This window comes from Leifsonia sp. PARNA 1/14, from assembly GCF_055720965.1.
In genome coordinates, this window is the sequence record NZ_JBVQSP010000002.1 from 699609 (window position 1) to 755268 (window position 55660).

Below are 55660 nucleotides of genomic sequence, written 5' to 3' on the forward strand. Positions count from 1 at the left end.
ACTTCTTCATGAACTCCAGGGCCTGGACTCCGGCGCCCTTGTTGATGTCGAGCTTGCCGCTCGAGTCGGTGAACTGGCCTCCGAAGGCGCCGAGCAGCTCGGCGTAGTCGCAGACGAGGGCCTCGGCCTGCGACCAGCTCCACGCGATGGGGTACTGCACGACCCCGGCGTCCTTGAGCTTCTTCGCGACGGCGAGTACGCCGTCCCAGGTCTTCACGTCGTCAGGTCCGGCGCCGACCTTGGCGAGCATGTCCTTGTTGTAGAAGAACAGCTTCGTGGAGGGGCCCCACGGCACGCCGTAGTACTTGCCCTTGTACTCGGCGCTGCTGAGCGCGCCGCCGAGCATGTCCGACTTCCAGCTCGATGGGAAGTTCTTCGTCACGTCGGTGATGATTCCCTTGGAGGCGAACTCCGCCGGCCAGATCACGTCGAGGTGGACGACGTCGTAGGTGCCGGCGGGCGCCGAGGTGACGATCTTGTCGTGCAGCGCCTCGTACGCGACGAACGTCGGCTTGACCGTGATCTTCGGGTTCTTCGCCTCGAAGTCCTTGATCATCGCGTTGACGTCGGACTCCGAATAGCCCGCCTGCTTCATGAACAGTGCGTTGATCGTTCCGGTGCCGTCGCCTTGGCTGCCGCCGCCGGAACTGGCTCCCGTCACGCTGCAGGCGCTGAGGGCGAGCGCGGCCACGGCCGCGAGCCCGACGCCGGCGAGCGTTCGACGTCGCCGAGGGGATGTGATTCTCATGGCTTCCTCCGTGATGGTGTTGATGGTGCGAAGGGGACAGCGTCGGCCGCCTCCGAGAGTCGCCGGGCCATCGCCAGCGCGCCCTCCACAGGGGGCGCGGCGAGCAGGTGGACGGCGTGTCCGAGTCCGCGGGCGCGCAGGCGCTCACGGAACGCCCGCAGCAGGCGGGGCTGGTGGGTGATGACGCCGCCCGCGCAGACCACGTGCTCGCCGACGGCTCCGTGCCGGTGGACGAGCTGAACGCTGCGGGCGAGCTCGTCGGCCGCCTGGTCGATGACCCGCGCCGCACGCGGGCTGCCCGCGTCGGCGGCGGCGAAGACGAGCGGTGCTGCTGCTCCCCAGCGCGTGATCCGTGGGTGGACGGTCAGGGCGTTCGACAGGCCGACGACGTCGTCGACGGCGAAGTGGGAGAACAGCGCGTCGGCGAGCTGGTCGAGTCGCTCCCGCTCGTCGACGGCGTCGAAGAGCGAGCGGACGGCGTCGCGGACGAGCGCGGGCGCGCTGCCCGGGTCGTTGAGGATGTAGCCGTAGCCTCCCGCGGTCACCGGGCTGCCGTCGGCGCGCCGTCCGACGACCTTGGAGCCGGTGCCGGCGATGACGGCGATGGCCTCGTCGAAGCCGGCGGCCGGTCCGAGGAGCTCGACGTCGTTGACGGTCCAGGTGCGTCCGGGACGGGCGTCCTCGAGCGCCGACTGGAAGGCGAGGGCCTGCGCGTCGCTGTCGAGTCCGTGCGCGCCGACGGCCAGAGCGGCCTCGTCGGCCCCGGGGAGGCCGCTGAAGAGTGCCAGCAGACGCGTGACGCTGGCCCGCGAGTCCAGCCGGCCGTCCACTTGCCACTCGGCCGTGGGCACGGAGCTGTCGAGGAGCGTGACGCCGTCGGATTCGGCGCGGACGTGCGTCTTCGTGCCGCCGATGTCGATTCCAACGATCACCCGTCGCTCCTTGTCGCCATTGCCAGGAACTTCATCCGATCGGGTCGATTACTTCTTTCTGATCGGAGTGAGAAGAAGTTGGAATGACACTAGAAGCCGCACCCGCCGTCTGTCAAGAGCCGCGGTCAGAAGTCGATGTACGCGAACCCGTTCACTTCGGCCGCGGCCAGTTCGGCGATGCCCAGCAGGACGCCGTCCTCGCGATGGGTGGCCGCCGCCACGCGCGGCACCCGGATGATCCGGCCGCGGAGCCGCTGCTCGATCTCGGGGATCACCGTCGCGTCGTCGCCGGCGAAGCTGCTGCCGAACACGACCAGCTCCGGGTCGAGCACGATGACGAGCGCGGCCACCGCGATCGCGACCATGTCGAGGATCTCGTCGGCCATCTCCCTGGCGTCGGTGTCACCGGTGCGGGCGAGCTCGAAGACGTCCTCGGCGGTGAGGGTGCCGGAGGCCGGCAGCGCCATGCCGCGCGCCACCGCGCGCCGGGTCAGCGCGAGCGAACCGATGCGGTCTTCGAGGTCGCCGTGCTCGTCGTACGACCGCTCCAGCGAGGAGCGCTCCATCAGCAGGTAGCCGATCTCGCCGGCCTCCGCCCGTGCCCCGCGGTACAGCTCGCCGTTGGTGATGATCCCGGCGCCGAGGCCGTTCTCGAGGAAGATGGCGACGAGGCTCGAGAGGCCCTTGCCCGTGCCCGCGTGCAACTCGCCGAAGGCAAGGGCGTTCGCGTCGTTCTCGACCACGATCGGCACGGAGGTCCGCTCGCGCAGCAGGGTGCCGAACGGCACGCCGGTCCAGCCGAACTCCGGCATCGTGCCGACGACGCCGTCGGGCTGCTGCACGACGCCGGGCACGGCGATGCCCGCGGCCAGACAGGGTGTGCCGAGCGAGTCGGCGGTGGAGATCAGCTCGTCGAAGAGTCCGAACACCCGATCCAGCTGAGCCTGCTGGTCGGCGAGCCGGTCGGCCTCCGGAGCCTCTTTGCCCGCCCGGGGCCCGAGGTCGATGGTGCGGCGGAAGGCGACGGTGCCGTCGAAGTCGACGAGGATGCCCGTCACGACGTCGGCCCGCAGCTGGATCGCCGCGACCAGGCGCGAGCTGCCCGCGTAGCGCAGCAGCACGGAAGGCCGGCCGCCGCGCGAGGGCTCCTGCCCGGCGGCGACGACGAGGCCCTCGTCGACGAGAGTGGCGGTGAGCCGGTTGATGGTCGCGGGGGCGAGCCCCGTCATCGCGCCGAGCTGCTGCCGCGACAGCGGCCCGGAGGCACGGAGCGCCTCGATGATGGCGGTCTGGTTGACGCGTGCGAGCGTGCTCGTCGTCGCCGTGCCCCCTGTGCGTCGTGCCACCAGAACACCTTCCGTCGTAGCTCGGGAGAACTTTACTATCCGTCTGGAAGGAACGGCGCGTGCGGTGTCCGACTATGTCCGGAACGGGGCTGTCGTCGGGAAGTGCTTGCGCAGCATCACGCCGATGCCGTCCTCGTCGTTGGAGAGGGTGCGCTCGATCCTCGGGCTCGCGTCGAGACCCTTCGACGCGTTCGCCATCAGGACCCCGACGCCGGCGTTCTCGAGCAGCTCCAGGTCGGAGAGACTGTCGCCGAAGGCGATGACGTCGCGGAGCTCATGGCCGAGATGCCTCGCCAGTGCGGTGACCGCCGGAAGCTTGACTGCGTGGGAGGAGATGATCTCGATGACGTGCGGCACGCGGTGGATGAACGCGTCGGCTCCCACCTCGCGCAGCGGGCCCTCGAGAGCGTCGAGCGCCGCGCCGTCGCCGCGGAACATCACCTTGAAGACGGCGCGGGATGGGAGCGCGCCCGCCCGCACGCCGTCGGCGCCGACCGCGGACGGCCACACCGAGGTGTTCCTGGCCTCCCGGAGGCCCCAGTAGTCCAGCCGGTTCACGAACCAGTCGTCGCGCGTGTAGACGCCGATGTGGACGTCCGCCGCCGCGGCGAGCTCGAGGAACCGCGCGGTCGCCTCGTCGTCGATCGGGGTCTCGGACAGCGTCGTGAAGCCGCCGTCGGCCTCCCGCGCCCAGACGAGCGCCCCTCCGTAGGTGGCGTACGACGACCGGACGCCGACCTGCTCCTCGATCAGCGCCGTGGACTGCGGGCCGCGCGCGGTCACGAGGATGACGTGGACGCCCTCCGTCTCGGCGACCCGGCGGATCTCGGACGCCGTGAAGCCCGAGATGCGCTTGTCCGAGCCGATCAGGGTGCCGTCGATGTCGAGCGCCAGGATGCGCAGTCCGCTCACTCGACGACCTCCCGATCAGTTGGGCCCCTTCACCCTAGCGGGGCGTGACCCTAGCGGGGCGGGACCCTAGCGGGTCGCCGGCGGCGGGTTGTCGGGCAGCCAGTCCGCGAAGCGGGTCTCGACGATCGTCGCGTCCGGCCTCGGCAGCAGCATGTCGTCGGTGAGTCGCTGCCCGAAGTAGAGCGCGTCGGGATCGGCGACGACCATGCGCGGGTCGCCGCGGAAGGCCAGGCCGGTGCGGATCAGGTCGTCGAGCCCGAACTGCTCGGGTCCGGCGACCTCCACGGTCGCGTTCAGGGGTGCGCCGGCCGTGACCCGCGCGACCGTGGTCGCGACGTCCTCCGCGGCCATCGGGCGGATCTGCGCGTGCGACAGGTGGACCTCGTCACCGACGGTCGCCGACGCGGCGATGCTGGTCACGAACTCGAAGAACTGAGTGGCGTGGACCAGCGAGTACGGGATCCCGCTGCCCGTGATCAGCTTCTCCTGCGCGACCTTCGCCCGCATGTAGCCGCTGTCGGTCATCCGCTCGGCGCCCACGACGGACAGGGCGACGTAGTGGCCGACGCCCGCCTTCCTCGCCGCGGCGATGATGTTGGTGGTCGCCGTGGTGAAGAACGCCATCACGTCGTCGTCGGCGAACGACGGCGAGTTCGAGACGTCGAGCACCGTGGAGGCGCCGGTGAGCGCCTCGTCGAGGCCGGTGCCCGTGATGGTGTCGACCCCTGAGTTCGGCGAGGCCGCGACGGCGTCGTGGCCGTGCTTGGTGAGTTTGCGGACGACCTTGGACCCGATCAGGCCCGTGCCTCCGATGACGACGATTCTGGACATGCTGTTCCCTCTCCTGTCTTGTGCGCGAGAGCGCGACGTACGCAAGCTGTGACCGGCGCGCCACGCATTTCGTGACAGGGAGGTCACAAAACCTCACGCCGATCGGTCTCAGTAGGTGACGAAACACCACTGACCGGATGGAGGCAATCGGATGACCGCGATCGCACAGGGGACGAGACGGCGGACGATCGGCCCGGCTCTCGGACGATTCGGCTGGGCCGCCTGGGAGTGGCTCGCGCGGCCGCTCCACTACCGCGCGGTGCACCGGTTGCACATGGCGGCCGAGACCGGAGACAGGGAGCGGCTGCGCGCGATGCTGGCGCCGACCGTTTCGGTCGTCGTGGACTCCGGGAGCGGCGACGCCTCGGGCGTCCGGGTGATCCAGGGTGTCGCGAACGCGACGGTGGTGCTCGAACACGGCTTCGCCCGGGCCGACGGCGTGCTGGTCGACGAGCGGTCGGTCAACAGCCAGGCAGGCTTGATCATCAGCCGCGCCGGAGCCCCGATCGCCTCCGTCGCCGTCGACTTCACCGGTCGGCTCGTCTCGGTGGTCTGGGTGCGCCTGCACCCCGTGGGGCGCCGGCACTGGAACAGCGTCTACGCGTGAGCGGACTCGAGCAGAACGAACGCGAGCACAGAGGAAGAGGTAAGACCCGATGAACGGCAGTACGAAGCACGAGCGCAGGATCTCGACGTCGGTCCTGGTGATCGGCTCGGGAGGTTCGGGATTGCGGGCCGCGATCGAGGTGGCCCAGCGGGGAGGCGACGTGCTCGTCGTCGGCAAGCGGCCCCGGGCGGACGCCCACACCTCCCTCGCTGCCGGCGGGATCAACGCGGCGCTGGCGACCATGGATCCCGAGGACTCCTGGCAGCAGCACGCGGCCGACACGCTCAAGGAGGGCTACCTCCTGGGCGACCCGCGGACCGTCGAGATCGTGACCCGCGAGGCGCGCCGCGGCATCGAGGACCTCGAGCGCTACGGAATGAACTTCGCCCGCGAGGGCGACGGCAGGATCTCGCAGCGGTTCTTCGGCGCGCACACCTACCGGCGCACGGCCTTCGCCGGCGACTACACCGGCCTCGAGCTCCAGCGCACCCTGCTGCGGGAGGCCGACCGCTCCGGGGTGCGCATCATGGACTCGGTCTACATCACACGGGTGCTCACCGACGAGAACGTGGTGTTCGGCGCCTACGGTTTCGACATCGAGACCGGGGAGCGGTACGTCTTCCTCGCGGACGCGGTCATCCTCGCCGCGGGAGGCCACAATCGCGTCTGGCGCAGTTCGTCCTCCCGCCGCGACGAGAACACCGGCGACTCCTGGCGGCTCGCGTTCGACGCCGGCGCGCGCATCCGCGACGCCGAGCTCGTCCAGTTCCACCCGTCCGGGCTGCTCGAGCCGGCCGACGCCGCCGGCACTCTCGTGTCGGAGGCCGCCCGCGGCGAAGGCGGGATCCTCCGGAACGCGCTCGGCGAGCGCTTCATGTCGCGCTACGACCCGGAACGGATGGAGCTGTCGACGCGAGACCGGGTGGCGCTCGCCGCGTACACGGAGATCGCCGAGGGCCGTGGCACGCCACGGGGAGGCGTGTGGCTCGACGTGTCGCACCTCCCGCGCGAGACGATCATGACGCGGCTCCCGCGGGTCTACCACACCCTCCTCGAGCTGCAGATGGTCGACATCACCCGCGACCCGATCGAGATCGCGCCCACTGCGCACTACTCGATGGGCGGCGTCTGGGTGCGGCCGGAGGACCACAGCACCGACGTGGAAGGGCTGTACGCGATCGGGGAGGCCTCCAGCGGGCTGCACGGCGCCAACCGGCTCGGCGGCAACTCGCTCATCGAGCTGCTGGTCTACGGGCGCCTCGTCGGCGAGGCCGCGTACCGGCACTCGACGGGACTGCACCGTGTGGGTCGTTCCCCGCGAGCGCTGGCCGAGGCCCGGGAGGAGCTGGACGCCGTCCTGGCGGCCGACGGCGAGGAGAACGTGCGGGTGCTGCAGCGCGCGGTGCGCGACACCATGACCGCGCATGCCGGCGTGGTGCGCGACGAGGCCGGACTGCGCGCGGGGCTCGCTGCCCTCGCCGCGGTCGCCGAACGGGAGGCCGGCATCGGTGTCCACCCAGACATCGCGGGCTTCGCGGACGTCGCCCACGCGTTCGACCTGCGGGCGAGCCTGCTCGCGGCACGCGCCACGATCGACGGAGCGCTCGCCCGCCGGGAGACGCGCGGCGCGCACAACCGAGCGGACTTCCCGGCGCTCGATCCGGCCCTCCGCGTCAACTTCGTCTGGTCGGGCCCAGGCCAGGTGGAGGCCGAGCCGATCCCGTCGATCCCGGACGAGATCGCCGAGCGCATGCACGAGGTGACGGCGGCGGGCAAGCTCGTGGAGTGAGCGAGGACGCCCGCGCGCCCGTGTGAACCGACGCGTCCGGTGGCGGGTGGGACCAGCCGTGGTCTGCTTGGCGCTGCCCCCAGGGGAGGGACCGCCTGAAACCCAGTGCTCCCGCTCTTACCTCGCGGCTCGACCGGACGCGTCGACAGCTCGGACAGCCCACATCGTAGAACTGTGACGGCCTGCGCGGTATCCGTCACATCCGGGAGGGCCGGCCGGTCAGAGCAGGAGTCGGGACGAGCCCGCACGATCGGAGAAGAAGCATGTCCACCCGCACTACCGCGCTGCAGCGCACCGTTCTCGCCGTCGCCGTGCTGGCCACGTTCATCGCCTTCCTCGACGGCAGCGTGGTGAACGTGGCGCTGCCCGCGATCGGTCGTGAGCTCGGCGGCGGCCTGGCCGGGCAGCAGTGGGTCGTCGACGCGTACCTGCTGACCCTCGGGTCGGTCATCCTGCTCGCGGGCTCGCTCTCCGACCTGTACGGCCGCAGGCGCGTGCTGCTCTGGGGGCTCCTGGGTTTCGGCATCGCGTCGATCGCGTGCGCCGCCGCGCCCACCGTGGAGGTGCTGGTCCTGGCCCGCGGCGTGCAGGGCGTCGCCGGGGCGCTCCTGGTGCCGAGCTCGCTCGCGCTCATCCTGAGCACGTTCCGGGGCGCAGCGCAGGCCCGCGCCATCGGTGTCTGGACCGCGATCACGAGCCTCGCGAGCATCGCCGGCCCGGTCATCGGCGGCGTGCTGGTCGACACGCTGTCGTGGCGCTGGGTCTTCGCGATCAACCTCCTGCCGATCGCCGTGGCGCTCGTGCTCGTGCGCGCGCTGCCGGCCGACGCCGCGCGAGCCGCAGGCGCCCGGGTGGACTGGGCCGGCGCCCTGCTCGGCGTCGCCGGCCTCGGCCTCCCCGTCTTCGCGCTCATCGAGAGCGGGAGGTTCGGCTGGGGGTCGCCGGTGATCTGGGGCGCGATGGCGCTCGGCGCCTCGTGCCTCATCGTGTTCGTGCTCTGGGAGCGACGGGTGGCCTCCCCGATGCTGCCTCTCGCGATCTTCCGCGAGCGCGACTTCTCGGTGGGCAACGTGGCGACGGCGTTCATCTACGGCGGCGTCGCGGTCGGCACTTTCGCGCTGGCGCTGTTCCTGCAGCAGGGCGCCGGCTACAGCGCCACGGCGGCCGGCTTCGCGATGATGCCCTCCAGCATCCTGCTGATCGCGCTCGCCGCGGTGTTCGGGCGGTTGAGCGGCAAGGTCGGCCCGCGGCTGCTGATGGCGGTCGGTCCGGCCGTCGCAGGGGTCGGCTTCCTGCTGATGCTGCGGATCACCCCGCAGGCCGACTTCCTCACCGAGGTGCTCCCCGCGGTCTGCGCGTTCGGGCTCGGGATGGCGATCACCGTCGCGCCCTTGACCGCCACGGTTCTCGGCGCGGTCGACTCCGGCCGGGCGGGGATCGCCTCTGCGGTGAACAACGCCGTTTCGCGCGTCGCCGGCCTGATCGCGGTCGCCCTCGCCGGGTCGGTTGGCGGGGCGACCCTCCAGGTGGAGGGCTTCCACACCCTCGTCTTCGGCGCAGCGCTCGCCCTGTTCACGGGAGCGGCCGTGTCCGCAGCGGGCATCCGCAACCCGCGGCCGGCGCCCGTCGCGACCGTTTCGCGCGAATCGGTCACACTCGGCCGGCGTCATCTGTCGTAGCTGGTGAGGCGCGACCGCGCCGCTCCAACGAAGGGAAACGCATGAAGATCGTCGTCATCGGCGGAACCGGCCTGATCGGTCGCCCGCTCGTCGAGCAACTCCGCCAGGCCGGCCACGAGGTCGTCCCGGCCTCCCCGTCGACCGGCGTCGACACCGTGACCGGGGTAGGCGTCGACGCGGCGCTCGCCGGCGCCGACGTGGTCGTCGATGTGCCCAACTCCCCATCGTTCGACGACGGCCCGGTGCTGGAGTTCTTCGAACGCAGCACCGGCACGCTCGTCGAGGCCGAGAAGCGCGCGGGGGTCGGCCACCACGTCGTGCTGTCGATCGTGGGCGCCGACCGGATGCCCGACATCGGCTACATGCGGGCCAAGGTGCGGCAGGAGGACATCGTGAAGGGCAGCGGGGTGCCGTACTCGATCGTGCGCGCGACGCAGTTCTTCGAGTTCCTCCCGGCTCTCGCGGAAGGCGGCGCGGCCGGTGACATCATCACGCTGTCTCCGGTGCTCATGCAGCCGATCGCCGCCGCCGACGTGTCGCAGGCGCTCGCCGCCGTCGCCGTCGCCGAGCCCGCCGATGCGTTCGTGGAGCTCGCGGGACCGGAGCCGCTGCGCCTCGCCGAGGCGGCGAAGGCCATCCTCGACAGCCGCGGCGACACCCGCGAGATCATCGTGGACGAGTCGGTCGGCTACTTCGGCGGGACCGTGACCGACGAGTCGCTCGTCCCCGGGCACGACCCGAAGGCGGCCGCGCAGCTGCGTGGCGCGACCTCCCTCGAGGACTGGATTCGCCGCTAGCATCGAAGCCATGTCGCAACCCGATGCCACGGCCGACGAACCGAGCGAGGCGGACCGCCGCGACGATCTCGCCTCCGCTGTCGCGACCTTCGCCGAGGTCCGTCCGCGGCTGTTCGGCATCGCCTACCGGATGCTCGGCACCGTCGCGGACGCCGAAGACATCGTGCAGGACACCTGGCTGCGCTGGCAGGCCTACGACCGCTCGACCGTGCGCGAGCCGGCCGCGTTCCTGGCCACCGCCACGACACGCCTCGCGATGAACGCGGCGACCTCCGCCCGGGCGCAGCGCGAGACCTACATCGGGCCCTGGCTCCCGGAGCCCGTCGACACCTCCCAGGACCCCACCCTCGGCGCCGAGCGCGGCGAAGCCCTGAGCTTCGCCGTGCTCGTGCTGCTCGAGAAGCTGTCGCCCGCCGAGCGTGCGGCCTACGTGCTGCGCGAGGCGTTCGACTATCCGTACGCCGAGATCGCCCGGATCGTGGAGACGAGCGAGCAGTCCGCCCGGCAGCTCGTCAGCAGGGCGCGCAAGCACCTCGCGGCCGAGCGGAAGTCCCGAGCCGTAGCGGACGGTGAGCGGATGCGCCTCCTGACGGCGTTCATGGCGGCGGCCGAGCAGGGCGACATGGCGGCGCTCGAGAAGCTGTTCGCCGACGACGTCGTCTCGCTGTCCGACGGCGGCGGCGTCGTGCGCGCGACGCGCATCCCCGTCGTCGGCGCGGTCACGGTGGCCAAGTACATCCACGCGTTCGCCTCGCGGTTCTGGGAGGGATCGGACATGCACGTGACCGAGCTCAACGGCGAGCCGGCGATCGTGGCCACCCGCGACGGCGACGTCTTCGCCTACGTCACGGCCGACTTCGACGACGCCGGCATCCACCGCCTCTACTGGGTCCTCAACCCGAACAAGCTGGAGCACGTCACCGCAGCGTAGATGTCACAGAACGACCCCCTGTCCGGTCATAGCTGGTGAGGACAGGAGGTTCGTAATGCGTCGGATCCTCATCGTGGGCGGCGGGTACGCCGGGTTCTACACGGCCTGGGGCCTGGAGAAGAGACTCCGTGCCGAGGAGGCGGAGATCGTGGTGGTCGATCCGCGGCCGTACATGACCTATCAGCCGTTCCTGCCGGAGGTCGCTGCCGGCTCCATCGAGGCGCGTCACGCGGCGATCTCGCTGCGCAGCCACCTCCGCCGTTCGCGGCTCATCCACGGGCGGGTGGCCCGCATCGACCACGCGGCCCGTTCGGTGACCGTGGTGCCGGTGGACGGCGACGAGTTCGCCCTCCCGTACGACACCCTCGTCGTGACGGCGGGCGCCGTCACCCGCACCTTCCCCATCCCCGGCATCGCCGAGAACGCCATCGGCATGAAGCACGTCGAGGAGGCCGTCGCCATCCGCGACCGCCTGCTCGACGCCTTCGACCGGGCGGCCCTGCTCCCAGTGGGACCCGAGCGCTCGCGACTGCTCACCGTCACGTTCGTCGGCGGCGGCTTCTCGGGCGTGGAGGGGTTCGCCGAGCTGCTGTCGCTGGCGACCGCGCTGCTGAAGTCGTATCCCGAGCTGCGGTTCTCCGACCTGTCCTTCCACCTGGTGGAGGCGCGCGACCGCATCCTCCCCGAGGTCACCGATCGCCCCGGCGCGTGGGTCGTGCGCTCGCTCGTCGAGCGCGGCGCGCGCATCCATCTCGGGGCGCAGCTGCTGTCGGCGGAGGGCGGCCATATCGTCCTGTCGACCGGCGAGGAGTTCGACTCGCACACGATCGTCTGGACGGCGGGCAACGGGGCGAACCCCGTCGTCGCCAACCACACCGACCTGCCGCTGACGCCGCGCGGGTCCATCGTCGTGCGGCCCGACCTCCGGGTCGGCACGCCCGACGCCCCGGTGCCGGACGCGTGGGCGGCCGGGGACGACGCGGCGGTCCCCGATCTCGCGGTCGCGGCCGACGGCGCCCTCACGGTGCCGAACGCCCAGCACGCCGTGCGGCAGGGGAGGCTGCTCGCGAAGAACATCGTCGCCGACCTCCGCGGGGAGCGCCCGCGCGACTACGTCCACCACAGCCTCGGCGTCGTCGCCACCCTGGGCCTCGGCAAGGGCATCTTCCAATGGCGTGGGCTGGTGATCACCGGGTTCCTCGCCTGGGTGATGCACCGCGGGTACCACGTGCTCGCGATCCCCACCTGGGAGCGCAAGGTGCGGGTGCTGCTCGTCTGGGCGAGCGCGGTCGTCTTCGGCCGGGACATCGTGTCGCTGCTGTCGGTGCAGCATCCGCGTCGCGCGTTCGTCAGCGGGGCGGTGCCGGTCGGCGCTGAGCTCGTCGGCGCCGGTTCGCGCGAGGGAGGTGCCTGATGCCCGCCGATCGCCGGCCACGCCGGTCGCTCACCGAGTCGGTCGCCCGCGCGGCCCGCGAGTCCGGGGCCGGGCGCCGGCTCGCCGCCGGCCGCGCCGAGCTCGCCGGCCGCCGCGTCTCGCTGCACTGGTCGAACCTGTTCGGCGTCGTCGCCCTCGCGTGCGTCGTCGTGCTGTTCGTCACCGGCCTCCTGCTGATGTTCTGGTACGCGCCCTCGAGCCAGCGCGTCACCTACGAGGGCTCGTACGCCCCGCTCGTCGGCCAGGAGGCCTCGGCCGCCTACGTCTCGATCCTGCACACCTCGTTCGACATCCCCGGCGGCCTGCTCGTGCGGCAGGCGCATCACTGGGCCGCCCTCCTGCTGCCCGCCGCGATCATGATGCAGCTCGCGGTCGCCTTCTTCACCGGAGCCTTCCGCCGCCGCCGCGGCTCGTGGCTGGTGCTGTTCGGCCTGCTGATCGTCTCGCTGGCGGGAGGCTGGAGCGGCTACGCCCTCCCGGACGACATGCTCTCCGGCACGGGTCTGCGGATCTTCCAGGGCATCCTGCTGGGCATCCCCGTCGTGGGCACCTGGCTGTCGTGGCTGCTCTTCGGGGGCGAGTTCCCCGGGCGGATCATCGAGAACCTCTACCCCGTGCACATCGCCGTGGTCCCCGCCCTCCTGATCGGGCTGCTCTGGCTGCGTGCCCGGCTGGCCTCCCGTCAGGAGCCGACGCGCTACCCGGGCGAGGTCGGCGTGCCCGCGTACCCGAACGCGGCTGTGCGGGCCGGAGGCCTGTTCGCGATCGTCACCGGACTCCTCGTGCTGGTGGCGGCGACGGTCACGGTCGCGCCGGTGTGGCTGTTCGGCCCGTCGTCGCCCGGCGATGCGTCGGCCGGCAGCCAGCCCGACTGGTACACGGGCTTCCTCGACGGCGCGCTGCGGCTGGTGCCGCCGGGGTGGGAGGTCGTGTGGCTGGGCCGCACCTGGACGCTCGCGATCCTGGTGCCCCTCGCGGTCGTGGGCGTCTTCCTCCTCGCCGTCGCGGTCTATCCGTTCTTCGAGCAGTGGGTGCGCGGCCCCGGCAAGGACGACGCGCTGCTCGACCGACCGCGCAACGAGCCGACCCGCACCGCGCTCGGCGTCGCCGGCATCGTGTTCTACGGCGCACTGTGGGGCGCGGGTAGCGCCGACCTGCTGGCGACGCATTTCAGCATCGGCCTGGAGTCCGTGGTGCACGCGTTCCAGGCGTTGCTGGTGCTCGGTCCGGTGGCGGCGTTCTTCCTCACCCGGCGGGTCTGCCTCGCGCTGCAGAAGAAGGACAGGGGGCTGCTGCTCCACGGCTACGAGACCGGGCGGATCGTCCGCCTGCCCGGCGGCGAGTACGTCGAGATCCACGCGCCCGTGCCGGTGGAGGAGCGCGTGCAGCTCGGCGGCCCGCGAACCGTGCCATCGGTCGTCGTGCGGCCGGACGAGACCGGGAGGATCCGCACCTGGGACCGCCTTCGAGCCCGCCTCTCGCGGGCCTACTTCGAAGACCGGCTCGAACCGGCCCCGCTCGGGCGGATCGGCGCGGGCGCGGAGAGGGACCGGACCGATGAGGAGAGCGCTGAACGAGCGGGGGCGGCCTGAGCCCGACCGTCGTCTCGCCGCGGAGGTCCTGCGGGCCCTCCGGGCGAACGACGTCGAGCTGTTGATCCGTGTCATCGGGCCGCGTCCCCGCGTCGTCATCGACAGCGGTGACGAGGCGCGGAGGTGGTGCGCGGTGCTCGACGGCCGGGTGGCGCCCGCGGAGGCCGCCGCGCTGTGCTGGGAGCTGCGTTCGGTGAACGGCGGTCCAGGACTGGTCGGGAGCCGATCGGGGAGGGTGGTCGTCGTCGCCGTGCTCGCCGGGGTCGTCGGCGACGCGACAGACATCTGGGTCGTCGCGAACCCCGAAAAGCTCGAAAGGTGGAGCACGGGATCCGCGGACGGGCGGCTCTAGACGCCGCCTCCTCCTCCACCGCCGCCTCCGCCACCAGAGAACCCGCCGCCTCCCGTGCCGCCGAACGACGAACTGCTCGCCATCGTGGTGCTGGAGGAGATCCCGCTGACCATCTGCGAGAGCACCGCTGCGTTGAACGCGGTCTGGCCGGCGTACCAGCCCGGCGTCTGGCCGGTCTGCTCGTAGAACCTCCCGAGCTCGGCCAGCCACTTCTTCTCCTCGCCGAACAGCACGGCCCAGGGAAGCAGGCGTTCGTTGAGGTCGAGCATCTCGCGCGGATCGCCGACGGCGACCGGCACGCGCTCGGCGCCCTGCGGCGACTGCAGGTAGCGGATGCGGTCGGCCTCGGCGAGCTCGACGTACATGCGCAGCCCGTCCACGTACTCCCGGAGCGTCGTGCCCGTGCTGGTCAGGGGCGAGCGCGACAGGAGGACGGCGGTGACGACGAAGAGCACGACGGAGCCGAACAGGATCCCGAACGGCCATCCGCCTCCGAACACCCCGACGATGCAGAGAATCGCGCCGACGACGGCCAGCACGGTCGCGCCGAGGGCGGTGAAGAAGAGCGCCCGGATCGGGCTGCGCGGCCCGGCCGTTCGAGTGCCGAGCGTCGTCGTGTCCTTGTGCACCCGCTTCAGCAGCGACTGGATGGCGCGCGCGACGCGAGAGTTGGACGAGCCGAGTTCGAGGGTGTCTCCGGGCGCCAGCGGGTCGCCGAACAGAGCCTGCAGGAACCGCAGTTCGACGTCGGTCGGGTGCGGGTCGCGCAGCGCCTGCCGGCCCGTCGCCTCCGTCGAGACGAACTCGAGCGTGTAGGAGGAGCGGCCGAAGAAGCCCTTCGCAGCCTCCAGCACCCGTAGGCGGCCCGACACCGCGAGGTCGAGCGCCTGCGCCGGCACCGCCTTCTTCGTGAGCCCGGCGACGTCGGCCGCGAGCAGCAGTCCCTCCTTCGGCGGGACGTACTCGGGGATGATCGTGCCGCGCCCGGGAGCGTCGCGGAGTAGGCGCAGGTTCACGATGATCGCGCCGACCAGCGCCAGAAAGACGAAGAGGAAGCCGGCGACGGCCGCGTATCCCCAGCGCGTGTCGAACAGCCCGTCGGCGCGCGGGGTGAACGTGCCGGGGGCGAAGCCGATCGCGAACGTGAGGTTCTCATGCGGCCCGAGACGGTCTGCGCTGAAGCGGTACCCGTCGCCGGTGCGCTCGACGGTCGCCTTGGCGGTGGAGCCCTGCACACCCCGGTAGGCGGAGGCCTCCCCCTGCAGTGCGTCGGCCAGCCCCGGCCCGAGGTGCACGGCGGCGGTGACGCGGTCGAAGGGCTGCGCCCACTCGGTGCCGTTGGCGTCCCAGTAGAACTCGTCGTTGTCCGTGTCACCGAAGTAGCGCGTGACATTGGTCTGCCGGTAGGTGATCACGTAGGTCTGGTCGCCGTGCACGAAGTCGTTCGCCGCGATCGTCAGCGACAGGATCCCGCTATCGGACTCGCTCGTGTACGGACGCGGGGTGCCCTTCTCGTCGGTGACCGACACAACCCGCAGGTCGGTGGGGTGGCCGTCATAGTCCTCGACGAGCTCGCGCCGGATGCCGTGATTCTGGTCGGTCTCGGGGAACCGCGCTACGAGCGTCTCAACCGTGGTGAGCGTCGAGCGCCCCGCGGCGTCGCGACCCAGGCTGTAGTCGCCGTCGAAGCTCGCGAACGTGAAGTCGTCGACGCCGGTAGGGGCGACGGCGGTGACGGGTCTCTGGCCGGTGGACGCTGTCGCGCTCGCGGCTCCGCCGGCGATGACGAGTGCACACGCGGCCGTAGCGACCGCGCCCGCGATCAGCCTCCGGGCCCACCCGTGTGGCCGCCGGTCTCGTCCGCGGACTCCCACGTGCCCCGCCGTCCTCCGTCCTCCGGACGGTTCGCCTCGACCGCCGGCACTACCGGCGGCACCGGTCCCATCCTGACACGGAGGGGGCGGATGGAACTGCTCGACGGGTCCGGACATTACTGTCGAGTTCGCAGATAGATGACGCTAGTACGCCCTAGTTGTCGTGATTTTTTACTGGACGTCGCGATGGGCGCCCATCCTCGTTCGAAGCACTGATTCATTGATGTATTGGAGCTTGGCGAAAGTATCAACTCCGAGCTCGACCGCATTCGGGAGGTCTGCGAGCAACTCGAACGCCGGTGTTTCCTGAAGCCCGCGACCGCGGACTATCAGCCACGGCAAACCGAAGAGGTACGCGAGATCCGGGACTACCCGAAGCGCGAACTTGCGAGCTAACTCGCATTTTGCGCTGGTGCGACGAATGAGCCCAAGGTCAACGCCCAATTGTTCCATTTCGACAAGGGTTCGCCCGGACATCCAGGCGTTGAGCATCGCGCCCGCGACGCGAACTAGTTGCCTGTCGTTGAGGCGACTCCATTCCGCTCCAAGATCCGAAGGTGCGCCGCGGAAGATAGCCCGGCTGCCGGCTCTCGGGGTCGACTCAAGGATTGTGGGTCGCTCAGAGAACCGGCACGATCTATAGCCCTAACACCGGGGTTCTCTGCGGTGCGACGCTCGCTGCCGGCACGGCGCCATCCAGTTCGCCCGGAGCGGTGACCTTCACTGTCTCCGCTGGAAAGTAGGCGAGAGTGGGCACGATCGAGCTAACACGGTCGTGCCCGCCTCAACTTTCCGGCAGGATGTAGTCGGCGGTCTCGGTTACGTCCCACGTTAGCCAGGCGGTTGTCTCACACGTCCACCAGCTCGGTGCGATCGCTCGGCCCCGGTAAGCAAAGGCGAACCCGTCGATGCAGAAGACAGCTGAACGAGTCAGGTGGACGCGCGCGTAGTCCTCGCTGACCGCCCGCCAATCGACGTGGCCGGCATGATCGGCGCGATAACGGTCAGCGAAGGCGCACCAATCTGTGGCCGAACGAATAGCCAGTGTGTTTTCGGAACTTGGGCCAACTGACCATGCATGCCAGGGGCGGGGATGCTCAGCGGTGTTGTCTAACAGGTATGCAAACCACATCCCTGGGAAACTGGAACTCGCAGGCGATGTAAAGAACCCGCCCGATGGTTTCCCTCCCCAGCGTTCCGATCCGATCGACTGGAACGAGTCGGAAGACGGAGGTGAGGGTGGTGTTCGACCGGCCGAAATCCACAGATCGTGAACCGGTTCTTCGTCCACGTCGGACCACGGTTTCCACCAATCCGCGGGAAGACGCTCTGCTGCCCGCGCGTCGACGGTTCGCGGGTCGACATCCTCGGCCGCCAGCACCAAGCCCGCTTCCCCGGGCGCGTAGAGCGACTCAATGAACGCCAACGATGGTTCTAGCGACCGCAGGACCTGATCTGCCACTTCGCGCGCGGCAAGGGCGTAGGAGGTTCCCGCGTCCCAGCTCGTCAAGCGCGCGAGCCTCGCCGCGAAAGCGTCTATCAACACACGATCAGCCTGTCACGCCGGCAGGATCCCGCGGGCGTCCGAACCCGCGCGCCGCATTCAGATGGTCGGACCGAGGGCTTGCCGAGTGCCTTGCTCAAACCCGGGGTTTGTCAGCAAATTGGAGCCCGCCGCTTTCGCTGGCGTCGGTGCCGAAACTGTTGGTATCGCCAGCGTCGCTACGACAACTGCGACAACGATCGCCCACCAGGTCCTGGAGCGCGTCCTGGACCGTGCAACTAGATGCGTCATGCCTATCTCCTTCGGTAGGCCGGACAGCTGCCAAGAGTTCCATTGCTGTCCAGGCAGACCAGACGATATTGAAAGTCAAGACGCGCCAAGAGTCAGAGTCCACGCCGAGCAAATAGTGTTCGGATATGCCGTCCCTCATCTTCCAATCGCTTGACAAGCCTTCGATCATCTCCGCACTTGAGGCGACGAATACTGGCGGTAGCCTCAGCATCCTGGAAGCAGGGATGGACTCACATAGGCCAAATGTGGCTAAAATATGCCAACTTCGTTGAAATATGCCAACAAAACGCGAAAACAGCATCGTGGTTAACACGTACTTCGAGCTCTGAAGATGCGACAGATTGCGCGAACTGCGACATGTCTCGCGAACAGCGACAAGAATTCGCGGACTCGACAATTACCGGCGCCAGGCAGGTCGAACAACGGAGCGAGTGACGGGAATCGAACCCGCGCTATCAGCTTGGGAAGCTGAAGTTCTGCCATTGAACTACACTCGCGCGGCCCGGAATCCCAGATAAACACTGGGAAGTAGGGCTGCGGCCCAGACTACCCGCTCAATGGTTATTGGCCAAACTCACCGTTTACGCACCGCTTTGGAATTCGCAGCGTCTCCGACGGCGACGCTGCAGGTCCTCGGTGTTCGGGCCGCCTCAGAGCGAGCACGGGCGATGCCTCCCGGTATCGCCCGTGCTCGCTTCGGTCGGATGCATGCCGCGACGCGGCGGTCAGCCTGCCGCCCAGAATGCGCAGTGGTGCTCGGTGTACGCATGCGGGTCGATGGTCGATCGGGGCGTCGTCAGCGAGACCTGGAGTCCGGTGAAGTTGTACGGAGGCCAGAACAGCGCCCTGGTCGACGGGAAGCCGGCAGCGGCGAACCGGGTCCACGCCGCACGCATGGTCGAGGCGAGTCCCTGCTGGCTCGGGTCGAGCCCAGCGAAGTGCCCGTTCGGCAGATCGAACAGGTAAGGCAGCTCGGACCCGTGCGTCGCCAGCGCCGGCAGCCCCGGGATCAGAGCGGTGTCCTCGTTGAACTGGTAGGCGTAAGTCGGCACCCGTGTCGACGTCCATCTGTCGACCTGCAGTGCTGGGCAGGCGAACTCCGAGTCGGACACGAGCAGACTGAACGCCACATCGGGGGAGGGGTACGCGCTGAGCGGATACTCCCCGGCAATCGCCGCTGCGCGAGCGGCGGAGACGCCAAGGACCCCCTGGATGTTCTGCAGGTAGTTGGCCGGGTCCCGCGGCTGCGCGGGAACGAGGACGTTCCCCCCTCCGGCGACAGCGATACCGAGTCCGTCGGTGAAGAGCACTTCTTCGTCGTGGGTGATGCCGTTCATGACCGGTACCCGCGTGAAGCGCTGGTGGGCCAGGGCGGAGCCGATGGTCTCCGTGAGCACAGCGCCGTCGACAACGCCGGGGATCTCCACGCCGAAGTTGTTCACCAGGGCGCTCACGGGCGCGGCGCGCAGGCACGCGGCCACGTTGCTCGTGCAGCCGACCTTCGCGGCGAAGGCATTGCCCTCGGCCTCCGCCGTCGCCAGCGACTTCTGCGTCAGAGCGAAGGCGCCGCTCTGCACGATCGCTCGCTGGAACAGACCACGAGCGGTTGTCGATACGAGTTGCGCCAGCACCGAGAGACCGCCGGCGGACTGGCCCGCGATCGTCACATTACGCGCGTCGCCACCGAAGGCTCCGATGTTGTGTTGAACCCAGCGCAGCGCCGCCTGCTGGTCCATAAGACCGTAGTTGCCGGCAGCGCCGCCGCGCGAGGCGAGAGAGGCGTTCGCGAGGAAGCCGAGGGCGCCGAGCCGGTAGTTGATCGTCACGACGACGGCACCGGATGCGGCGAGCTTCGTTCCGTCGTAGTTCCGTGCGGCGTCCTGGGTCAGCCCTCCGCCATGGATCCACACGATCACCGGGAGCTTCGACCATGAGGTGGCCGCGGCGGCGGGGGCGTAGACGTTCAGGTAGAGGCAGTCTTCGCTCAGCACGCCGGGCGGGAATAACGCGTTGCCGACTGGTGACTGCGGGCAGCTCGGTGCGAACTGGGTCGCGTCCCGGAGCCCGTTCCATCCTGTCGGCGCTTGCGGGGGGCGCCAGCGTAGGTCGCCCGTGGGCGGCGCTGCGTACGGCAGCCCCTCGAACGTATTGACGCCGCCGTTCGTGAAGCCGCGGGCGGCGCCGCCGTCGACGCGCACGATCGGGTTCGCCGACACGGTGTGTGCGCTGGCGGGCGCGCTCACGGTGGCGATGCCCGCCGTCACCCCGAGAGCGAGGGCCGCGCACGCGGCGATACCTCGCAGTCGGCGGGAATGGGTCATGTTCATGGTCTTGTTCCAATTCTTCGATCAGCTCTACCCGGCTGCGGGGCAGGCGCTCGTGCAGGTATTCCGCGTCGGTCGGTCCCGCCTTCGCTAGCCCGAGCGTGGCCCGGTGAGGTTGTCGGTGAGACCCGTGGACACCCCTGGTCTCACTGCGGGCCATGCCGGGTCGCTGCGACGCCGGTGTCCGAGCGGCGGTCCCGTCAGCGCCGTTCGAGCGGGCGCGCGGCCTGGCTCGGCAACGCGTCGTAGATCTCGGCCCACTCCGCCTCGTAGGTCACCGGATCGACGGCACCCGACCTGCGCCGCGCATCCAGATCCTCGAGCCGGGCTGCAGCCGATCGAAGGAGGTGGACGTTGCCGAACTCCCGCACCTCGCCTCCGACGTACTCGGAGGCGACCGTCACCACCCGGCACCGTTCGCGCAGGTCACGGGTGAGGCGTGCTGTGACGAGGAAACCGGCGACGTAAGCGGTCAGCACGGTTGCCAGGCTGAGCACCGGGCCTTCGTCGCTGAGGAAGACGAGCGCGAACAGGCAGAGTATCGCTCCTCCGACCGGCCAGGCGTGGCTCAGGCGGAGCAGGCGACGCTGGCCGTGGGTGATGCCGGGCGGATACACCGTCAGGCGCACCCGCTGCCAGATGCCCCGGCTCGCAGGGGACACGTCGAGGGTGCCCCACAGGGCGCGTCGATCGAGCAGACGCCGCACGAGGCTCATCGCCCGCACCCGGCCGGCGTCCACGGATCCGGCACGGTGTCGTCGTGGAGATGGCGGCGATCCGGGTCGACCTGGCGCAGCAGGGCGGCGCCGCGGCACGGCACGGCGAGCAGATCGCCGACGCGCAGATCGGACACGAGCTCATCGACGAGCAGAGGCGCTGCCGTCTCGCCCGCCGGGTGGATACGCGCCCGGGAGTCGCAGGAGGTGGAGACCCGTCCGATCATCCGCAGCTCGTCGATGGCGACCGGTGAGTCGGTGACGCGGGCGTCGATCCACACGTCGATCGCGCCGTCCGCCGCCGTGGCGACCTGAGTCACGCGAGTGACGATGACGGAGGCGACCTCGGTGGCGGAGGGCATTCCGCCGGTGCCGGGGATGACCGCGGCCGCGGTGTGGACACACGGTGTCTCGCACCATTCGGCCAGGCGCGTCAGGGAGACACCGGCGACCGTGACGTCGGAGACGGAGGTGGTGGTGAACTCGGGCCAGAGATCGCGCCCGAGCGGGTTCGGCATCGAGGCGCGCAGCGAAGGGATGAGATGCGTCAGGGTCATGCGACACCTGCTGAATGAAGGATGTTCACAAGCGACGGTTCTACGCCGCCGACGGGGGCGTCGGTGCTCTCCTAACGGAACTCCGACGGGGAGCGGGCCGAAACCAACGGTTCGCGTACGCCCGCCTTGCGGCCAGCCAGCGCGCCGGGTCCGGTCCGGATCCGGCATTCTCGACGCGACCGCTCAGCGGGAAACCGTTAGGACTCGGGCCGGAGACGTAGGGATCCCGTTAGGACGCGGTTCCGGGCCGTCTCCGTCCACTTATATGAGTCAGTGGTTCCGGCAGAGTGCCGGGACCCCGCGTCTCGTCGAGTGGTCAGGCGCGGAAATCCGGATGGAGACATTCCCGTGTTGGACCTGATTTGCGTCGTGGGGATCATCGCGCTGGGCGCGATCGTCGCCCTGGTCGGCCGAGGGGTGGAGAAGCTGTGATCTTCTTCGACCTGCTCGCGGCGGCACTGGCCGTCGCTTCGATCGCGTACCTCGTGTACGCCCTTCTGAAGCCGGAGAAGTTCTAGTGACGTTCTGGCTGTTCGTGGCGATGCTCGCCACGCTCGTCCTGCTGCTCGCGCTCTCGTATCGCCCACTGGGCGACTACATGGCGGTGACCTTCACGTCGAGGAAGGACCTCGGGGTGGAGCGCGGCTTCTACCGGATCATCGGTGTCGACTCGCGGGTCGACCAGAGCTGGCCGGTCTACCTGCGCAGTGTTCTGGCATTCTCGGTGCTCGGCGTGCTGCTCGTGTACGCGCTGCAGCGGGCACAGGCGGTGCTGCCGTACTCCCTCGGTCTGCCTGCGGTGCCGGAGGGGCTGTCGTTCAACACGGCGATCTCGTTCGTGACGAACACGAACTGGCAGTCGTACTCGCCGGAGGTGACCCTCGGATACACCGTCCAGATCGCCGGTCTCGCCGTGCAGAACTTCCTGTCGGCGGCCGTCGGCATCGCTGTCGCCATCACCCTGGTGCGCGGATTCGCCGCCCACCGCTCGGGCACGATCGGCAACTTCTGGGTGGATTTGACCCGGGCGACGCTGCGCATCCTGCTGCCGCTCTCGATCGTCTTCGCCGTCATCCTCATCGTCGGGGGCGTGGTGCAGAACTTCAACGGGTTCACCAGCGTGACCACGCTCACCGGAGGCTCGGCGACGATTCCGGGCGGTCCTGTCGCGTCGCAGGAGGTGATCAAGCTCCTGGGCAACAACGGCGGCGGGTTCTTCAACGTGAACTCCGCCCATCCGTTCGAGAACCCGACGGCGTGGACGAACCTCGTCGAGATCTTCCTGATGCTGCTGATCCCGTTCTCCCTTCCCCGCACCTTCGGGAAGATGGTGGGCGACAACCGCCAGGGCTACGCGATCCTCGGCGCGATGTCGGCGATCTTCATCGTCTCGCTGGTCGCTCTGACCCTCTTCGAGCTGCAGGGCGACGGCACGGCCACCCAAGCCGCGGGCGGTGCGCTCGAAGGCAAGGAGCAGCGGTTCGGCATCCTCGGCTCGACCCTGTTCGGCACGACCAGCACGCTGACGTCGACCGGTGCGGTCAACTCGATGCACGACAGCTACACCCCGTTGGGCGGGATGATGACGATGGTCAACATGATGACCGGCGAGGTCGCTCCCGGTGGCATCGGCGCCGGCCTTTACGGCATCCTCGTCGTCGCGATCATCTCCGTGTTCCTCGCAGGGCTGATGGTCGGCCGCACTCCCGAGTACCTGGGCAAGAAGATCGGCTCGCGGGAGATCAAGCTCGCCAGCCTCTACATCCTGATGACCCCGACGCTGGTGCTGCTGGGCACCGGCCTGAGCTTCGCGATCCCGGCGATCAAGGACAACATCGAGAAGGTCTCGATCTGGAACCCCGGCCAGCACGGCTTCTCCGAAGTGCTGTACGCGTTCACCTCGGCGGCCAACAACAACGGGTCGGCCTTCGCAGGTCTCACCGCGAACACACCGTGGCTGAACGCCGCGCTCGGCACCGCGATGTTCCTCGGCCGGTTCCTGCCGATCGTGTTCGTCCTGGCACTGGCCGGTTCCCTCGCGGCGCAGGACAAAGTCCCGGCCACCGCGGGCACGCTGCCCACGCACCGGCCCTTGTTCGTCGCATTCGTCGTCGGCGTGGTCATCATCGTCGCCGCACTCACCTATTTCCCCGTTCTCGCGCTGGGTCCCCTGGCGGAAGGGCTGCACTGATCATGTCGACACTCACCAACACCGTGGATCCTCGCGGGCAGCACCACCAGGATCATGGCGAGAGGGCACCGAAGGGCGCGTTCAACGCCCGGCAGCTCATCGCCGGCCTCCCCGGTGCGTTCCGCAAGCTCGACCCGCGCGACATGTGGCACAACCCGGTCATGTTCATCGTCGAGATCGGCGCGGCTCTGACCACGATCCTGGCGATCGCCGAGCCGTTCCTCGGCCCGCAGAAGTCCGGAGGGTCGGCCACGACCCTCGCATTCACCTGGGCGATCGCCGTCTGGCTGTGGCTCACCGTGCTCTTCGCCACCTTGGCCGAGTCGGTCGCCGAAGGCCGCGGCAAGGCGCAGGCGGCCAGCCTCCGCAAGACCCGCACGACCACCGTGGCGAACCGGGTCACCGGTTACGACGCACAGTCCGACGCGGCGGCGACCGCAGCTGCGGTCACACAGGTCGCCTCGGCCGATCTCACACTCGGCGATGTGGTGATCGTCACCGCCGGTGAGCTGATCCCCGGCGACGGGGACATCATCTGGGGCATCGCCTCGGTCGACGAGTCGGCCATCACCGGTGAGTCCGCCCCGGTGGTCCGCGAATCCGGAGGCGACCGCAGCGCCGTCACCGGAGGCACCCGCGTGCTCTCCGACCGCATCGTCGTCCGCATCACGAGCAAGCCCGGCGAGACCTTCGTCGACCGGATGATCAAGCTCGTCGAGGGCGCGGCCCGGCAGAAGACGCCCAACGAGATCGCACTGAACATCCTCCTGGCCGCGCTGACGATCATCTTCGTCGTGGTCGTGCTGGTGCTCGGCCCCACTGCCGGCTTCGCGAACGCCGCGCCGAGCGTCACCGTGCTCGTCGCCCTGCTCGTGTGCCTCATCCCGACCACCATCGGCGCGCTGCTCTCCGCGATCGGCATCGCCGGCATGGACCGGCTGGTGCAGCACAACGTCCTCGCCGTGTCGGGACGAGCGGTCGAGGCGGCCGGCGACGTGACGACCCTGCTGCTCGACAAGACCGGCACCATCACCTACGGCAACCGGCAGGCTGCGGAGTTCACCGCGGTCGCAGGCGTGGCGCAGGACGACCTGGTCAAGGCCGCCGCGCTCGCCTCCCTGAGCGACCCCACTCCTGAGGGCTCCTCGGTGGTGGCGCTGGCCTCCCAGCTCGGCTACACGCACGAGGGCGACCTGGCCGGCGAGGTGGTGCCCTTCACCGCCCAGACCCGGATGAGCGGCGTCGACTTCGCCGACGGATCGCAGGTCCGCAAGGGCGCCGCCTCGATGGTGGTGGCGTGGGCGGAGGAGTCGGCACCCGTGCCGTCCTCGATCCTCAGCGACCTCGACGAGAAGGTGCTGCGCATCTCCGAGGCCGGCGGCACGCCGCTCGCCGTCGCGACCAAGTCGGCGTCGGGCGAGGCCACCATCCTCGGCGTCATCTACCTGAAGGACATCGTCAAGACCGGCCTGAACGAGCGGTTCGCCGACATGCGCCGGATGGGCATCCGCACGGTCATGATTACGGGAGACAACCCGGTCACGGCCAAGGCGATCGCGGCCGAGGCGGGTGTCGACGACTTCTTGGCCGAGGCGACACCGGAGGACAAGCTCGCCCTGATCCGCAAGGAGCAGCAGGGCGGCAACCTGGTCGCGATGACCGGCGACGGCACCAACGACGCGCCCGCGCTCGCGCAGGCGGATGTCGGGGTCGCGATGAACACGGGCACGTCGGCGGCGAAGGAGGCCGGCAACATGGTCGACCTCGACTCCGACCCGACGAAGCTCATCGACATCGTGCGCATCGGCAAGCAACTGCTGATCACTCGTGGCGCCCTGACGACGTTCTCGATCGCCAACGACGTGGCCAAGTACTTCGCGATCATCCCGGCGATGTTCGTCGGAGTGTTCCCCGGCCTGCAGGCGATCAACATCATGCAGTTGCACTCGCCGTCGTCGGCGATCCTGTCGGCCGTGATCTTCAACGCGATCATCATCGTCATCCTGATCCCGCTCGCACTGCGCGGCGTGCGCTACCGCGCCACCTCGGCCTCGCTGCTGCTGCGCAGCAACCTGCTGATCTACGGCCTCGGTGGCATCATCGCCCCCTTCATCGGCATCAAACTGATCGACCTCCTGATCAGCCTGATCCCCGGATTCTAAGAAACCAGGAACGGAACTCATCATGAATGCTTCGGCACGTGGAACCGGGCGCCAGTACTGGGTCGGCCTCCGCGCACTGCTCATCCTCACTGTGGTGCTGGGGGTCGTCTACCCGCTGGTGATCACCGGGATCGGCCAGCTCGCCTTCCCGAACCAGTCCAACGGCTCGACCGTCAGCTCTGAGGGAAAGGTGATCGGGTCGGCCCTGATCGGGCAGTCGTTCACCGACAAGAAGGGCAACCCGCTTCCGCAGTGGTTCCAGTCGCGGCCATCCGCGGCCGGCGACGGCTACGACGGCGGCGCCTCCAGCGGCAGCAACTACGGCCCGAACAACCCCGACCTGCTCAAGGCGGTGAAGGAGCGCAAGCAGACCATCGAGAAGACCGACGGGGTGAGCGCCGACCAGATCCCCGCCGACGCCGTCACAGCGTCGGGGTCGGGTCTGGACCCGCACATCTCGCCCGCCTACGCCCTGCTGCAGGTGGACGCGGTGGCGAAGGCCCGCGGGATCAGCGCCGACTCGGTGCGCAAGCTGGTGGACAGCCACACCCAGCAGCGGGATCTCGGCTATCTCGGCGAGCCCACCGTCAACGTCCTGCAGCTGAACATCGCCCTGGCAGCGATGGACCCCGACGGCAACAAGTAAGGGATCGGTCGGATGGCAGTTCGAGGCCGGCTCCGGGTGCTGCTCGGCGCAGCGCCCGGGGTCGGCAAGACCTACATGATGCTCGAAGAAGGGCATCGCCTGCACGACCTGGGCAAGGATGTCGTCGTCGCCGTCGTGGAGACCCACGAACGCGAGGCGACGGCCGCGCTGCTGGACGGCCTCGAGGTGGTGCCGCGCCGCACGGTCGAGCATCGCGGCATCACCCTCACCGAGATGGATCTGGACGCCGTCATCGCGCGCAGGCCGGCCATCGCCCTGGTCGACGAGCTCGCGCACACCAACGCCCCCGGATCGGCGAACGCGAAACGGTGGCAGGACGTCGAACAGATCCTCGCCGCCGGGATCGATGTGATCTCGACGGTCAACGTCCAGCACATCGAATCGCTCAATGATGTGGTGGAGCAGATCACCGGCATCCCGCAGCGCGAGACGATCCCCGACTCCGTCGTGCGCAGCGCCGACCAGATCGAGGTGGTCGACCTCACCCCGCAGTCGTTGCGCGACCGGCTCGCCGAGGGTCAGGTCTACCCGGCCGCACGCATCGACGCAGCGCTCTCCAACTACTTCCGCCTGGGCAACCTCACCGCGCTGCGCGAGCTGACGCTGGTCTGGCTGGCCGACGAGGTCGACAACTCGCTGCAACGCTATCGCGCAGAGCACGGCATCCAGGAGAAGTGGGAGGCTCGGGAGCGGGTGGTCGTCGCTCTGACGGGCGGCCCCGAAGGCGAGACCCTCCTCCGCCGCGGCGCCCGGGTCGCCGCACGATCCGGGAGCGGCGAACTGCTCGCCGTGCACGTCGCGAGCCAGGACGGCCTGCGCGAGAGCGATCCGGCCGCTCTGGCGGCCCAGCGCAAACTCGTCGAGGAACTCGGTGGCACCTATCACCAGGTGGTCGGCACCGACATCCCGGAAGCGCTCGTCGCCTTCGCGAAAGCGAGCAACGCGACGCAGCTGGTCATCGGCGTCTCGCGGCGCAACCGGCTCACCGCGTTCCTCACCGGCTCCGGAGTCGGTGCGACGGTCATCCGCGAATCCGGCGACATCGACGTGCACATCGTCTCGCACGCCGCCGCGGGAGGCCGCAACCTGCCCCGGTTCCGGCGCACCGGCGCGTTGAGCGTCCGTCGCCGCGTCTACGGCTTCGCGCTCGCCCTGGTCGCCGGACCGGTGCTGACGCTGGCTCTGACGCAGATCCGCAGCAGCGACTCCCTCACTGCGGAGGCGCTGAGCTATCAGCTGCTGGTGGTGGTCGTCGCGCTGGTGGGCGGCATCTGGCCCGCCCTGTTCGCGGCGGTGCTGTCGGGACTGACACTCGACTTCGTGTTCGTCAGCCCCTACAACACGCTCACCATCGGCCGGCCGACCCATCTGATCGCTCTCGCCCTCTACATCGTCATCGCGGTGCTGGTGAGCGTGGTCGTCGACCAGTCGGCGCGGCGGACGCGCAGCGCGGCCCGTGCGTCGGCCGAGTCCGAGCTGCTGGTGACCATCGCGGGCAGCGTCATCCGCGGAGGAGACGCCGTGCAGTCCCTGGTCTCGCGCACCCGTGAGGCGTTCGGGCTGAAGGCGGTGCGGTTCACCGCCGACGACGGCGCCGTGCAGAGCGTCGATGGCGAGATCCCTGCCGGTGCCGTCCCCACCAGCGTCCCGGTGGGCGAGCGCGGGACCCTGGAGCTGTTCGGTGACGATCTGCAGGCAGGTGACCGGCGTCTGCTCTCGGTCATCGTGACCCAGCTCGACGCCGCACTCGAACATGCCGACCTCAGCACCGCGGCGCAGGAGGTGGGACCGTTGGAGGCCACCGACCGCGTGCGCACGGCGCTGCTCGCGGCTGTCGGCCACGACCTGCGCCGTCCGCTCGCGGCCGCGACGGCGGCCGTGACGAGCCTCCGGTCGGCGGGCGACCGGCTCTCCAGCCGCGACAAGACCGAGCTCCTGGACACGGCGGAGGCCAGTCTTCGCAACCTCGCGGACCTCCTGACCAACCTCCTCGATGTCAGCCGGGTGCAGGCCGGAGTTCTCGCGGTCTCGCTGCAGCCGGTCGACCTCGAGGATCTGTTGCCGCTGGTCCTCGACGAGTTGTCTGTCAAGCCGGGCGAGGTGACGATCGATGTGCCGGACGACCTCCCGCCCGTCATCGCCGATCCCGTGCTGCTGCGCCGTGCCATCGTCAACCTGCTGAGCAACGCGCTGCGGTACTCCCCAGGCGGCCGACCTCCGCGTGTCAGCGCCAGCACCTTCGGCGGGCAGGTCGAGCTCCGCGTCGCCGACCACGGCCCCGGTGTGCCCGACGACCGCAAGCAGGAGATCTTCCACCCCTTCCAGCGGATGGGAGACACCGACAACAGTGCCGGAATCGGCCTCGGGCTCGCACTCACGAAAGGATTCGTCGAAGGGATGGGCGGAACGCTCGCCGCGGACGACACCCCGGCCGGCGGCCTCACCATGGTGCTGGCGCTTCCCGTCGACCGCGAGGCCGAGGCGCACCGCTCGCAGAGCGCGGCCGACGACGGCTCGGCGGCCGAAGCCGTGAAGGACGCCTGACGATGAAGATCGTCGTGGCGGACGACGACCCGCAGATGCTCGGAGCGCTCCGGATCATGCTGGGCGCCCACGGGTACGACGTCGCTCTGGCCCGCAACGGGAGGGAGGCGCTGAGCCTGGTCGTCGACGAGCATCCCGACCTGCTGATCCTCGACCTCGGCATGCCCCAGCTCAGCGGGGTGGAGGTCATCAAAGCGATCCGGGGCTGGAACACCGTGCCCATCCTCGTCGTCTCCGGCCGCACCGACTCGTCGGACAAGGTGGGGGCGCTGGACGCGGGCGCCGACGATTACGTCGCGAAGCCGTTCTCGGCCGACGAGCTGCTGGCCCGGATCCGGGCCCTCACCCGTCGGGTGATCGGTGCGGTCGAGACCCCGGTGGTGCGCTTCGCGAACGTGTCCGTCGATCTCGGCAACAAGATCGTCGTCGTCCGGGAGGGCGACGGGGACAGGCCGGTGCGGCTCACCCCTACGGAGTGGCAGGTCCTCGAGCTGCTGCTGCGGAACCCGCGCAAGCTGGTGACCCAGCGCACGATCCTGACCGAGATACGTGGCCCGCAACACATCAGCGACTCGGGCTATCTGCGCCTCTACATCGCGCAGCTCCGCAAGAAGCTCGAACCGGATCCGGCTCGCCCGCGGTTCATCCTCACCGAGCCCGGTATGGGCTACCGCTTCCAGCCGGATCCTGATCAGGAGCGGGACGCCGCGCGCACGATGAGTTGACGCCGACGATCGGCGCACGCGCCGGCAGGGCGTGCCGAACCCGCCGGCGGGATCGTGGTGAGCAGGTGCTCGAGGCTCCCCCGACCGACGCGACGGGGGCCGCCAGCCGTGAGCTGAGCCGGTGCCGTCGACGCCCGGAGGGAATAGGGCGGACGCGAGCGTCGTTCGATCCCGGAGGCAGCGCCCGACCGCGCAACCGCCCCGTCCGGGGCGCGCACCCGCACACCGAAAGGCATCCCCTCGATGGATCTGTTCTCCCCCGTCTCGCTCGGCGACCTCCACCTCCCCAACCGCGTCGTGATGGCGCCGCTCACCCGCACGCGTTCAGGCGAAGCGGGCATTCCGGGGCCGCTGGTGGCGGAGCACTACGCGCAGCGGGCGAGCGTGGGCCTGATCATCAGCGAGGGCACGTACCCGAGCCACGAGTCGCGTGCGTACCCGGGCCAGCCGGGCATCGTCACGCAGGAGCAGATCGCGGGCTGGCGTGCCGTCGCCGACGCCGTGCACGCCCAGGGCGGTCGCATCGTCATGCAGCTCATGCACAGCGGTCGCGTCTCGCACCCGCTGATCAACGGAACGGACCGCATCGTCGCCCCGAGCGCCGTCGCGATCGACGGTGAGACGCGCACGACCACCGGCAAGGTCCCGTTCCCGGTGCCGCACGCGCTCACCACAGAAGAGCTCGCCACGGTGCGCGACGAGTTCGTCGCGGCGGCGAAGAGCGCCATCGCCGCCGGCTTCGACGGGGTGGAGGTGCACGGTGCCAACGGTTATCTGCTGCACCAGTTCCTGTCACCGGTCTCGAACGTCCGCGACGACCAGTACGGCGGGTCCCCGGAGGCGCGCGCCCGCTTCGTGGTCGAGGTGACCGCGGCGATCGCGGAGGCCGTGGGCGCCGGGCGCGTGGGCATCCGGCTGTCGCCGATGCACAACATCCAGGACGTCTTCGAGACCGACCTCGCCGACGCCACCGCCACCTACGAGGCCGTCGTCGACGGGCTCGCGCCGCTCGGCCTCGCCTACGTGAGCGTCCTTCACGGCGACCCGACCGGCGCACTCGTCCAGGATCTGCGCGAGCGCTTCGGCGGCCCGTTCATCGTGAACAGCGGCTTCGGTTCGGTCACCACTCGTGACGAGGCGATCGCGCTGGTCGAGGACTCGCACGCGGACGCTGTGGCCGTCGGCCGTCTCGCCATCGCGAACCCCGACCTGGTCGAGCGCTGGAGGGGCGAGCACCCTGAGAACGAGCCCGTCGCGGCGACGTTCTACGGATCCGGCGCCGAAGGCTACACGGACTACCCGCGCCTGAGCGCGTAGGCCGCGGTCGCGCGGCCCCGAGGCCGATTCGGCGGCGCTCCCCTGAAGCTCAGCCCTCACGCCCTCCGGTACCGCGCCGCGGCCGGGCAGTCGAACGGGTCGCGGGCCGCGAGGCCGACCCGGTTGAGGTAGCGGATGACGATGCGGTACGAGTTCACCAGGCCCGTCTCGGTGTACGGGATGTCGTGGGCGGCGCAATGCGCCCGCACGAGCTCGCGCGCGCGGCGGAGGTGGGGCCGGGGCATGCTGGGGAAGAGGTGGTGCTCGATCTGGTGGTTGAGCCCTCCCATCAGCACGCTCATGGTCCACCCTCCACGGATGTTGCGGGAGGTCAGCACCTGCTTGTTCAAGAAGTCGACGCGGGAGCCGGCGGGCAGCAGCGGCATGCCCTTGTGATTGGGGGCGAAGGAGGCGCCCATGTAGACGCCGAACACGGCGAGCTGCACTCCGAGGAACGCGAAGGCCATCCCGACCGGCAGCATCAGGAACACGATCGTCACGAAGATCGAGAGGCGCAGCCCGATCGCGACCAGCTCGCTGCGGCGGCGTTCGACGGGCCCGCGCACGAGCAGTGACCGGACCGAGGTCACGTGGAGGTTCACCCCCTCCAGGAGGAGCAGCGGGAAGAACAGGTAGCCCTGCCGGCGCGTGATCACGGCGAGCAGGCCCCGCTGTTTGGCGGCGTCCTCTACCGTGAACGAGATCGTGTCGAACGCGATGTCGGGGTCTTTGCCCTCGGTGTTCGGGTTGGCGTGGTGGCGGGTGTGCTTCGTCATCCACCACTGGTAGCTCATGCCGACCAGCCAGGTCGCGATGAGCCTCCCGGCACGGTCGTTGGCAGGACCGGAGGCGAACACCTGGCGGTGGGAGGCCTCGTGGCCCAGGAACGCGAACTGGGTGAAGATCAGCCCCAGCGCCGCGGCGATGAGCAGCTGGAACCAGGAGTCCCCGAGAAGCACGAAGCCGGCCGCGGCGCCGAGCAGGCCGACAGTGAGAACGGCGAACATCGTGATGTAGAAGCCGCGCCGGCGTTCGAGGAGGCCTTCGCCGCGCACCCGGCCGAGCAGCTCGTTGTAGGTGCTGGTGACCGGCGTGCGGGTCTCCGAGCGAGGTCGGGTCTTCAGGACCGGCCCGAGAGTGGATGCGGTCATGCTTCCTCCGCTGTGTCGTGGCGACTTCCCAGCCGAGGGTGTGGGCGGATGCCCGAGATGCCGCAAGCGTAGGCGCGCTTGCTGAGTGTTCGTCGGTGCGCCGCGAGAGCGCCACGCGACGCGAAGTGCAGGTGCCCGGCCTCGCGGCCGGGCACCTGATCCATCAGGCCTGGCGGATGTTCGCGGCCTGGGGACCCTTGGGTCCCTGTGCGAGGTCGTATTCGACCTTCTGGTTCTCGTCGAGGTTGCGGTAGCCGCCGGTGGAGGCGATCTCGCTGTAGTGGGCGAAGACGTCGGCGCTGCCGTCATCCGGGGCGATGAAGCCGTAGCCCTTCTCCGAGTTGAACCATTTGACGGTGCCAGTGGGCATCTTTTCTTCCTTCATTCTTCGGGAGCCGTGTGGACGGCTCCGGTCGCCGCGCCCGAATCGGCGCGGACGGTGATGGGCGCCGCGGCGGACGCGGTGCGATTCTATGCGCCGGAGCAGGGTCTCCGCCTCGGCGATCGTGGGTGCGGTGCCGACGGCGTGCGAACGGCTGTCGAGCACACGGAATCGGCCGTTGTCGAGTTCGGCGATGCCGGCGTACTCGTCGTCGGCGGTGGCGACCCAGACGGTGTCGTCGGCTTGGCGCCAGGTGAGTGCGGCCGAGGGCCGCGGAATGCTGGTGATGGTGAGTCCTTTCGCCTCGCGAGAGGCGGGATGTGCCGCGGCAACGCTGCTCGCGGATGGAAGATGAGGGCCGGGACGTGGCGGTGGATGCGGCCTGTCGGCATCGGAGTGGATGGCGGCCCCGCACGCGACACCCGGCTGGGAAGGACCGGTTTCTGATGCGGGACCGTCTCGGTCACACGATCAGAAACGCGTGATCAAGTCCGATGAAGCGCCAACGACGCCCCACGAACTTCCCCCACCTTACACGGCGACCGGATTTCACGGGTCGTGCCGGGGCTCGTAGCTCACGAGTCCTACCGTGTTGCCTTCGCTGTCCTCGATGAACGCCATCCACTCGTCGTTCCCGGCCGGGCCGATGGCGTCGTCCGTGTGGGTGAAGATGACGTGCGGCTCGGTGATGACCCTGACGCCCTCGCCGCGCAGCCGCTCCAGGAGCGCGGCAACGTCGTCCACCTGGAGATAGACGAGCGCCGAAGGAGCGCTCTTCTCGAGCAGGAGGCGGCCGATGCCGACGTTGAAGAACAGCAGGCCAGGCGGGTCGAACCGTGCGGCGGGCGCCTCCCCGAGCAGGTTCTCGTAGAACGCGGCCGCGCGGTCGAGGTCGTCGGCGTGCTGCGCGACCTGCAGAATCTCCACGGGGTCAGTATCCGGGCCGCCGGTCGCGTGCACCAGCCCCGAACCGCGGCGGATTCGTGGGGGTATCCCGGTTGCGTCGCCGATCCGTCCAGGTACTCTCTCGTATGGACGACGATGTCTACTGCGAAAGTGTTCCAGGTCGGGCTACGGAGGAGGGCGGAACCGGATGGGGTCGCTGGTTTACGACTCGATGGTGGTCGAGTTCGAGGATCGGTTGCTGGCTCACCTGCAGATCGTGATCGTCAACAAGCTCCGCAGGGGCGAGTCGTTCGTCATGTCCTGGATGGTGTCGACCGATCTCGGGAGCGGTCGCGGGGCGATCTGGCTCGATCCGAAGATTCCGCTCTACTTCGAGTTCGAGGGCTCGCGTCCGCCGGCGATCAACCGGGAGTGGCTCAGCCGCTTGGGCAACTCCGCCGACAGCTCGCGCGGTCTCGTCGTGGAGGGCGAGGACGGCGGGCGTCCGACCATAGGTCGAGCCGTCCCGTTGATCGCTCGGCTCCCCCGCGGGCACGCTCAGTAGTCGTAGAAGCCGCCGAACGGGAATTCGCTGTCGCCGGTGTCGCGCGCGTCGAACTCCACGGTCTCCACCGTGAAGACGACGTGACTGCTCCCGGTGATCAGCACGCTGACCTCGCGGTTGCCGACCACCATGAAGGTGACGAAGGCGCCCGGCGTGGCCACCGCGGACTCGATCCGCCGGCGCAGGTCCGCGGCCTCCTGGTCCTGGGCCAGGAAGAACGACCTTCCGTCGATAGTCACTTCGACGCGCACCATCGTCTGCATATCCGTCACCTCACGCAGGTTACTCCGTTCGCGGTCGTCGCGGAGGCGTCGGACAGAGCGGGGTCTGGGGTGCCGCGTCACGTGAGGTAGCGGGCCAGCGCCTCCAGCAGGCCGAGCGTCCCGCGCTCGCGGCCGACGCCGTCGGCCCAGAACCGGTCGAAGAAGACGCCGTGCTCCACATGCGTGAACCGCGTGCCGGCGCCTCCGTCGATCGGCTCGAACTCGAGCGACGCCACCGACGTCGACATGTGATCGCCGTCGAGCCACATGTCGTAGGTCGTGACGATGCGGACGAGCTCGATGATGTCGGTGTAGGTCGCCTCGTAGCGGGAGAGCGGACCGTCGTGGAACTGGGCCTCGGCGATGTCGCGACCGCCGACGCGGAAGTCGAAGGCCCACTCACGGTCTTCGGCGTCGTCGCCGGCTCCCCACCAGCTGAGCTTCTGGCTCTCGTCGGCGAAGGCGGCCCAGACCCGCTCGGGAGGCGCGGGATAGTCGCGGGTGAGGGTGAATCCGGAACGGGCGAGGCGGCGTTCGATGGTCATCGGGTGCTCCTAGCGGGTCAGGGTGACGTGGATGACGCCGCTGTCGGCGGCCTCCGAGCGCACGGTGTAGGTCTGGTCGAACCCGGCGAGGTCGTCCCAGATGCGGTGGCCCCGGCCGAGGAAGATCGGCGCGACCATGAGGTGCAGGTCGTCGACGAGGCCGGCTCGCAGGAATTCGCGGGCGGTGCCGTAGCCGCCGCCGACGCGAATGTCCTTGCCGCTTGCGGCCTCCGTCGCCTCGGCGAGCACCTCCTCGATGGGGGCGTCGCGGAAGTGGAACGTCGTGCTGCCCACGGGGAGGTCGGGGCGCGGCGCATCGTGCGTGAGGACGTACACCGGGGTGCCGAACGGCGGCTCGTCGCCCCACCAGCCCCTCCACTCCGGGTCGTCGGGGAAGGAGTGCAGGCCGAACATCCCTGCGCCCATGATCTCGGCGCCGATACCGTCGAAGAAGGCGACCGCATACGCGTCGTCGAGGCCGGTCGTGCCGGCGCCGGTCGTGTCGCCGAAGATCTTCGCGCGGAAGGTGCGGGTCGCGGCATAGGCGGCGGTGAGCCGTCCCCAGTCGGCTCCCATCGGTGAGTCGGGGCTCGCATCGGATGGCGTGTAGCCGTCCAGCGAGGTGAAGAGGTCCATCCGGACGCGGGTCATGTCAGTTCTCCTTCGAAGAGGTGGGACGAGTGGAGGTGAGAGCGAGGTGGACGCCGAGCTGGTCGGCTTGGCGCTCTGCGGGGGTGCGCTGCTCACCGAGCCAGAGGTTCAGCACGTCGAGCGCTCCGGGCCGCAGGCTCACGGTGCGCACGCGCCCGTGCTTCTCCGAGTCGACGACGCCCGCCGCCTCGAGGATGCGCAGGTGCTGCATGAACGACGGCAGCGCCATGTCGAACGGGGCCGCAAGCTCGGACACCACCGCGGGTGATTTCGCGAGCCGTTCCACCACGGACCGGCGCGTGGGGTCCGCGAGGGCGCGGAGCACGGCGTCGAGCTGCGAGTAAAACTGAGGCATATGCCTAACTATTGCAGCAACGCGGACGACGGTCAAGCCTCCGTGCCGAGGTACGCCTCAGGAGGCCAGACTCGCGATGACATTCACAGACGCGGCGATGATCACCGCGCCGAACAGATACGACAGCAGCATGTGACGCAGGATCGCCGCCCGGATCCGCTTGCTGGAGATGTCGGTGTCAGAGACCTGGAACGTCATCCCGATAGTGAACGAGAGGTACGCGAAGTCGAGGTAGCGGGGCGCACTGTCCTCGTTGAAGTCGATCCCGCGCTTCCCGCCGCCGGGCTCGCTGTAGTACAGCACCGCGTATCTCAGCGTGTAGAGCGTGTGGATGAAGAACCACGAGAGCCCGACGGAGGCCACGCCGAGAAGCGCGATCAGGTCTTTTCCCGGCGGGGACGCGCTCTTCGTCTGTCCGAGCAGGAGGACGAGCGCTGCGAGACTGGCGACGGAGGCGATCAGCAGCAGCGTGTCGCTCGTGGTCTTGGACGGATCCTCGGCCGAGGCGTGCCGCTGCGTCTCGGTGCCGCCCATGCGCGGGATCGTGACCCACACCCACGTGACGTAGACGGCGCAGGCGACCGCCCAGCCGACGGAGGCGGCGTACGGCCACAGCCCGAAGGCCCCGGTGATCGCGACCGCCGCCACGCCCGCCACGATCATCACGGTCGTGCGGATTCCGGACGTGTGACCGGCAGTGCGGGATGCGGCGTTCATATCCCAGACGTTCCCACCGGTGCCACGCGCTTCCAACCCTGGCTGAACGGGTCTTCAGCAGGCGCACGGCCCCTGCTGAGCGCAACATCACACTTCGCCGGGAGGTCAACCCCTTGGGAGGCGCACCCTGCCCGGCCTACGGTCCCCGTCAGAGCCACGAGAAGGAGACCACATGGCAACCACCTCGAAGACCGACAGCAAGTCGAAGGCCGCGGCCGCGCCCCGCACGACGCGCGCCAGGGGGGCCGCACCCGGTGAGCACGAGACCCGTCGCGAGAACGCGGAGAACGGATTCGTCGCCTCGGCGTCGCTCGCAAGCGACCTCCAGCGCGTGCAGGTCGACCTGATCGAACTGTCGCTGCAGGGCAAGCAGGCGCACTGGAACATCGTCGGCCGCAACTTCCGCGACCTCCACCTGCAGCTCGACGAGATCGTGGAGGCCGCACGCGAGTTCAGCGACGCGGTCGGCGAGCGCCTGCGCGCGCTGCACGCGACGACCGACGGCCGGTCGCGCACGGTCGCCGAGACGACCGCGCTGGCGCAGCTCCCGAACGGCGAGATCGACACCGCCGACGCGGTCGACCTCATCACCGACCGGCTCGAGACCGTGGTGCGCACGATGCGCTCGGTGCACGACGACGTCGACGAGGCCGACCCGACCTCCGCCGACCTGCTGCACCAGATCATCGAACGGCTGGAGCAGCTCGCGTGGATGGTGAGCGCCGAGAACCGGCGCCCGGCCACCCGCTGAGCCTCCCGACCCCGAAGGGCGCGCTCCCGACGGCGCGCCCTTCGGCCTGCCCGGACCTCGCCCAGGAGATCAGGCGCTCGCCGGGTGCAGCAGAACCTTGGTCCAGCCGTCGTCGCGGGCGTCGAAGTGCGCGAAGGCGTCCGGCGCCTCGTCCAGCGGCAGCTCGTGCGAGACGATGGCGCTGGGCGTCGCCTTGCCGTGGATGATGAGGTCGCGCAGCTCGCGGTTGTACCGCTTGACCGGGCACTGACCGGTGCCGAACGCGATGCCCTTCTCCCAGGCGGCGCCGAAGTTCCAGGGCACCCGCCCCTCCTTCGCCCCCTCGTCGGCCGCACCCGGATCCTCCGGGACGTACACGCCGACGATGCCGATGCCACCGGTGGCGCGCACCACGCTCACCAGGTTGTCGAGGGCCAGCTCCGGATGCTCGTGACCGGAGGCGTCGTGGGCCTGGTAGCCGACGGCCTCCACGCCCCGATCGACGCCGAAGCCGTCCGTCGCGTCCATGATCGCCTCGACGGGGTCCCCGTCGGCGAGCGAGACGGGCGTCGCGCCGAAGGTCTGGGCGAGCGAGAGCCGGTCGTCCTCCTTGTCGACCACGAACACCTGGGAGGCCCCGCGCAGCATGGCGCTGTGCGCGGCCATCAGACCGACCGGGCCGCCGCCGAAGATCGCGACCGTCTCGCCGGTGCGGAAGCCGGACAGCTCGACGCCGTGGTACCCCGTGGGGAAGATGTCCGACAGCATCGTGAAGTCGGTCTCCCACTGGTCGCCCTCCGGCAGCTCGAGCAGGTTGAAGTCCGCCCACGGCACGCGGAGGAACTCGGCCTGCCCGCCGCGATACGGCCCCATCTTCGGGTAGCCGTAGCCGGCGCCCGGGTTGCCCGACGGGTTCGCGCGCAGACAGGCGGAGGTGTAGCCGAGATTGCAGTTGCGGCAGGTGCCGCAGGCGAGGTTGAACGGCACGGAAACCCGGTCGCCGACCTTGATGCGGTCCACACCGGCTCCGACCTCCTCGACGATGCCCATGTTCTCGTGCCCGAACACCATGCCGGGCTCCATCTCGGCCCGGCCCTCGTACGGATGCAGGTCGGACCCGCAGATGTTCGCGGTCGTGATGCGGATGACGGCGTCGAGCGGCCGCTCGATCCTCGCGTCCTCGACCTCCTCGACGGCGACATCGCGCGGTCCTTTGTAGACGACGGCCTTCATGGTTCTCCTCCTCGAAGTCGGTTGTGGTCTCGCTCGCCACTGAACCGCGGCGGCTCGGACCGCAGCACCGGTTGACACCCGCCGCGAGGCGCGTAGCGCGGCCGCGCTCGCTGCGCACACGGACGGCCGGGCCGCGCAAGGGGGTTGAACGCGCGCGCTCCCGGACGACTGTGGATGTCATGGAGCAGGCCGGGATCATGGGAGTCGCGGCCTACGTCGATGCCGCAGCGAGCTCCGGCGGAAGCGTCGCACCGCTGCTGGAGGTCCTGCGGGCGACGCCGCCCGGCACGTTGCTGCCGCTTCCGGGCTCGGGCCGGACAGCGGAGCGCTTCCGCGGGCTCGCCCGGATCGCCGCCGTGGATGTCACGGCCGCCCGGGTGATCGAACCGCACCTCGACGCGGTGGCGATCCTCGCGGAGGCCGATGCGCCGGAGCCGGAGACCGGCACGACCTGGGGCGTGTTCGCCGCCGAGTCGCCCGGCGACGTGCTGGTCGCCCGCCCGGAGCAGGACCGGTGGGTGCTGCAGGGCCGCAAGCCCTGGTGCTCGCTGGCCGCGCGGCTCACCAGCGCGCTCGTCACGGCGACCACTCCCGACGGCGCTCGCCGCATGTTCGCTGTCTCGCTGGGAGCGCCCGGCGTCACCGTCGAACCGGCTCAGTGGGTCGCGCGGGGCCTCGCGGAGGTCGTCAGCGGGCCGACCTCCTTCGACAACACGCCGGCGCGACCTGTCGGAGGCGACGGCTGGTACCTCGACCGGCCCGGCTTCCGCTGGGGCGCGATCGGGGTGGCCGCCTGCTGGTGGGGCGGCTGCCTCCCGGTCGTCGACGCTCTCGTCGCGCGGACGCGCAAACGCCCGGACGACGCGCTCCTCGCCGCACGCGCCGGCGCACTGTACCGTCGCCTCGACGCCGGCCGGCTGGCCCTGGACGACGCGGCGGCGCGGATCGACTCGGGCGACGTGCCGGATGCGGCCGTGCTCGCCCACGCCGTGCGCGGCACGGTCGCCGACGCGGTCGTCGCGACCCTCGACGCTGCGCGCGACGTCCTCGGCCCGGCGGCGCTGGCGTTCGACGAGAGCCTGGCGCGGCGCTGCGCCGACCTCGAGCTCTACGTCTCCCAGTACCACCGCGGCCGCGACGACGCGTCGCTGGCGGGTCGCCTGACGGGAGGGCTGCTGGCATGGTGAGCTTCGACCCCCGCGTCGCGACGACCCCGTTCGACGCCTGGGAGGACACGCCCCGCTGGGAGTCCGTGCCGCGTCGAACCGGCGAGTGGCTCGCGGGCTACACCCGGATCGTCGTCTTCTCCGCGCACCCCGACGACGAGACGCTCGGGGTGGGCGGCCTCCTCGCCCTCGCCGGTGAGCGCGGCATCGACATCTCGGTGGTCGTCGCGACGAACGAGCGGGAGGAGCGGGTCGTCGAGCTGCAGACCGCGCTGTCGCTGCTCGGGTCGACCACCGACCTGACCGTGCTCGGCCTGACCGACGGGGGCCTCAAGCACGAGGCCGATCTGCTCCGGGATGGGGTCGACCTGGCTCTCGCGTCCCGTCGCGGAGACACCACTCTGGTACTGGCGCCGTGGCCGGGCGACCGGCACGGCGACCATCGGACGCTCGGCCGCGAGGTGGCCGCCGCGTGCGCGGTGCACGGCGACGATCTCCTGCTGTACCCGGTCTGGCTGTGGCAGTGGGGTTCGCCCGACGACCTGCCGTGGGAGCGGGCGAGCGAAGTCGAATTGACCGCATGCGCCCGGGCGCGCAAGCGTGTCGCGCTCTCGGCGTTCGCGAGTCAGATGCACACGGCGGCGAGCCCCGACGGTGTGCTCACCGAGGCCTTCGTCGAGCGCGCCGTGAACGGCAGGGAGGTGCTGTTCGAGCCGGAGGCGAGCGTCGTCGAGGACCACTTCGAGGCGTTGCACCGGGCGAACGGCGACCCGTGGTCGGTGCGCACCCGGTGGTACGAGCGACGCAAGCGCTCGATCACGTGCGCGGTCCTCCCGCGCGAGAGCTACCGCCGCGGGTTCGAGATCGGGTGCTCGATCGGCGAGCTCTCGGCGCTGCTCGCCGCGCGGTGCGAGACGCTCGTGAGCGCGGACAGCGCTCCGACGGCGGTCGCGCTCGCGACCGAGCGGACCGCGGACCTCCCGAACGTCGCGATCGAGCGCATGCGCGTTCCCGAGCAGTGGCCGGACGGGCCGTTCGACCTGATCGTCGTCTCGGAGGTCGCCTACTACCTCGCCGCGGACCAGTGGGCGGTCACGATCGACAGGATCATGGGATCGCTCGCCGAGGGCGGCCACGTGGTGCTCTGCCACTGGACGGGTCACGCGGACGACTTCGCCCAGTCGGGGTGGGACGCCCACGCCGCATTCGCGAACCGCACAGGGCTGCGCGTGCTGGTGCAGCACCACGACGAGGAGTTCCTCCTGGAGGTCTTCGGATGACGGTCGATCACGTGCTGATCGCCGTGCCCGCGCGCGACGAGGAGGCCACGCTCGCGGACTGCCTCCACTCGATCGAGGTCGCCCGCAAAGCAGTCGCCGTCCCGTCGTCCGTCGTTCTCGTGCTGGACGCCTGCACCGACGGTTCGGCGGAGGTCGCCCGTCGCTTCGCGAGCACCCTCGTGATCGAGCGGGATCACGGGAACGTCGGCCGCAGCCGTCACGACGCGGTCGTCGCCGGCTGCGCCGCCGCAGGCGCCCCACCGGAGCGGACCTGGCTCGCGTTCACCGACGCCGACAGCGCCGTGCCGCGCTCGTGGCTGCGGGAGCACCTCCGGACGGCGAAGGAGGCCGACGCGTACGTCGGCGCGGTCGTCCCCCGGCTGACCGACCTCGACGAGCTCCGCCGGCGGGCATGGGAGCGCACGCATCCCCCCGGCGCGACCCTCGGTCACGTCCACGGCGCCAACCTCGGTGTCCGAGCAAGCGCCTACTTCGCGGTCGGCGGTTTCCTCCCGCTCTTCGTCGGCGAGGACGTGGACCTGGTCGCGCGCCTGCGGGCCGCCCACCACGCCGTCGCCGAGAGCGAGCGTCATCCCGTCACAACGTCGAGCCGTCTCGTCGGCCGCGCGCCCGACGGTTACGCCTCCTATCTGCGCGGCCTCCCGACCTGACCGGAACACCTCTAGACGCGGAGGCCCCTCCCGGTCGACCATCTCCGGTGAGACCGATGGGCACGACGAGGTTCAGTGAGGGGTGTCGACGATGGCCGACGATGTTCAGAGGGCAGTGCTTCCGATCCCGGATCGGCGGTCGGCCGCCTTCACGACCTTCGACGCGAAGGACCCGGACACCGCGTATCCGCCGATCACGCGGCTGCGGCCACCTGGGGGCGCCCCGAACGTCCTGATCGTGCTGCTGGACGACGTCGGGTTCGGCGCGTCCAGCGCGTTCGGCGGCCCGGTGGACATGCCGACGGCCGAGCGTCTGTCCGCGGTCGGTCTGCGGTACAACCGGTTCCACACGACGGCGCTGTGCTCGCCGACGCGCGCGGCCCTGCTCTCCGGGCGCAACCACCACGCGGTCGGGATGGGGTCGATCACCGAATTGGCGACGAGCGCCCCGGGATACTCGTCCGTCCGGCCGAACTCGATGCAGCCGCTCGCGGAGATCCTCCGCCTGAACGGCTACGCGACGGCGCACTTCGGCAAGTGCCACGAAGTGCCGCAGTGGGAGACCAGCCCCGCCGGCCCGTTCGACCGCTGGCCCAGCCCCGGCAACGGGTTCGAGCACTTCTATGGGTTCATCGGCGGCGAGACGAACCAGTACTACCCGGCGCTCCACGAAGGCACGGCGCCGGTCGACCCGCCGCGGACTCCGGAGGAGGGGTACCACCTCACCGAGGACCTGGCCGATCGGGCGATCGAGTGGATCCGCGAGCAGAAGGCGCTGGCGCCCGACAAGCCGTTCTTCGCCTACGTCGCGACCGGCGCGACGCACACGCCGCACCACGTGCCCGCCGAATGGTCGCAGAAGTACCGCGGGAGGTTCGACGACGGGTGGGACGCGCTCCGCGAGCGCACCTTCGAACGCCAGAAGGAGGTCGGTGCGATCGGCCCGGACGCCGACCTGACCGGCCGGCCCGACGAGATCCCCGCCTGGGACGACATGCCCGACGACCTCAAGCCGGTGCTGCGCCGGCAGGCCGAGAACTACGCCGGCTTCCTCGCGCACACCGACCACCACATCGGCCGGCTGATCGACGCCCTCCAGGAGCAGGGACTGCTCGAGGACACGCTCGTCTTCTACATCATCGGGGACAACGGCGCCTCCGCGGAGGGTGGCATCGATGGCACCTTCAAGGCGATGGTCTCACCGAACGGCGGCGACGACCTCCAGACCGCCGAGGTCATGACCGCCGAACTCGACAAGTGGGGCGGCCCCGAGTCGTATCCGCACTACGCGGTCGGCTGGGCGCACGCGTTCTGCACGCCCTATCAGTGGACCAAGCAGGTGGCGTCGCACTGGGGCGGCACCCGCAACGCGACGATCGTGCACTGGCCCACGGGGATCGCCGACGGCGGCGGCTTCCGGTCGCAGTTCTCGCACGTCATCGACGTGGCGCCCACCGTGCTGGAGGCCGCCGGCATCCCGGCGCCGTCGACGGTGCACGGCGTGACCCAGGAGCCGATGCACGGCACCAGCATGATCCCGACGTTCGCCGCCGCGGAGGCGCCGGAGGCGCACGACACCCAGTACTTCGAGATGATGTGCAACCGCGGCATCTACCACCGCGGCTGGTCGGCCGTGACGAAGCACCGCACGCCCTGGCACTTCACCGGCAGCGGGCCGGCGTTCGAAGACGACGTCTGGGAGCTCTACGACGGCGGCACCGATTGGACGCAGGCGCACGACCTCGCCGCCGAGCAGCCCGAACGGCTCGCGGCCCTGCAGCGGCTGTTCTTCATCCAGGCGAGCCGGTTCGGTGTCTTCCCGCTCGACGACCGGCTGCTCGAACGGCTCACGCCGAGGCTGGCCGGCCGCCCCGAACTGGTCCAGGGCGACGAGCAACTGCTCTTCGCCGGGATGCGCTCGCTGACCGAGGACAACGTCGTCGGCCTCAAGAACCGGTCGCACTCGATCACGGCCGAGGTGGTCATCCCCGACAGCGGTGCGGAGGGCGTGATCGTCGGGCAGGGCGGCCTGACCGGAGGGTGGGTGCTGTACCTGAAGGACGGCGCGTTCGCCTACGCCTACAACTTCGTCGGCTACCAGATCACGCGGATAGCGGCTCCGGAGGTGGTCCCGCCGGGCGAGCACCAGCTCCGGATGGAGTTCGCCTACGACGGCGGCGGCGTCGGCAAGGGCGGAACGGTCACCCTCTTCGTCGACGGCGCGTCGGTCGCCTCCGGACGGGTCGAACGCACGCACATCACGTCGTTCAACCTCGACGAGACGAACGACGTCGGGCGCGACGCGGGCACCCGCGTGGTCCCGGACTATCCCCCGACCGGAAACGACTTCACCGGGACCATCCGTGTGATCCGCGTGGTCGGCGGCGACGACGCCCACGACCACCTCGTCGAACCGGAGCTGCTGCACTTGACGGCCATGCTGCGGCAGTAACCGGCGATTCCCCGGATTCGGACCCCCTCGGGGCATCGACTTTCTGCGCGAATCGGATCACACTTGCGCGTGAAAGGAGTGCCGAGGGAGGTTTTGCATGGGCTCGCTGATCTACGACTCGAACGTGATCGAGTTCGAGGACCGATTGCTGCTGCACCTGCAGATCGTCATCGTCAACAAACTGCGCAGGCGGGAGAGCTTCGCCATGTCGTGGCGCGACGCTCCGGAAATCGGCGACGGCCGTTCGACGATCTGGCTCGACCCGTCCATCCCTCTCTACTTCAAGTTCTCCGGCTCGCGGACGCCCAGCGTGAACCGCGACTGGATCGAGCTCCTGGCGGAGTCGGCCTCCAGCTCGAGTGGGCTGGTCGTCGTGGACGAGGACGGTCGTCTGGAGACCGCCGGCCGCGGAATGGTCGTGTCGCCGGCGCTCCAGCACGCGGGCGGCCGGGCATAGCTGGTCACGGGTGGGATGACGGGATTCGGGTTCCCTCCATCCTGCCCGTGGCCGGGTGGTCCCGCAGCGCCAGCCCGTGACCCGGGCGACGATCAGGCGTGAGCGTCCCGTCCACGAGCGGCAGGGTGCCTGAGAACACCTCCTTCTCGAGCCGCGCGTGGTCGTGGAAGTACTCGAGGTGCCGGAAGCCGCGGGTCGCGCAGCCTGCGTGCGCGGCGAGCTGCGGCGCGCAGTGCGCCGACACCGGGACCCCGTGAGCCGCGGCGAGCGAGCTCAGCTGCAGCCAGCCGCTGTAGCCGCCGCAGCGGGTGATGTCGAGCTGGAGGCAGTCCACCGAACCGAGCAGGGCCACCGCGTCGGACGGCCGGTACACGTACTCTCCGGCCGCGACGTCGGCCACAGCGCCCGCGCGCACGGCGGCGAGCTGGTCGGGGTAGTCGGAGCTCACCGGCTCCTCGAACCAGGTCACGTCGAAGTCGCGCAGCGCGCGCTCCACCCGGAGCGCCTGGCCGACGTCGTAGGCGCCGTTGGCGTCGACGAACAGTCCGACGCCGGGGCCGATCGCCTGCCGGGCGACCTGCACCCGGTGGAGGTCGCGCTCGATCCGTGTGCCCCACGACTCGCCGATCTTCAGCTTCACCCACCGGCAGCCCTCGCGCGCCCAGCCGGCGAGTTGATCGCGCAGGCGCTCGTCGTCGTACGTCGTGAATCCGCCGCTGCCGTAGACCGGCGCGGACGAGCGCACACGGCCGAGCAGGTCGGCCAGCGGCAGGCCCAGCGCCCCGGGCACGAGCGTCCCACAGGGCGACGTCGACGGCGGACAGCGCGCACGCTCCGATCCCCGGGCGCCCCGGGTTGCGGAGGACGTGCTCCAGGTCGGCGACGATCGCCCCGAGGTCCGTGAGCGACCGGCCCCGCACGACGGGCCCCAGCTCATCGTCGACCACCGTGGCCGCCGCGGCCGAGCTGTACGTGTAGCCGAGCCCGGTCACGTCGCCCGCCCGCAGCAGGACCACGACGAGAGTCGTGCTCTGCCACGAGGCCGTGCCGTCGGCCTCCGGCGCGTCGGTGGGGATGCGGAACACCCGCGTCCCGACCTCATCGACGGCCGGGAGCGCCCCGGTCACGCGGGCGCTCATGACCGTTGCTTCACCCGGTCGGACGACAGTGCCCGCTCGACCGCCGGGGCCGGGATGCGCTCGGCGGTCCGGCCCGGTCGGTCCACCCGCGCCGGGGTGCCGCGGCGGGCGCCGAGCTGCAGGGCGAGGACCTCCGCGAGATGCAGTGGCCGCGAGGCGTCGCCCAGACCGGCGGTGCCGCCGAGCTGCTCGACCTGCGTGCGGCAGCTGAAGCCGTCGGCGATCACCCGGGCTCCCGCACCGGCCTCCCGGATCGCGGGGAGCAGCGCGTGCTCGGCGGCCGCCGCCGATACGTCCAGGTGGCCGCGCTCGAAGCCGAAGTTGCCCGCGAGACCGCAGCAGCCCTCCACCGTGGTCGTCTCGATCCCGGCCTTGTCGAGGATCGCCTGGTCGGCGCCGAAGCCGCCCACCGCGTGCTGGTGGCAGTGCGGCTGCACGACCGCCGTGCCCCCGATGTGCGGAGGGGACCAGTCGGGCGTCCGCTGCAGCAGCTCCGCGAAGGAGGTCGCCCGCTCGGCGACCGCCGCGACGTTCGGGTCGTCCGGCAGCAGCTCGGGTGCGTCCGAGCGGAAGACCGCGAGGCAGCTCGGCTCCAGCCCGACGAGGGGTACGGCGCCTTCGGGGGAGTCGGCGTGGCCGAGTGCGTCCGCGAGCACTTCGGCGGTGTGCGCGAGCATCCGGCCGGCCGTCGCGAGCTGGCCGGTGGAGATCCAGGTCAGTCCGCAGCAGAGGTGTCCCGGCGGGAGGATCACCCGGTAGCCGGCGTCCTCCAGCACGGTGACCGCGGCGCGGCCGATGGAGGGGTGGAAGTTGTCGGTGAAGGTGTCCGGCCAGACCATCACGTCGCCGAGTGGAGCGGGAGGCGCGGGCGGGCGGGCGGCGAACCAGTCGGTGAAGCGCTGCGGGGCGAACCGCGGCACCGGCCGGTCGGGCTCCACCCCGCCGAGCCGTTTGGCGGCGCGGGAGAGCCCGGGGATGCGCGCGAGCCGGTTCACCAGCGACGGCGCGACGCTCGCGATCCGGGCCCAGATGGGCAGCCAGCCCATCGTGTAGTGCGCGGCCGGGCGCAGCCTCCCCTCGTAGTGGTGCGAGAGGAACTCGGCCTTGTAGGTCGCCATGTCGACGTTCACCGGGCAGTCGGTCTTGCAGCCCTTGCACGACAGGCACAGGTCGAGGGCGTCGAGCACCTCGGTCGAGCGCCAGCCGTCGGTGATGGGGCTCTCGCGGTACTGCCCCTCCAGCATCTCGAAGAGCAGCCGCGATCGGCCGCGCGTGGAGTGCTCCTCCTCGTTCGTGGCGCGGAACGACGGGCACATGACGTTGCCGCTGTGGCTGCGGCAATTGCCGACGCCCACGCAGCGGAGCGCCGCGCGGTCGAACCGGCCGCGGTCCTTCGGGTACGAGAAGTGCAGCTCGACGTCGACCTTCGGCCCGTAGCCGGCGCCGAGGCGGAGGTTCTCTGTCGGCTGGTACGGGTGCACGACCTTGCCCGGGTTCATCCGGTTCTCCGGGTCGAACAGCGCTTTGAAGCGCTCGAACAGCTCCACGACCTCCTCGCCGAACATCACCGGGAGCAGGGCTCCGCGCGACTGCCCATCACCGTGCTCGCCCGAGAGCGACCCTCCGTAGCGCGCCACCAGCTCGGCCGCGCGCTGGATGAAGGCGCGGTAGTGCGCGATCCCCTCCTCGGTGACGAGGTCGAACGGAATGCGGCAGTGCACGCAACCCTGGCCGAAGTGCCCGTAGCGCGAGACGTTCTCGTACCCGAACTCGTCGAGGAGGGCGCTGAAGTCGCGCAGGTAACGGCCGAGGTGCTCGGGGGGCACGGCGGCGTCCTCCCAGCCCTCCCAGGTGTCCTGGCGGTCGGGGATCCACGCGGTCGCGCCGAGGCCGGCCTCGCGGACCTCCATGATCTCCTTCTGGTGGGCCTCGTCGTCGAACTCGCGATCGTGCGGCACGACGTCGCGGTCCTGGAGCGCGGCGACCATCGCGCGCGCCTTCTCGTCCGACTCCTCCTTGGTCTGGCCGCCGAACTCGACCACCAGCCAGCCGTCGCCCTCCGGGAGCAGGTGCAGCGCCTCCACGTTCTGCCGCTTGGTCTTCTGATCGTTCACGAGCACGCTGTCGAGGCCCTCGATCGTGAGCGGGTCGTGCGCGGCGATCGCGGTCGCGGCGTCCGCGGCGTCCTCGATGCTCGGGAAGCCCAGCACGAGGAAGGTGCGGGTCGGCGGCACGGGCACGAGGTCGAGCTCGGCGCGCAGCACGGTGACCAGGGTGGACTCCGAGCCGACCAGCGCCTTCCCCACATCGAACCCGAACTCCGGCAGCAGCGAGTCGAGGTTGTAGCCCGAGACCCGGCGCGGGATGCGCGGGTAGCGCTCGCGGATCAGGTCGCCCTTCGTCTCGGCGAGGTCGCGCATCGCGGTGTAGAGCTCGGCGACCCGGCCGCCGGCGTGCCGGATGCGCTCGAGCTCCGCGGTGGAGGTCGGGCCCGCCCAGAACCGGTCGCCCGCGTAGGTCAGCACCTCCAGGCGGCGTACGTTGTCGACCGTCTTGCCGTACGCCTGGGCGCTCGACCCGCAGGAGTTGTTGCCGATCATCCCGCCGAGCGTGCAGTGCGAGTGCGTGGCCGGCTTCGGCCCGAACTGGAGGCCGTGCGGCGCGAGCACCGCGTTCAGGTCGTCGAGCGCGATGCCGGGCTCGACGGTCGCCGTGCGCGCGTCGGGGTCGACCGAGAGCACGCGGTTGCAGTACTTGCTCCAGTCGATGACGATCGCGTGGTTGGTGCACTCGCCGGCGAGGCTCGTGCCGCCGCCGCGGCTCAGCACCGGTGCGCCGTGCTCCCGGCACACGGCGATGGCCTCCACCGCCGCCTCGACCGTGCGCGGCACCACCACGCCGATCGGCAGCTGCCGGTAGTTGGAGGCGTCGGTGGAGTAGGTCGCCCGGCTGCCGTCGTCGAAGCGCACCTCCCCGTCGACCCGGTCGGCGAGGGCGTCGGCCAGGGTGCGGACGTCCACGCCGCCCGAGGTGATCGTGCTCATCGTTCAGCCCCTTCGCCCGGGTCAGTCCTCGTCGATCTGCTCGAGGAGCTTCTTCGACGCCTTCGCGATGTCGTCGTGGTCGTTCTGCGCGGCACGGCTCTCCAGCGAGATCACGGCGCAGCGGTGGGTCTTGCGGAAGTCGCCGTAGGGGAAGCTGAACCGCCCCTTGGTCTCCGCGCTCGCCTCCGCGTCCTCGCCCAGGTGCCAGAGCGCGTACTCGTCCCAGCCGTGCTTCTCGATGAAGGCGTTCTCGTCGTCCGCGCTCGGCGCGTGCTCGCTCCAGTCGTCGCGCTCGTCATGGACGACCGAGCCCTTCTCCACGAGGGAGCGGGCGTGCTCGAGTGCCTTGCGGTTCAGCTTGACGGTCATGTTCGAACCTTCCTTGATTGTCCCGACGCCTCGAAACGGATGCAATGCCCGCCTGTGCGGGAACGCAAGGGGTTGACCGGATTCGGAGGTCGCGCGGAGCATCCCCATCGAGAAGAGAACGCAACGGGGGACCGAGAGTGAGGAGTGCGGATGAACGGGATCGACACCCTGGAGGGCGCCGTCGTCGTCGTGACGGGCGCGAGCGGAGGCGTCGGCCGCGCGGCCGCCGTCGAGTTCGGGCGCAACGGGGCGAGCGTGGCGCTGCTCGCCCGCGGCGAGGCGGGACTCGACGGTGCGGCCGAGGAGGTGCGCGCGGCGGGCGGCCGGGCGCTGGTGGTGCCTGTCGACGTGGCCGACGCCGACGCCGTGGAGGCCGCCGCGGAGCGCGTCGTCGCCGAGTGGGGACGCATCGACGTGTGGGTGAACTGCGCCTTCTCGTCCGTCTTCGCCGAGCTCGGCAGGATCGAGCCCGACGAGTTCCGCCGCACGACGGAGGTCTCCTACCTCGGCTTCGTGTACGGGACGATGGCGGCGCTGCGCCGGATGCGCCCGGCAGGCCGCGGCACGATCGTGCAGATCGGCTCGGCGCTCGCCTACCGCGGCATCCCGCTGCAGTCGGCGTACTGCGGCGCCAAGCATGCGATCGTCGGGTTCACGGAGTCGGTGCGCACCGAGCTGATGCACGACCACAGCGACGTCGCGATCACGATGGTGCACCTGCCCGCCATGAACACGCCGCAGTTCCGGTGGCTGCTCTCGCGGCTTCCGAACCAGGCGCAGCCGGTGCCTCCGATCTACCAGCCGGAGGTGGCGGCCCGTTCCATCGTCCGGGCGGCGGTGCACCCGCGGCGCGCGTACTGGGTGGGCATCTCGACCGTGCAGACGATCATCGGCAACCGGCTGATCCCCGGCCTCCTCGACCGATACCTCGGCGCGACCGGCTATCAGTCGCAGCAGACCGACGAACCGCGGCCGGCCGATCAGCCCGCCAACCTGTGGGAGCCGGCGGACCGGACGGTCGACCACGGCATGCACGGGCCGTTCGGCGACCGGTCCAAGACGACCAGCGTCCAGGCCTGGGCATCGCGCAACCGGCGGGCGCTGGGCGCGGTGGGGGCGGCGCTGGGCGGGGTGGCCCTGATCGCCGCGGCGTCCCGTCGCACGTGATCGCCCGTCAGCCGGACCGCGGCTCGACCCCTGCTCGTATGATGCGCGCATGAGGATTCTGATCACGGGTGGCGGAGGCAACGTCGGTCGCGGATTGAGCGGTCCGCTGCTCGAAGCGGGGCACGAGCTGGTGGTCTCCGACATCGTGAAGCCCGCGTGGCTCGACCGGCATCCCGAGATCGTCTTCCACCAGGTCGACGTGCAGATCGGTGTCGGGTTGGAGCGGGCGGCGCGGGGCTGCGACGTCATCGTGCACACCGCGGCGTGGCATGGCATCCACACCGGCGTGCGCACGGAGGTCGACTTCTGGAGGCTGAACGTCGACGGCACCATGTGGATGACGCAGGCGGCGGTGGCGACGGGGGCGCGAGTCCTGTTCCTGTCGTCGCAGGCGTGGCACGACCACTACGACAAGTACGGCTTCACCAAGCGCATCGGCGAGGAACTGCTCGCGTACCAGCACCGGCGCTCGGGCCTGTCGTACGTGGCCCTCCGCCCGGCGGCGTTCACACCGTGGACCGATGACTGGCCCCAGGAGTACGGCGCGCGCCTCCTGGGGATCGGCGTCGACCGGCGCGACGTCCTGCAGGCGGCGCTCCGCAGCATCGACTATCTGGCCCGGACCCCCGGCGCAGAGCTGATCGTCGACGCGGTGCGCCCGAACGCGTTCGCCGCGGAGGACATCGCCGGCTGGGAGGCCGACCCGGTGGGAACGGCCGAGCGTCTCTTCCCCGGCGCCCGAGAGGTCGTCGAGCGCTTCGGCCTGGACATCTCGGCGACACCGCAGCTGCAGCCGACCGCGGGCTGGGACGAGATCGGCTACCGGCCGGAGCACCACTTCGGGACGTTCGTCGACGAAATCCGCGGGATGGACGCCGACGAGGCGCGGGGGCTGGTCTGCCCGTACTGAGCGGACACATCCCGCTGGGCAGTACTCCCCGGAGAGTAGCGGGATCTACTCCACTCACCTCCTGACAGCACCCGCTCGCGCGAACAGAATGGGCGTGACGAAAGGGGACGCCGATGTCCACGATCCCGAACTCCTCCGCTCCTGCCTCCACCGGTGCCGCCGCCGACCTGGTGCGGCGCTCCAGGGAGGCCCTCAGCGCGCTCGCCGTCCAGTTCCTGCTCGGGATGGGCGCGAACCTCATCGGCAGCCCCGACGAGAACGACGGCGCCGCCCGCGTCTTCGCGAGCATCCTCGTCGGCCTCCACGGGCTCGTCGGCATCGGCCTCATCGTCGTGGCTGTTCGGGTCTGGACGACCACACGCCGCGCGGGGGTCGCCCAGCGTGCCGGGCTGTGGGGATTCGTCGTGATCATCCTGACGTTCCTCGCCGGCGTGGGCACCCTGTTCACCGGGAGCGACTGGCTGTCGTTCGTGATGTCCGTGGGATTCGTCGCGGCCGCCGCGCTGTACATCGCGGTCGGAGCGGCGGCGCTGGTGCGTCAGCGGTCGACCGTCGCGGACTGATCGGGGCGGTCGAGCCCGTGCTCAGGCCCCCAGCTCGAGCATGAACGTCAGCAGTTCCAGTTGCCGGCCGTCGGGGAGGACGATCACGTCCTCGCGCTCCGACTGCCTGCTGAAGCCCAGCTTGCGGTAGAGGGCGTGCGCGCCCAGCATCTCCGGTCCGCTGTTCAGCACGACCGCGCGCTGTCCGCGACGCCGCGCCTCCGCCATCGCGAAACGGGTCAGCTCGACGCCGATACCACGCCCACGTGCGGAGGGGTGGGTGGCCAGGAGGCGGAAGTAGAGCTCGTGCGTCGCGATGCGCCCGTGCTGGTCGTGCCCGGCGCGCAGCACGGCGATCGTGCCGAGGAGCGCACCCGTGGCCTCGTCCTCCGCCACGAAGAAATCGAACGCACCGAGGAGCGCCTCGGGGTGCCGCAACTGGTGACGGTAGTCGTCGGAGAGGTCGGTGTAGTCGTGCGAATACGCCGCGTAGGTGAGCTCGCCGATCGCGGCGTACTCGCCGTCGACGGCCGGGCGGATCCGGACGGCGGCTGTCGGGACGGTGGTGCTCATCGCACCAGGCTACGTCACGCATCCGACCGTTACGGCGGCGCCGACGTCGGCGGCGCCGCACCCGGTAGGCTGAGCGCGTGCTTCTCTCGGATCGTGACATCAAGGCAGAGCTGGGCGCCGGGCGCATCGCGCTGGAGCCGTACGAGCCGGCGATGGTGCAGCCGTCGAGTATCGATGTGCGGTTGGACCGCTTCTTCCGCCTGTTCGACAACCACAAGTACCCGTTCATCGACCCGGCCGAGGACCAGCCCGAGCTGACCCGGCTCGTCGAGGTCGACCCCGACCAGCCGTTCATCCTGCACCCCGGCGAGTTCGTCCTCGGGTCGACGTTCGAGCTGGTCAGCCTTCCCGACGACGTCGCCGCGCGGCTCGAGGGCAAGAGCTCGCTCGGGAGGCTGGGTCTGCTCACGCACTCCACCGCGGGCTTCATCGATCCCGGCTTCTCGGGTCACGTCACGCTCGAGCTGAGCAACGTCGCGACGCTGCCGATCAAGCTCTGGCCGGGCATGAAGATCGGCCAGATGTGCTTCTTCCGGCTGACCTCGCCGGCCGAGCGCCCGTACGGGTCGGCCGAGTACAGCTCCCGGTACCAGGGCCAGCGCGGCCCGACGGCCTCGCGCTCGTACCTCAACTTCCACCGCACCGACGTGTCCGCGACCGAGGCCGGACGACCGTCCACCTGATCCAGAGCCGAGAGGGCTGCCCATGAGCGAGTCGACCGATTCCCTTTTCGCGCGAGCCCTGATCGCCTCCGGACCGACGCCCGAGCGTCCTCAGCGGATGCAGCTCTTCGGGCAGCTGGTCGGCAGCTGGCGCGCCGACGTGCGCTTCCTCGACGAGACGACGGGCGAGTGGCGCGACTCCGTCGCGGAGTGGGTGTTCGCCTACACGCTGGGCGGTCGCGCGGTGCAGGACGTGCTCATCGTGCGCGACGAGGACGACCCGGGCCTCATCGACGGCCGCGGTTCCACGATCCGCGTCTACGACTCGACGCTCGGTGCGTGGAGGGTGAGCTGGTTCGGCGCGGCGGCCGGCGACTTCTGCACCTTGGTCGCCACGCCCCACCGGCGCGACGGGATCCGCCAGGACGGCACGCAGACCGACGGCCGGCCGATCCGCTGGAACTTCTCGAACATCACCGACGACGCGTTCGAGTGGGACGGCTGGGTCTCGAACGACGAGGGCCGCACATGGTGGCTCGAGCAGCACATGTCAGCCACGCGCGCGGGCTGACCCGGTGCGGACGTGCAACTGCTTCCCGGGTTAGCTGTTTCGCGCCCGAATGGATTCGGTTCTCGGCATACGCGGAGGCAGTTATCCACAGTCAATTACACAGGTGGAAAATAATGAGAGCGACTCACAGCTGACCTGAAGCTTCGGGTGCGTCGTCCGCATAGAGCGCGGGCAACTGCAGCGTCAGCCACGGGCTGAACGCCCAGGGAGTCAGGTCGACCGCAGCCAGCAGGACGCGCGGATCGACCCACTCGAACTCGGCTACCTCCGCCGCGACCGGGTGGAGGTCGCTCGCGATCGTCGCCGTGTAGACGGGGCAGACCTCGTACTCGACGATGCCGGCCGCGTCGGTGGCGCGATACCGGAACTCCGGGAGCACCGCGACGAGGTTCTCGACCGTCGTACCGAGCTCGTCGAAGGCGCGGCGGGCGATCGCATCCTCCATCGTCTCGCCCGGGGCGGGATGCCCGCAGAACGAGTTCGTCCAGACGCCGGGCCAGGTCGCCTTGCCGAGCGCGCGCCGGGTCACGAGGATGCGGCCCTCGCCGTCGAACACGTGACAGGAGAACGCAAGGTGGAGGGGCGTGTGCGTCGTGTGCACGGTCGCCTTGTCCGCGGTTCCGATGGGAGTGGTGCCGTCGTCGGCGAGCAGCACGACCTCTTCGCGCGGTGGCGTCATGCGTCCATCCTAGGCTCGGCGGTCTGAGGGGCGGGGCGGCACCGGTGCGGTGCCGTCCCGCGTCCGATCAGTCGGTGGCCGGGTCGTCGCTGCGGCTGTCGCCCTCGGGAGTGTCTGTCGCCTGCTCCTGCTCCTCCGCCTGCTGCTCCGCCTGCTGCTGGGACTCTGGAGTCCAGCCGAGATTGCGGGCCATCGCCTGCAGCGTCGCCAGCGTGGTGGCCAGGTCGGCGGGGTCGATGCCGTCGGAGACGGAGGCGCGGAGGGCACGGATGCGCTCGAACGCGGCGTCGTGAGCGGAGCGTCCCTCGTCGGTCAGCGTGGCTGCATCGCCGTCGAACCAGACCCACCCGCGCTCGACGAAGTCGGCGAGGACGCGATCGACGCCTCCGCGGACGTGGTCGCGGCAGGCGCCGCGGCCCGCGAACGGCGGCCGGCCGAAGCCGGGAGCGTATCCGTGGGCCTGGCCGTAGGGGCCGTGCCCGAACCGGCCGGGTGCGAATCTGCCCGGGCCGAACGGAGTTCCGCGCTCGAAGCCGCGGACGAATCCGCGCTCGAACCCGCGCTCGAACGCCTGCTGCGAACCATGCCCGCCCGAGTGGTGCTCATGCTCGTGGTGCTCGTGGTCGTACTCGTGCTCGTGGTGCTCAGGGTGGTTCTGGTGCTCGGCGCCGTGTTCGTGTTCGTGCTCGTGGTGGTCGCGCGGGTCCGAGTGCGGGTGCTCCCGGTCGTGCTCCATCCACGAACGGTACATCTCCTGCCGGCGCTCCCATTCGCGGCGCATCCAGTCCGGACGTCCGCGCCATTCGCGACGGCCTGCTGAAGACGCGTCCGTGCCGTGGTCGGTGTCGTGTTCTTCGTGCCGGCTCCGATCTTCGAAGCCGTGCCTGTCGTGCCCACCGTGGCGCTCACGGTGATCGGGCCGGCCCCCGCGGCCGCCGTGGCGGGGAAGGGCGGCGGCCAGGTCGTCCGCGGTGGCGGGACCGTCAGCAAGCGTGTGCAGGATGCGCCACCCGCGGCGGCCGAGGTCGAGGTCGTGGAGTTCGTCGCGCATCCGGTCGCGGAGGCGCGCATTGAGCTCGCCGAACCAGTAGCCCGGCGGCGTGGTGTTCGAGTCGTCGATGTTCGTCATCGAAAGACCCCCTTCTTTTTCTATGTACTGTTACAAGTAAATGTATAGTTACATGCATGGGTGAGGATCGTCAAGAGCAGAGCGGTTCGCCGCAAGCGGACATCGTGTCGCTGATCGAGCGGTCGCTGGTGGCGGTGCGCCGCGACCAGTCGCGTCGTAGACCTCAGGGACCGTGGGGAGGGCAGGGCCCGTGGGGGCAGAGCGGATATCCCGGCCACCACGGCGATCACGGCCCGAGCGAGCACAACCACGGCGACCATGCGCACGGCGACAACGGCCACGACAGTGCGCACGGCCACGACAGTGCGCACGGCCACGACACTGCGCACGGCTGGGGGCAACGTGGCCCGTGGGGCGGCTTCCCCGGGCCGTTCGGAGACTCCGCCCGGCCGGGTCCCGGCCGGCGGGGCCGTGACGGGTCCCTCGGCCGCATCGCGCGCTTCCGCATGCTGGAGGCGCTGGCCGCCGCCGAGGCGGAGGATCGCCAGCTCTCCGTCAGTTCTCTCGCGACCGCGATCGGCGTCGATCAGCCGCGCGCGAGCCGGCTGG

General features: G+C 70.2%; 53 protein-coding genes, 1 tRNA gene and 1 pseudogene (1 of these 55 running past the window's edge). 28 read left to right on the forward strand and 27 right to left on the reverse strand.

Annotated features, from left to right (window positions below; translation table 11 throughout):
- The 5 genes from AC0HS0_RS08475 to AC0HS0_RS08495 form a co-directional block, all read right to left on the reverse strand.
- Positions 1–748, reverse strand: a 748-nt coding sequence (locus AC0HS0_RS08475) for an extracellular solute-binding protein (RefSeq protein ID WP_472963128.1), incomplete at its 3' end; no start/stop codon positions are given.
- Positions 745–1680 carry a BadF/BadG/BcrA/BcrD ATPase family protein gene (locus AC0HS0_RS08480; protein WP_472963129.1) on the reverse strand — a complete coding sequence of 312 codons (936 nt, stop codon included), beginning with the start codon at positions 1678–1680 and terminating at the stop codon, positions 745–747. The genes AC0HS0_RS08480 and AC0HS0_RS08475, both read right to left, overlap by 4 nt.
- A 125-nt stretch (positions 1681–1805) precedes the next feature.
- Positions 1806–3026: an ROK family protein gene (locus tag AC0HS0_RS08485; RefSeq protein WP_472963132.1), complete on the reverse strand. Its 1221-nt coding sequence runs from the start codon at positions 3024–3026 to the stop codon at positions 1806–1808.
- Positions 3027–3098: 72 nt separating this feature from the next.
- Positions 3099–3938, reverse strand: coding sequence for an HAD-IIB family hydrolase (locus AC0HS0_RS08490; protein WP_472963134.1), 840 nt, complete (start codon positions 3936–3938; stop codon positions 3099–3101).
- 66 nt (positions 3939–4004) lie between these two features.
- On the reverse strand, positions 4005–4769 hold the full coding sequence (locus AC0HS0_RS08495; RefSeq protein WP_472963136.1) for an SDR family oxidoreductase: 765 nt from the start codon (positions 4767–4769) through the stop codon (positions 4005–4007).
- 151 nt (positions 4770–4920) lie between these two features.
- On the opposite strand from AC0HS0_RS08495, the gene AC0HS0_RS08500 reads away from it, so the two are divergent.
- From AC0HS0_RS08500 to AC0HS0_RS08535, 8 genes are all read left to right on the forward strand, one after another.
- Entirely contained in the window at positions 4921–5376 is a 456-nt protein-coding gene (locus AC0HS0_RS08500) for a sigma-70 family RNA polymerase sigma factor family protein (RefSeq protein WP_472963137.1), read from the forward strand.
- Positions 5377–5425: 49 nt separating this feature from the next.
- Entirely contained in the window at positions 5426–7165 is a 1740-nt protein-coding gene (locus AC0HS0_RS08505) for an FAD-dependent oxidoreductase (RefSeq protein ID WP_472963139.1), read from the forward strand.
- 263 nt (positions 7166–7428) lie between these two features.
- Entirely contained in the window at positions 7429–8844 is a 1416-nt protein-coding gene (locus AC0HS0_RS08510; protein ID WP_472963142.1) for a DHA2 family efflux MFS transporter permease subunit, read from the forward strand.
- A 41-nt stretch (positions 8845–8885) separates the two neighbouring features.
- On the forward strand, positions 8886–9641 hold the full coding sequence (locus AC0HS0_RS08515) for an SDR family oxidoreductase (protein ID WP_472963145.1): 756 nt from the start codon (positions 8886–8888) through the stop codon (positions 9639–9641).
- A gap of 10 nt (positions 9642–9651) precedes the next feature.
- The gene (locus tag AC0HS0_RS08520) at positions 9652–10572 is read left to right on the forward strand and encodes an RNA polymerase sigma-70 factor (protein ID WP_472963148.1); all 921 of its coding nucleotides are present in this window, start codon (positions 9652–9654) and stop codon (positions 10570–10572) included.
- A 55-nt stretch (positions 10573–10627) separates the two neighbouring features.
- Positions 10628–11986: an NAD(P)/FAD-dependent oxidoreductase gene (locus AC0HS0_RS08525; protein WP_472963151.1), complete on the forward strand. Its 1359-nt coding sequence runs from the start codon at positions 10628–10630 to the stop codon at positions 11984–11986.
- Positions 11986–13599, forward strand: coding sequence for a cytochrome bc1 complex cytochrome b subunit (gene qcrB / locus AC0HS0_RS08530; RefSeq protein WP_472963153.1), 1614 nt, complete (start codon positions 11986–11988; stop codon positions 13597–13599). The genes AC0HS0_RS08525 and qcrB overlap by 1 nt, the downstream gene beginning before the upstream one ends.
- Positions 13565–13951, forward strand: a complete 387-nt coding sequence (locus AC0HS0_RS08535; protein WP_472963155.1) for a hypothetical protein — start codon at positions 13565–13567, stop codon at positions 13949–13951. Before qcrB ends, AC0HS0_RS08535 begins: the two co-directional genes overlap by 35 nt.
- Here AC0HS0_RS08535 and AC0HS0_RS08540 read toward each other — a convergent pair.
- The 6 genes from AC0HS0_RS08540 to AC0HS0_RS08565 form a co-directional block, all read right to left on the reverse strand.
- Complete coding sequence (locus AC0HS0_RS08540; RefSeq protein WP_472963158.1) at positions 13948–15825, reverse strand: DUF2207 domain-containing protein; 1878 nt, start codon at positions 15823–15825, stop codon at positions 13948–13950. The two genes, AC0HS0_RS08535 and AC0HS0_RS08540, sit on opposite strands and share 4 nt — an antisense overlap.
- Positions 15826–16609: 784 nt before the next feature.
- A complete protein-coding gene (locus AC0HS0_RS08545) occupies positions 16610–17335 on the reverse strand; it encodes a hypothetical protein (protein WP_472963160.1) in 726 nt (241 codons plus the stop codon).
- A gap of 711 nt (positions 17336–18046) precedes the next feature.
- Positions 18047–18117: transfer RNA gene (locus AC0HS0_RS08550), tRNA-Gly, on the reverse strand.
- 228 nt (positions 18118–18345) lie between these two features.
- On the reverse strand, positions 18346–19941 hold the full coding sequence (locus tag AC0HS0_RS08555) for a carboxylesterase/lipase family protein (RefSeq protein ID WP_472963161.1): 1596 nt from the start codon (positions 19939–19941) through the stop codon (positions 18346–18348).
- Positions 19942–20144: 203 nt separating this feature from the next.
- Positions 20145–20660 (reverse strand): DUF6611 family protein, encoded by a 516-nt coding sequence (locus AC0HS0_RS08560; RefSeq protein ID WP_472963163.1) that lies wholly within the window; start codon positions 20658–20660, stop codon positions 20145–20147.
- Entirely contained in the window at positions 20657–21217 is a 561-nt protein-coding gene (locus AC0HS0_RS08565) for a hypothetical protein (RefSeq protein ID WP_472963165.1), read from the reverse strand. The genes AC0HS0_RS08560 and AC0HS0_RS08565 overlap by 4 nt, the downstream gene beginning before the upstream one ends.
- Before the next feature lie 428 nt (positions 21218–21645).
- Between AC0HS0_RS08565 and kdpF the strand changes: the two genes are divergently transcribed.
- The 7 genes from kdpF (at position 21646) to AC0HS0_RS08600 (ending at position 30823) form a co-directional block, all read left to right on the forward strand.
- The gene (gene kdpF / locus AC0HS0_RS08570) at positions 21646–21735 is read left to right on the forward strand and encodes a K(+)-transporting ATPase subunit F (RefSeq protein WP_440743354.1); all 90 of its coding nucleotides are present in this window, start codon (positions 21646–21648) and stop codon (positions 21733–21735) included.
- Between the two features lie 23 nt (positions 21736–21758).
- Positions 21759–23408: a potassium-transporting ATPase subunit KdpA gene (gene kdpA / locus AC0HS0_RS08575; RefSeq protein ID WP_472963553.1), complete on the forward strand. Its 1650-nt coding sequence runs from the start codon at positions 21759–21761 to the stop codon at positions 23406–23408.
- Between the two features lie 2 nt (positions 23409–23410).
- On the forward strand, positions 23411–25570 hold the full coding sequence (kdpB, locus tag AC0HS0_RS08580) for a potassium-transporting ATPase subunit KdpB (RefSeq protein WP_472963168.1): 2160 nt from the start codon (positions 23411–23413) through the stop codon (positions 25568–25570).
- Between the two features lie 22 nt (positions 25571–25592).
- Positions 25593–26216, forward strand: coding sequence for a K(+)-transporting ATPase subunit C (kdpC, locus tag AC0HS0_RS08585; RefSeq protein ID WP_472963171.1), 624 nt, complete (start codon positions 25593–25595; stop codon positions 26214–26216).
- Between the two features lie 12 nt (positions 26217–26228).
- The gene (locus AC0HS0_RS08590; RefSeq protein ID WP_472963173.1) at positions 26229–28781 is read left to right on the forward strand and encodes a DUF4118 domain-containing protein; all 2553 of its coding nucleotides are present in this window, start codon (positions 26229–26231) and stop codon (positions 28779–28781) included.
- Between the two features lie 2 nt (positions 28782–28783).
- Positions 28784–29506 (forward strand): response regulator, encoded by a 723-nt coding sequence (locus AC0HS0_RS08595; protein ID WP_472963174.1) that lies wholly within the window; start codon positions 28784–28786, stop codon positions 29504–29506.
- 243 nt (positions 29507–29749) lie between these two features.
- Positions 29750–30823 carry an alkene reductase gene (locus AC0HS0_RS08600; RefSeq protein ID WP_472963176.1) on the forward strand — a complete coding sequence of 358 codons (1074 nt, stop codon included), beginning with the start codon at positions 29750–29752 and terminating at the stop codon, positions 30821–30823.
- Between the two features lie 56 nt (positions 30824–30879).
- Here the strand turns inward: AC0HS0_RS08600 and AC0HS0_RS08605 are convergent, their stop codons facing one another.
- The 3 genes from AC0HS0_RS08605 to AC0HS0_RS08615 form a co-directional block, all read right to left on the reverse strand.
- Positions 30880–31974, reverse strand: coding sequence for a fatty acid desaturase family protein (locus AC0HS0_RS08605; RefSeq protein ID WP_472963179.1), 1095 nt, complete (start codon positions 31972–31974; stop codon positions 30880–30882).
- A gap of 163 nt (positions 31975–32137) precedes the next feature.
- The gene (locus AC0HS0_RS08610) at positions 32138–32344 is read right to left on the reverse strand and encodes a cold-shock protein (RefSeq protein ID WP_179604383.1); all 207 of its coding nucleotides are present in this window, start codon (positions 32342–32344) and stop codon (positions 32138–32140) included.
- A 561-nt stretch (positions 32345–32905) separates the two neighbouring features.
- Positions 32906–33283 carry a VOC family protein gene (locus AC0HS0_RS08615; RefSeq protein WP_472963182.1) on the reverse strand — a complete coding sequence of 126 codons (378 nt, stop codon included), beginning with the start codon at positions 33281–33283 and terminating at the stop codon, positions 32906–32908.
- Between the two features lie 166 nt (positions 33284–33449).
- Here AC0HS0_RS08615 and AC0HS0_RS08620 point away from each other — a divergent pair, with 166 nt between their 5' ends.
- Complete coding sequence (locus AC0HS0_RS08620) at positions 33450–33806, forward strand: DUF7882 family protein (protein WP_472963184.1); 357 nt, start codon at positions 33450–33452, stop codon at positions 33804–33806.
- Here the strand turns inward: AC0HS0_RS08620 and AC0HS0_RS08625 are convergent.
- The 5 genes from AC0HS0_RS08625 to AC0HS0_RS08645 form a co-directional block, all read right to left on the reverse strand.
- Positions 33800–34069 carry a hypothetical protein gene (locus AC0HS0_RS08625; RefSeq protein WP_472963555.1) on the reverse strand — a complete coding sequence of 90 codons (270 nt, stop codon included), beginning with the start codon at positions 34067–34069 and terminating at the stop codon, positions 33800–33802. The two genes, AC0HS0_RS08620 and AC0HS0_RS08625, sit on opposite strands and share 7 nt — an antisense overlap.
- 77 nt (positions 34070–34146) lie before the next feature.
- Entirely contained in the window at positions 34147–34614 is a 468-nt protein-coding gene (locus tag AC0HS0_RS08630; protein ID WP_472963187.1) for an SRPBCC domain-containing protein, read from the reverse strand.
- A gap of 9 nt (positions 34615–34623) precedes the next feature.
- Positions 34624–35265, reverse strand: coding sequence for a dihydrofolate reductase family protein (locus tag AC0HS0_RS08635; RefSeq protein ID WP_472963189.1), 642 nt, complete (start codon positions 35263–35265; stop codon positions 34624–34626).
- Position 35266: 1 nt separating this feature from the next.
- A complete protein-coding gene (locus tag AC0HS0_RS08640; protein ID WP_472963192.1) occupies positions 35267–35620 on the reverse strand; it encodes an ArsR/SmtB family transcription factor in 354 nt (117 codons plus the stop codon).
- 57 nt (positions 35621–35677) lie between these two features.
- On the reverse strand, positions 35678–36337 hold the full coding sequence (locus tag AC0HS0_RS08645; protein WP_472963194.1) for a DUF1345 domain-containing protein: 660 nt from the start codon (positions 36335–36337) through the stop codon (positions 35678–35680).
- A 172-nt stretch (positions 36338–36509) separates the two neighbouring features.
- On the opposite strand from AC0HS0_RS08645, the gene AC0HS0_RS08650 reads away from it, so the two are divergent.
- A complete protein-coding gene (locus AC0HS0_RS08650) occupies positions 36510–37088 on the forward strand; it encodes a Dps family protein (RefSeq protein WP_472963197.1) in 579 nt (192 codons plus the stop codon).
- A gap of 69 nt (positions 37089–37157) precedes the next feature.
- Here the strand turns inward: AC0HS0_RS08650 and AC0HS0_RS08655 are convergent, their stop codons facing one another.
- Positions 37158–38300, reverse strand: a complete 1143-nt coding sequence (locus AC0HS0_RS08655; protein ID WP_472963200.1) for a glutathione-independent formaldehyde dehydrogenase — start codon at positions 38298–38300, stop codon at positions 37158–37160.
- Between the two features lie 179 nt (positions 38301–38479).
- Between AC0HS0_RS08655 and AC0HS0_RS08660 the strand changes: the two genes are divergently transcribed.
- The 5 genes from AC0HS0_RS08660 to AC0HS0_RS08680 all read left to right on the forward strand — a co-directional run bounded on the left by AC0HS0_RS08660 (position 38480) and on the right by AC0HS0_RS08680 (position 44326).
- Entirely contained in the window at positions 38480–39487 is a 1008-nt protein-coding gene (locus AC0HS0_RS08660) for an acyl-CoA dehydrogenase family protein (protein ID WP_472963202.1), read from the forward strand.
- On the forward strand, positions 39481–40746 hold the full coding sequence (locus AC0HS0_RS08665) for a PIG-L family deacetylase (RefSeq protein WP_472963204.1): 1266 nt from the start codon (positions 39481–39483) through the stop codon (positions 40744–40746). The genes AC0HS0_RS08660 and AC0HS0_RS08665 overlap by 7 nt, the downstream gene beginning before the upstream one ends.
- Positions 40743–41417, forward strand: a complete 675-nt coding sequence (locus tag AC0HS0_RS08670) for a glycosyltransferase family 2 protein (RefSeq protein ID WP_472963207.1) — start codon at positions 40743–40745, stop codon at positions 41415–41417. The genes AC0HS0_RS08665 and AC0HS0_RS08670 overlap by 4 nt, the downstream gene beginning before the upstream one ends.
- Before the next feature lie 91 nt (positions 41418–41508).
- Positions 41509–43869 (forward strand): arylsulfatase, encoded by a 2361-nt coding sequence (locus tag AC0HS0_RS08675; RefSeq protein ID WP_472963208.1) that lies wholly within the window; start codon positions 41509–41511, stop codon positions 43867–43869.
- A 97-nt stretch (positions 43870–43966) separates the two neighbouring features.
- Positions 43967–44326 carry a DUF7882 family protein gene (locus AC0HS0_RS08680; RefSeq protein ID WP_472963210.1) on the forward strand — a complete coding sequence of 120 codons (360 nt, stop codon included), beginning with the start codon at positions 43967–43969 and terminating at the stop codon, positions 44324–44326.
- 4 nt (positions 44327–44330) lie between these two features.
- Here AC0HS0_RS08680 and AC0HS0_RS08685 read toward each other — a convergent pair whose 3' ends face one another.
- The 4 genes and pseudogenes from AC0HS0_RS08685 to AC0HS0_RS08700 form a co-directional block, all read right to left on the reverse strand.
- A complete protein-coding gene (locus tag AC0HS0_RS08685) occupies positions 44331–45116 on the reverse strand; it encodes an enolase C-terminal domain-like protein (RefSeq protein WP_472963211.1) in 786 nt (261 codons plus the stop codon).
- A 46-nt stretch (positions 45117–45162) separates the two neighbouring features.
- Positions 45163–45465 (reverse strand): annotated as a pseudogene (locus AC0HS0_RS08690) (enolase C-terminal domain-like protein); the annotation flags it as partial.
- Positions 45462–48509: an FAD-binding and (Fe-S)-binding domain-containing protein gene (locus AC0HS0_RS08695; protein WP_472963212.1), complete on the reverse strand. Its 3048-nt coding sequence runs from the start codon at positions 48507–48509 to the stop codon at positions 45462–45464. The gene AC0HS0_RS08695 and the pseudogene AC0HS0_RS08690, both read right to left, overlap by 4 nt.
- Positions 48510–48530: 21 nt before the next feature.
- Positions 48531–48878: a hypothetical protein gene (locus tag AC0HS0_RS08700; RefSeq protein WP_472963213.1), complete on the reverse strand. Its 348-nt coding sequence runs from the start codon at positions 48876–48878 to the stop codon at positions 48531–48533.
- 150 nt (positions 48879–49028) lie between these two features.
- Between AC0HS0_RS08700 and AC0HS0_RS08705 the strand changes: the two genes are divergently transcribed.
- From AC0HS0_RS08705 to AC0HS0_RS08715, 3 genes are all read left to right on the forward strand, one after another.
- Positions 49029–50045, forward strand: a complete 1017-nt coding sequence (locus AC0HS0_RS08705) for an SDR family oxidoreductase (RefSeq protein WP_472963215.1) — start codon at positions 49029–49031, stop codon at positions 50043–50045.
- A gap of 49 nt (positions 50046–50094) precedes the next feature.
- Entirely contained in the window at positions 50095–50955 is an 861-nt protein-coding gene (locus AC0HS0_RS08710) for an NAD-dependent epimerase/dehydratase family protein (RefSeq protein WP_472963217.1), read from the forward strand.
- A 113-nt stretch (positions 50956–51068) separates the two neighbouring features.
- Entirely contained in the window at positions 51069–51518 is a 450-nt protein-coding gene (locus AC0HS0_RS08715) for a hypothetical protein (RefSeq protein WP_472963218.1), read from the forward strand.
- Positions 51519–51539: 21 nt separating this feature from the next.
- Here the strand turns inward: AC0HS0_RS08715 and AC0HS0_RS08720 are convergent, their stop codons facing one another.
- Complete coding sequence (locus tag AC0HS0_RS08720; RefSeq protein ID WP_472963219.1) at positions 51540–52070, reverse strand: GNAT family N-acetyltransferase; 531 nt, start codon at positions 52068–52070, stop codon at positions 51540–51542.
- 77 nt (positions 52071–52147) lie between these two features.
- On the opposite strand from AC0HS0_RS08720, the gene dcd reads away from it, so the two are divergent.
- Together dcd and AC0HS0_RS08730 are read left to right on the forward strand one after the other, a co-directional pair.
- On the forward strand, positions 52148–52753 hold the full coding sequence (dcd, locus tag AC0HS0_RS08725) for a dCTP deaminase (RefSeq protein ID WP_472963221.1): 606 nt from the start codon (positions 52148–52150) through the stop codon (positions 52751–52753).
- Between the two features lie 22 nt (positions 52754–52775).
- Positions 52776–53303, forward strand: a complete 528-nt coding sequence (locus AC0HS0_RS08730; RefSeq protein ID WP_472963224.1) for a hypothetical protein — start codon at positions 52776–52778, stop codon at positions 53301–53303.
- Positions 53304–53427: 124 nt separating this feature from the next.
- Here the strand turns inward: AC0HS0_RS08730 and idi are convergent, their stop codons facing one another.
- Positions 53428–53982, reverse strand: coding sequence for an isopentenyl-diphosphate Delta-isomerase (gene idi, locus AC0HS0_RS08735; protein ID WP_472963226.1), 555 nt, complete (start codon positions 53980–53982; stop codon positions 53428–53430).
- Between the two features lie 67 nt (positions 53983–54049).
- On the reverse strand, positions 54050–55111 hold the full coding sequence (locus tag AC0HS0_RS08740) for a hypothetical protein (protein ID WP_472963228.1): 1062 nt from the start codon (positions 55109–55111) through the stop codon (positions 54050–54052).
- A gap of 56 nt (positions 55112–55167) precedes the next feature.
- Here AC0HS0_RS08740 and AC0HS0_RS08745 point away from each other — a divergent pair, with 56 nt between their 5' ends.
- Positions 55168–55660 carry the 5' portion of a MarR family winged helix-turn-helix transcriptional regulator gene (locus AC0HS0_RS08745; RefSeq protein WP_472963230.1) on the forward strand. 221 nt of this gene lie beyond the right edge of the window, so 493 of the gene's 714 nt are visible here — the first part of the coding sequence; its start codon is at positions 55168–55170; the stop codon falls past the right edge of the window.

Excerpts from the sequence above, each read along its gene's own strand:
- AC0HS0_RS08495 (WP_472963136.1), bottom strand. The coding sequence starts at position 4,769 with ATGTCCAGAATCGTCGTCATCGGAGGCACGGGCCTGATCGGGTCCAAG.
- AC0HS0_RS08500 (WP_472963137.1), top strand. The coding sequence starts at position 4,921 with ATGACCGCGATCGCACAGGGGACGAGACGGCGGACGATCGGCCCGGCT.
- AC0HS0_RS08505 (WP_472963139.1), top strand. The coding sequence starts at position 5,426 with ATGAACGGCAGTACGAAGCACGAGCGCAGGATCTCGACGTCGGTCCTG.
- AC0HS0_RS08510 (WP_472963142.1), top strand. The coding sequence starts at position 7,429 with ATGTCCACCCGCACTACCGCGCTGCAGCGCACCGTTCTCGCCGTCGCC.
- AC0HS0_RS08515 (WP_472963145.1), top strand. The coding sequence starts at position 8,886 with ATGAAGATCGTCGTCATCGGCGGAACCGGCCTGATCGGTCGCCCGCTC.
- AC0HS0_RS08520 (WP_472963148.1), top strand. The coding sequence starts at position 9,652 with ATGTCGCAACCCGATGCCACGGCCGACGAACCGAGCGAGGCGGACCGC.
- AC0HS0_RS08525 (WP_472963151.1), top strand. The coding sequence starts at position 10,628 with ATGCGTCGGATCCTCATCGTGGGCGGCGGGTACGCCGGGTTCTACACG.
- qcrB (WP_472963153.1), top strand. The coding sequence starts at position 11,986 with ATGCCCGCCGATCGCCGGCCACGCCGGTCGCTCACCGAGTCGGTCGCC.
- AC0HS0_RS08535 (WP_472963155.1), top strand. The coding sequence starts at position 13,565 with ATGAGGAGAGCGCTGAACGAGCGGGGGCGGCCTGAGCCCGACCGTCGT.
- AC0HS0_RS08555 (WP_472963161.1), bottom strand. The coding sequence starts at position 19,941 with ATGACCCATTCCCGCCGACTGCGAGGTATCGCCGCGTGCGCGGCCCTC.
- AC0HS0_RS08560 (WP_472963163.1), bottom strand. The coding sequence starts at position 20,660 with ATGAGCCTCGTGCGGCGTCTGCTCGATCGACGCGCCCTGTGGGGCACC.
- AC0HS0_RS08565 (WP_472963165.1), bottom strand. The coding sequence starts at position 21,217 with ATGACCCTGACGCATCTCATCCCTTCGCTGCGCGCCTCGATGCCGAAC.
- kdpA (WP_472963553.1), top strand. The coding sequence starts at position 21,759 with ATGCTCGCCACGCTCGTCCTGCTGCTCGCGCTCTCGTATCGCCCACTG.
- kdpB (WP_472963168.1), top strand. The coding sequence starts at position 23,411 with ATGTCGACACTCACCAACACCGTGGATCCTCGCGGGCAGCACCACCAG.
- kdpC (WP_472963171.1), top strand. The coding sequence starts at position 25,593 with ATGAATGCTTCGGCACGTGGAACCGGGCGCCAGTACTGGGTCGGCCTC.
- AC0HS0_RS08590 (WP_472963173.1), top strand. The coding sequence starts at position 26,229 with ATGGCAGTTCGAGGCCGGCTCCGGGTGCTGCTCGGCGCAGCGCCCGGG.
- AC0HS0_RS08595 (WP_472963174.1), top strand. The coding sequence starts at position 28,784 with ATGAAGATCGTCGTGGCGGACGACGACCCGCAGATGCTCGGAGCGCTC.
- AC0HS0_RS08600 (WP_472963176.1), top strand. The coding sequence starts at position 29,750 with ATGGATCTGTTCTCCCCCGTCTCGCTCGGCGACCTCCACCTCCCCAAC.
- AC0HS0_RS08605 (WP_472963179.1), bottom strand. The coding sequence starts at position 31,974 with ATGACCGCATCCACTCTCGGGCCGGTCCTGAAGACCCGACCTCGCTCG.
- AC0HS0_RS08610 (WP_179604383.1), bottom strand. The coding sequence starts at position 32,344 with ATGCCCACTGGCACCGTCAAATGGTTCAACTCGGAGAAGGGCTACGGC.
- AC0HS0_RS08620 (WP_472963184.1), top strand. The coding sequence starts at position 33,450 with ATGGGGTCGCTGGTTTACGACTCGATGGTGGTCGAGTTCGAGGATCGG.
- AC0HS0_RS08625 (WP_472963555.1), bottom strand. The coding sequence starts at position 34,069 with ATGCAGACGATGGTGCGCGTCGAAGTGACTATCGACGGAAGGTCGTTC.
- AC0HS0_RS08630 (WP_472963187.1), bottom strand. The coding sequence starts at position 34,614 with ATGACCATCGAACGCCGCCTCGCCCGTTCCGGATTCACCCTCACCCGC.
- AC0HS0_RS08635 (WP_472963189.1), bottom strand. The coding sequence starts at position 35,265 with ATGACCCGCGTCCGGATGGACCTCTTCACCTCGCTGGACGGCTACACG.
- AC0HS0_RS08640 (WP_472963192.1), bottom strand. The coding sequence starts at position 35,620 with ATGCCTCAGTTTTACTCGCAGCTCGACGCCGTGCTCCGCGCCCTCGCG.
- AC0HS0_RS08645 (WP_472963194.1), bottom strand. The coding sequence starts at position 36,337 with ATGAACGCCGCATCCCGCACTGCCGGTCACACGTCCGGAATCCGCACG.
- AC0HS0_RS08650 (WP_472963197.1), top strand. The coding sequence starts at position 36,510 with ATGGCAACCACCTCGAAGACCGACAGCAAGTCGAAGGCCGCGGCCGCG.
- AC0HS0_RS08655 (WP_472963200.1), bottom strand. The coding sequence starts at position 38,300 with ATGAAGGCCGTCGTCTACAAAGGACCGCGCGATGTCGCCGTCGAGGAG.
- AC0HS0_RS08660 (WP_472963202.1), top strand. The coding sequence starts at position 38,480 with ATGGAGCAGGCCGGGATCATGGGAGTCGCGGCCTACGTCGATGCCGCA.
- AC0HS0_RS08665 (WP_472963204.1), top strand. The coding sequence starts at position 39,481 with ATGGTGAGCTTCGACCCCCGCGTCGCGACGACCCCGTTCGACGCCTGG.
- AC0HS0_RS08670 (WP_472963207.1), top strand. The coding sequence starts at position 40,743 with ATGACGGTCGATCACGTGCTGATCGCCGTGCCCGCGCGCGACGAGGAG.
- AC0HS0_RS08675 (WP_472963208.1), top strand. The coding sequence starts at position 41,509 with ATGGCCGACGATGTTCAGAGGGCAGTGCTTCCGATCCCGGATCGGCGG.
- AC0HS0_RS08680 (WP_472963210.1), top strand. The coding sequence starts at position 43,967 with ATGGGCTCGCTGATCTACGACTCGAACGTGATCGAGTTCGAGGACCGA.
- AC0HS0_RS08695 (WP_472963212.1), bottom strand. The coding sequence starts at position 48,509 with ATGAGCACGATCACCTCGGGCGGCGTGGACGTCCGCACCCTGGCCGAC.
- AC0HS0_RS08700 (WP_472963213.1), bottom strand. The coding sequence starts at position 48,878 with ATGACCGTCAAGCTGAACCGCAAGGCACTCGAGCACGCCCGCTCCCTC.
- AC0HS0_RS08705 (WP_472963215.1), top strand. The coding sequence starts at position 49,029 with ATGAACGGGATCGACACCCTGGAGGGCGCCGTCGTCGTCGTGACGGGC.
- AC0HS0_RS08710 (WP_472963217.1), top strand. The coding sequence starts at position 50,095 with ATGAGGATTCTGATCACGGGTGGCGGAGGCAACGTCGGTCGCGGATTG.
- AC0HS0_RS08715 (WP_472963218.1), top strand. The coding sequence starts at position 51,069 with ATGTCCACGATCCCGAACTCCTCCGCTCCTGCCTCCACCGGTGCCGCC.
- AC0HS0_RS08720 (WP_472963219.1), bottom strand. The coding sequence starts at position 52,070 with ATGAGCACCACCGTCCCGACAGCCGCCGTCCGGATCCGCCCGGCCGTC.
- AC0HS0_RS08730 (WP_472963224.1), top strand. The coding sequence starts at position 52,776 with ATGAGCGAGTCGACCGATTCCCTTTTCGCGCGAGCCCTGATCGCCTCC.
- idi (WP_472963226.1), bottom strand. The coding sequence starts at position 53,982 with ATGACGCCACCGCGCGAAGAGGTCGTGCTGCTCGCCGACGACGGCACC.
- AC0HS0_RS08740 (WP_472963228.1), bottom strand. The coding sequence starts at position 55,111 with ATGACGAACATCGACGACTCGAACACCACGCCGCCGGGCTACTGGTTC.